The organism is Brevibacterium yomogidense, from assembly GCF_900163715.1.
Taxonomy (GTDB): Bacteria; Actinomycetota; Actinomycetes; order Actinomycetales; family Brevibacteriaceae; genus Brevibacterium; species Brevibacterium yomogidense_A.
Genome location: NZ_FWFF01000019.1, coordinates 115,343 through 162,630, shown reverse-complemented (window position 1 = coordinate 162,630; position 47,288 = coordinate 115,343). Strand labels below are relative to the sequence as shown.

The 47,288-nt window shown below is 68.3% G+C and carries 42 protein-coding genes, 1 tRNA gene and 1 pseudogene (1 of these 44 cut by a window edge); 10 read left to right on the top strand and 34 right to left on the bottom strand.

The annotated features are described in order from the left end of the window. Positions 1 to 649: pseudogene (locus FM105_RS12435) on the bottom strand (hypothetical protein); the annotation flags it as partial. A gap of 830 nt (positions 650 to 1,479) precedes the next feature. On the opposite strand from FM105_RS12435, the gene nucS reads away from it, so the two are divergent. Beyond that, entirely contained in the window at positions 1,480 to 2,175 is a 696-nt protein-coding gene (gene nucS, locus FM105_RS12425) for an endonuclease NucS (RefSeq protein WP_087008704.1), read from the top strand. A 41-nt stretch (positions 2,176 to 2,216) separates the two neighbouring features. Here the strand turns inward: nucS and murA are convergent, their stop codons facing one another. From murA to FM105_RS12280, 29 genes are all read right to left on the bottom strand, one after another. Continuing rightward, positions 2,217 to 3,518: a UDP-N-acetylglucosamine 1-carboxyvinyltransferase gene (gene murA, locus FM105_RS12420; protein ID WP_087008703.1), complete on the bottom strand. Its 1,302-nt coding sequence runs from the start codon at positions 3,516 to 3,518 to the stop codon at positions 2,217 to 2,219. Further along, complete coding sequence (locus tag FM105_RS12415) at positions 3,515 to 3,973, bottom strand: DUF2550 domain-containing protein (RefSeq protein WP_087008701.1); 459 nt, start codon at positions 3,971 to 3,973, stop codon at positions 3,515 to 3,517. Before FM105_RS12415 ends, murA begins: the two co-directional genes overlap by 4 nt. A 22-nt stretch (positions 3,974 to 3,995) precedes the next feature. Continuing rightward, positions 3,996 to 4,259: a F0F1 ATP synthase subunit epsilon gene (locus tag FM105_RS12410; RefSeq protein WP_087008699.1), complete on the bottom strand. Its 264-nt coding sequence runs from the start codon at positions 4,257 to 4,259 to the stop codon at positions 3,996 to 3,998. 3 nt (positions 4,260 to 4,262) lie between these two features. Then, positions 4,263 to 5,717, bottom strand: a complete 1,455-nt coding sequence (atpD, locus tag FM105_RS12405; RefSeq protein ID WP_087008696.1) for a F0F1 ATP synthase subunit beta — start codon at positions 5,715 to 5,717, stop codon at positions 4,263 to 4,265. Between the two features lie 37 nt (positions 5,718 to 5,754). Continuing rightward, entirely contained in the window at positions 5,755 to 6,684 is a 930-nt protein-coding gene (locus FM105_RS12400) for a F0F1 ATP synthase subunit gamma (RefSeq protein WP_087008694.1), read from the bottom strand. Positions 6,685 to 6,724: 40 nt separating this feature from the next. Beyond that, positions 6,725 to 8,359, bottom strand: coding sequence for a F0F1 ATP synthase subunit alpha (gene atpA, locus FM105_RS12395; protein ID WP_087008693.1), 1,635 nt, complete (start codon positions 8,357 to 8,359; stop codon positions 6,725 to 6,727). Positions 8,360 to 8,440: 81 nt separating this feature from the next. Next, on the bottom strand, positions 8,441 to 9,250 hold the full coding sequence (locus FM105_RS12390) for a F0F1 ATP synthase subunit delta (RefSeq protein WP_087008691.1): 810 nt from the start codon (positions 9,248 to 9,250) through the stop codon (positions 8,441 to 8,443). Next, positions 9,250 to 9,813: a F0F1 ATP synthase subunit B gene (locus tag FM105_RS12385; protein ID WP_087008690.1), complete on the bottom strand. Its 564-nt coding sequence runs from the start codon at positions 9,811 to 9,813 to the stop codon at positions 9,250 to 9,252. The genes FM105_RS12390 and FM105_RS12385 overlap by 1 nt, the downstream gene beginning before the upstream one ends. 18 nt (positions 9,814 to 9,831) lie before the next feature. Further along, on the bottom strand, positions 9,832 to 10,068 hold the full coding sequence (gene atpE, locus FM105_RS12380) for an ATP synthase F0 subunit C (RefSeq protein ID WP_087008688.1): 237 nt from the start codon (positions 10,066 to 10,068) through the stop codon (positions 9,832 to 9,834). Between the two features lie 78 nt (positions 10,069 to 10,146). Further along, positions 10,147 to 10,941 carry a F0F1 ATP synthase subunit A gene (atpB, locus tag FM105_RS12375; protein ID WP_087008686.1) on the bottom strand — a complete coding sequence of 265 codons (795 nt, stop codon included), beginning with the start codon at positions 10,939 to 10,941 and terminating at the stop codon, positions 10,147 to 10,149. 292 nt (positions 10,942 to 11,233) lie between these two features. Then, positions 11,234 to 11,698, bottom strand: coding sequence for a hypothetical protein (locus FM105_RS12370; protein ID WP_087008684.1), 465 nt, complete (start codon positions 11,696 to 11,698; stop codon positions 11,234 to 11,236). Next, on the bottom strand, positions 11,695 to 12,801 hold the full coding sequence (locus FM105_RS12365) for an MraY family glycosyltransferase (protein WP_087008682.1): 1,107 nt from the start codon (positions 12,799 to 12,801) through the stop codon (positions 11,695 to 11,697). Before FM105_RS12365 ends, FM105_RS12370 begins: the two co-directional genes overlap by 4 nt. Next, on the bottom strand, positions 12,802 to 13,479 hold the full coding sequence (locus FM105_RS12360) for an L-threonylcarbamoyladenylate synthase (RefSeq protein ID WP_087008681.1): 678 nt from the start codon (positions 13,477 to 13,479) through the stop codon (positions 12,802 to 12,804). Between the two features lie 11 nt (positions 13,480 to 13,490). Continuing rightward, positions 13,491 to 14,411, bottom strand: coding sequence for a peptide chain release factor N(5)-glutamine methyltransferase (gene prmC, locus FM105_RS12355; protein ID WP_218777956.1), 921 nt, complete (start codon positions 14,409 to 14,411; stop codon positions 13,491 to 13,493). Continuing rightward, positions 14,408 to 15,523, bottom strand: coding sequence for a peptide chain release factor 1 (gene prfA, locus FM105_RS12350; RefSeq protein ID WP_087008679.1), 1,116 nt, complete (start codon positions 15,521 to 15,523; stop codon positions 14,408 to 14,410). Before prfA ends, prmC begins: the two co-directional genes overlap by 4 nt. Positions 15,524 to 15,727: 204 nt before the next feature. Next, positions 15,728 to 18,019 (bottom strand): transcription termination factor Rho, encoded by a 2,292-nt coding sequence (rho, locus tag FM105_RS12345; protein ID WP_087008677.1) that lies wholly within the window; start codon positions 18,017 to 18,019, stop codon positions 15,728 to 15,730. Positions 18,020 to 18,347: 328 nt separating this feature from the next. Next, entirely contained in the window at positions 18,348 to 19,304 is a 957-nt protein-coding gene (thrB, locus tag FM105_RS12340; protein WP_256970385.1) for a homoserine kinase, read from the bottom strand. Beyond that, positions 19,301 to 20,389 (bottom strand): threonine synthase, encoded by a 1,089-nt coding sequence (thrC, locus tag FM105_RS12335; protein ID WP_087008724.1) that lies wholly within the window; start codon positions 20,387 to 20,389, stop codon positions 19,301 to 19,303. Before thrC ends, thrB begins: the two co-directional genes overlap by 4 nt. Positions 20,390 to 20,434: 45 nt before the next feature. Then, a complete protein-coding gene (locus FM105_RS12330; protein ID WP_087008675.1) occupies positions 20,435 to 21,745 on the bottom strand; it encodes a homoserine dehydrogenase in 1,311 nt (436 codons plus the stop codon). A 10-nt stretch (positions 21,746 to 21,755) separates the two neighbouring features. After that, on the bottom strand, positions 21,756 to 23,180 hold the full coding sequence (lysA, locus tag FM105_RS12325; RefSeq protein WP_087008673.1) for a diaminopimelate decarboxylase: 1,425 nt from the start codon (positions 23,178 to 23,180) through the stop codon (positions 21,756 to 21,758). 11 nt (positions 23,181 to 23,191) lie between these two features. After that, positions 23,192 to 24,832 carry an arginine--tRNA ligase gene (argS, locus tag FM105_RS12320; protein WP_087008671.1) on the bottom strand — a complete coding sequence of 547 codons (1,641 nt, stop codon included), beginning with the start codon at positions 24,830 to 24,832 and terminating at the stop codon, positions 23,192 to 23,194. A 152-nt stretch (positions 24,833 to 24,984) separates the two neighbouring features. Next, the gene (locus tag FM105_RS12315) at positions 24,985 to 26,148 is read right to left on the bottom strand and encodes an acyl-CoA dehydrogenase family protein (protein ID WP_087008669.1); all 1,164 of its coding nucleotides are present in this window, start codon (positions 26,146 to 26,148) and stop codon (positions 24,985 to 24,987) included. Positions 26,149 to 26,160: 12 nt separating this feature from the next. Continuing rightward, a complete protein-coding gene (locus FM105_RS12310) occupies positions 26,161 to 27,363 on the bottom strand; it encodes an acyl-CoA dehydrogenase family protein (protein WP_087008667.1) in 1,203 nt (400 codons plus the stop codon). 3 nt (positions 27,364 to 27,366) lie between these two features. Continuing rightward, on the bottom strand, positions 27,367 to 28,110 hold the full coding sequence (locus tag FM105_RS12305; RefSeq protein WP_087008665.1) for an enoyl-CoA hydratase/isomerase family protein: 744 nt from the start codon (positions 28,108 to 28,110) through the stop codon (positions 27,367 to 27,369). 304 nt (positions 28,111 to 28,414) lie between these two features. Further along, positions 28,415 to 28,487, bottom strand: a tRNA-Arg gene (locus FM105_RS12300). A 79-nt stretch (positions 28,488 to 28,566) separates the two neighbouring features. Then, positions 28,567 to 29,490, bottom strand: a complete 924-nt coding sequence (locus FM105_RS12295) for a M15 family metallopeptidase (RefSeq protein ID WP_256970384.1) — start codon at positions 29,488 to 29,490, stop codon at positions 28,567 to 28,569. A 249-nt stretch (positions 29,491 to 29,739) separates the two neighbouring features. After that, positions 29,740 to 30,798, bottom strand: coding sequence for a hemolysin family protein (locus FM105_RS12290; RefSeq protein WP_087008663.1), 1,059 nt, complete (start codon positions 30,796 to 30,798; stop codon positions 29,740 to 29,742). Next, on the bottom strand, positions 30,795 to 32,162 hold the full coding sequence (locus FM105_RS12285) for a hemolysin family protein (protein WP_087008661.1): 1,368 nt from the start codon (positions 32,160 to 32,162) through the stop codon (positions 30,795 to 30,797). The genes FM105_RS12290 and FM105_RS12285 overlap by 4 nt, the downstream gene beginning before the upstream one ends. A 202-nt stretch (positions 32,163 to 32,364) precedes the next feature. Next, a complete protein-coding gene (locus FM105_RS12280) occupies positions 32,365 to 33,888 on the bottom strand; it encodes a GuaB1 family IMP dehydrogenase-related protein (RefSeq protein ID WP_087008660.1) in 1,524 nt (507 codons plus the stop codon). A gap of 98 nt (positions 33,889 to 33,986) precedes the next feature. Between FM105_RS12280 and FM105_RS12275 the strand changes: the two genes are divergently transcribed. The 3 genes from FM105_RS12275 (at position 33,987) to FM105_RS15060 (ending at position 38,563) form a co-directional block, all read left to right on the top strand. Continuing rightward, positions 33,987 to 37,793, top strand: coding sequence for a multifunctional oxoglutarate decarboxylase/oxoglutarate dehydrogenase thiamine pyrophosphate-binding subunit/dihydrolipoyllysine-residue succinyltransferase subunit (locus FM105_RS12275; protein ID WP_444861024.1), 3,807 nt, complete (start codon positions 33,987 to 33,989; stop codon positions 37,791 to 37,793). Continuing rightward, entirely contained in the window at positions 37,793 to 38,404 is a 612-nt protein-coding gene (locus FM105_RS12270; RefSeq protein ID WP_087008656.1) for a GDSL-type esterase/lipase family protein, read from the top strand. Before FM105_RS12275 ends, FM105_RS12270 begins: the two co-directional genes overlap by 1 nt. 84 nt (positions 38,405 to 38,488) lie before the next feature. After that, positions 38,489 to 38,563: a 50S ribosomal protein bL37 gene (locus tag FM105_RS15060; protein WP_373404784.1), complete on the top strand. Its 75-nt coding sequence runs from the start codon at positions 38,489 to 38,491 to the stop codon at positions 38,561 to 38,563. Positions 38,564 to 38,719: 156 nt separating this feature from the next. On the opposite strand, the gene rsrA is transcribed toward FM105_RS15060, so the two are convergent. Next, positions 38,720 to 39,016 carry a mycothiol system anti-sigma-R factor gene (gene rsrA, locus FM105_RS12265; protein WP_087008654.1) on the bottom strand — a complete coding sequence of 99 codons (297 nt, stop codon included), beginning with the start codon at positions 39,014 to 39,016 and terminating at the stop codon, positions 38,720 to 38,722. After that, a complete protein-coding gene (locus FM105_RS12260; RefSeq protein WP_087008721.1) occupies positions 39,013 to 39,621 on the bottom strand; it encodes a sigma-70 family RNA polymerase sigma factor in 609 nt (202 codons plus the stop codon). The genes rsrA and FM105_RS12260 overlap by 4 nt, the downstream gene beginning before the upstream one ends. Before the next feature lie 175 nt (positions 39,622 to 39,796). On the opposite strand from FM105_RS12260, the gene FM105_RS12255 reads away from it, so the two are divergent. Genes FM105_RS12255 through FM105_RS12235 form a run of 5 tightly spaced genes read left to right on the top strand, consistent with a single transcriptional unit; the run spans position 39,797 to position 44,795 of the window. Further along, positions 39,797 to 40,294: a DoxX family protein gene (locus FM105_RS12255; protein WP_087008652.1), complete on the top strand. Its 498-nt coding sequence runs from the start codon at positions 39,797 to 39,799 to the stop codon at positions 40,292 to 40,294. Beyond that, positions 40,294 to 41,595 (top strand): 3-phosphoshikimate 1-carboxyvinyltransferase, encoded by a 1,302-nt coding sequence (gene aroA / locus FM105_RS12250; RefSeq protein WP_087008650.1) that lies wholly within the window; start codon positions 40,294 to 40,296, stop codon positions 41,593 to 41,595. Before FM105_RS12255 ends, aroA begins: the two co-directional genes overlap by 1 nt. A gap of 15 nt (positions 41,596 to 41,610) precedes the next feature. After that, the gene (rsgA, locus tag FM105_RS12245) at positions 41,611 to 42,633 is read left to right on the top strand and encodes a ribosome small subunit-dependent GTPase A (RefSeq protein WP_087008648.1); all 1,023 of its coding nucleotides are present in this window, start codon (positions 41,611 to 41,613) and stop codon (positions 42,631 to 42,633) included. A 60-nt stretch (positions 42,634 to 42,693) separates the two neighbouring features. Next, a complete protein-coding gene (gene hisN, locus FM105_RS12240; protein WP_087008646.1) occupies positions 42,694 to 43,482 on the top strand; it encodes a histidinol-phosphatase in 789 nt (262 codons plus the stop codon). A 56-nt stretch (positions 43,483 to 43,538) separates the two neighbouring features. Continuing rightward, positions 43,539 to 44,795: an aminotransferase class I/II-fold pyridoxal phosphate-dependent enzyme gene (locus FM105_RS12235; protein WP_087008719.1), complete on the top strand. Its 1,257-nt coding sequence runs from the start codon at positions 43,539 to 43,541 to the stop codon at positions 44,793 to 44,795. 161 nt (positions 44,796 to 44,956) lie between these two features. Here FM105_RS12235 and FM105_RS12230 read toward each other — a convergent pair whose 3' ends face one another. Beyond that, entirely contained in the window at positions 44,957 to 45,505 is a 549-nt protein-coding gene (locus tag FM105_RS12230; protein WP_087008644.1) for a YceI family protein, read from the bottom strand. 205 nt (positions 45,506 to 45,710) lie between these two features. On the opposite strand from FM105_RS12230, the gene FM105_RS12225 reads away from it, so the two are divergent. Then, the gene (locus tag FM105_RS12225) at positions 45,711 to 46,739 is read left to right on the top strand and encodes an Rv2578c family radical SAM protein (RefSeq protein ID WP_087008642.1); all 1,029 of its coding nucleotides are present in this window, start codon (positions 45,711 to 45,713) and stop codon (positions 46,737 to 46,739) included. Positions 46,740 to 46,747: 8 nt separating this feature from the next. Here FM105_RS12225 and ku read toward each other — a convergent pair whose 3' ends face one another. Continuing rightward, a protein-coding gene (gene ku / locus FM105_RS12220) for a non-homologous end joining protein Ku (protein WP_256970383.1) crosses the window boundary here: on the bottom strand, positions 46,748 to 47,288 show its 3' portion. Its footprint extends 515 nt past the window's final position; 541 of the gene's 1,056 nt are visible here — the last part of the coding sequence; its start codon lies beyond the right edge, outside the window; it ends in the stop codon at positions 46,748 to 46,750.

The following is a 47,288-nucleotide window of genomic DNA, read 5'->3' as shown; positions in this document are numbered from 1 at the left end:
CGATCATGTCCTCACTGGCCAGCAGCTCACGGGCACGCGTCGAGATCCGCGGATCCTGAAAGGAACCAGCCGCAAAAGCAGAACCCGGACTACCCACCGCGGTCGTCTTCTCATCCGTGGGCTCGGGCACCGCACCGGTGGGGTCCCTGGGGTCTTTGGAAGAGCTTTGCGGAGGCTGTGACTGAGCGGGTGAGGTCTCCGCGGGCCCTGGTTCCGGGGCGGTGAGGAACCTCTCCAGCTCCCCCTCCCCACCCTTCCGATTCAGCACACGATTCAGCAGGAACGCCGCGAGCTGGGCGGTCTCCACCGCGCGTAGACGTCCGACGACCTCGGCTGTGTGCGACCACTCACCCAGCAGACCAACAGACGAGACCGCGGCCTCGGGGCCCTCTGACGCCTCGGCACGGCCCGAGTCCTCTGTGCCCTCGGATCCTCCATCAGGCTGTGGGTGACGTGCAGACTCCTGCGCACCGGCCGTAGCCTCCGCCACCGGGTGAGAACCGAACGACCATGACAACGGGCCCGCGACGCCGAACTCACCCGAGGCCACCCGCCCGATCGCGGCGCGCACATCAGCCACTGTCAGCAGCCGGGCGGGACCACCCTCGGGCTCGTCACGGAGCCGACCACGAGCAAGATCCTCCGTCATCGCCCCTCGCCTCCCCCTCGAAGCCTCAACCACCCTGCAGAACACACCCAGCAGAACAACCCGCCCAGAACACACGCGGCAGACACAGCCACCGTGCGCTCCTTCATCCCACCGTTCGCGGTGAGTGACAGACCATCTTCATTGATGTTCTACACACTATTCGAAGGCACGGACATAACTCTGCAGTCCGACGATCCGGCTGCATTACCGAAGGTGGTTCGGCGGACAACCACAGTAGTAACACCGCGACTGAACCAATGACTCATCGGCCAGTGGCACTCACGCCCTCTGAATCAATGTCTGATCATCGGCGCCGACGGGTGCGGATGAGAGGGAATCGAGGACGGCTCACCGTTCACAGCCGGTGGAAGCAACCGCTGGACGCGGTCAGTGTCGGACGCGGTCGGCGTCGGACGCAGTCGGCGTCGGACGCAGTCGGCGTCGGACGCAGTCAGTGTCGGACTCAGTCCGAGCCGAGCGCCATCAGAGCCGAGGGCAGTCAGCGGCGGCGACCCCGGAAGCAGTGGGTGTGCCAATGGCGCCGCGCCTCGGGCCCTGTGCCGAGCCCATACGCCGCAGTCTCGCGCCACGCGATGGTGTGCGGAGTCGATGCCGCGAGGTCCTGCTGACACCCGGGGCACACATAGACCTTGCCCGAAGGAGCACCGGTGGTCTCCTGCACCACCCACTGACCATCACGCGCATCGTCGATGCGACGGCGGGTCGCGAATCCGGCCGACAACTCGCGTGCCGGACGCTGCCATTTGTTGGCGCGGCGCGAAGAGGACGAACGTGGCATGACGCCAGTGTCTCACGTAGTGTTGACGCCTGTGCGAGTCGTGATTGCGAAGTGCCAGGTCGACTATGCGGGACGTCTGTCCGCGCATCTGCCCCTGGCCATGAGAGTCCTCATGATCAAAGCCGACGGCAGTGTGCTGGTCCATTCCGACGGCGGCTCCTACAAGCCGCTCAACTGGATGTCACCGCCCTGCTCGATGCGCGTCGAAGACCCCACGGCAGACCAGGTCGAAGCCGGCTTCTCAGAGATCTGGACCGTGCGCCAGAAGAAGACCGACGACACGCTCGTCATCTCCATCGCAGAGATCGTGACGGAGGTGGAGCAGGAACTCGGCACCGACCCGGGTCTCGTCAAGGACGGCGTCGAAGCCCACCTGCAGGAGCTGCTCGCCGAACACATCGACACGCTCGGCGACGGATACACGACGGTCCGCCGTGAGTACATGACTGCGATCGGCCCCGTCGACATCCTGGCCCGTGACTCAGCAGGCTCGTCGATCGCCGTGGAGATCAAGCGGCGCGGTGGCATCGACGGCGTCGAGCAGCTCACGCGCTACCTCGAACTCATGAACCGCGACGCCACGCTCGCTCCTGTCACCGGTGTCTTCGCCGCCCAGGAGATCAAGCCGCAGGCGCGCACCCTCGCCGAGGACCGCGGCATCCGCTGCGTGGTCCTCGACTACGATGCGCTGCGCGGAATGGACGACCCGGAGACACGGCTGTTCTGAGACACGGCCGCACCTCACACCGCACCTGACGGGACCTCACCTCACGGGATGACGGTGTCCGGCTTCTCCACGCGCTCGATGGTCGCACCGAGCCGCGTCAGCTTCTCCACGAAGTGCTCGTAGCCGCGCTCGATGTGGTCGACACCGGACACCTCCGTCCTGCCGCGAGCGGTCAGGCCCGCCACGACGAGGCCCGCACCCGCACGGATGTCACTCGCCTCGACCTCGGCTCCGGACAGCGAATCGGTGCCGGTCACCAGTGCATGGTTGCCGTCGATGCTCACCGTGGCGCCCAGCCGTGACAGCTCGTTCACGAACCGCCAGCGCGCTTCGAAGAGGTTCTCCGTCAGCAGACCCACACCGTCGGCCACGGCGTTGAGCGCGATGACGAACGGCTGGAGATCCGTGGGGAATCCGGGGAACGGCAGGGTCGACACCCTCACGGGTCGCGGTCGCTCCGGACCGACGACACGGAATCCGGCGACCGACGGATCGTCATCTGCCACCGGGTCCACCTGTGCACCCGCTTCCACCAGCTTGTCCACCACGTTCGGCAGGAGCGCGAGCTCCGCACCGCGCACGGTGACGTCCCCACCCGTCGCGGCTGCGGCGAAGGCCCATGTCCCCGCGACGATGCGATCGCCCACACACCGGTGTTCGACCGGCCGCAGCTCCGGGACTCCCGTCACGACGAGGCGGGCTGTGCCGATGCCCTCGATGTCAGCACCCATCTCCACGAGCATCGTGCAGATGTCGACGATCTCCGGCTCCTTCGCCACATTCTCGATCGTCGTCACGCCGTGTGCCAGGACCGAGGCCATGACGAGGTTCTCCGTCGCACCCACCGACGGGAACGGCAGAGCGATGTCGGCACCGCGCAGCCCGTTCGGGGCGCTGGCGACGAAGTACCCGTGCTCCAGACTCACGTCTGCGCCCAGCTGCTCCAGACCGCGCTGGTGCATGTCCAGGCCGCGCGACCCGATGGCGTCGCCGCCGGGCACCGCGACCTCGGCGGCGTGCATCCTGCCCACCAGCGGGCCGAGCACCGAGATGGAGGCCCGCATGAGCCTCACGAGTTCATAGTCTGCGGTGATGCCGGGGGCCTCCGGGACATCGATCGCGACAGTGCCGGCGTCCGCGTCGTAGTCGATGCCGCACCCGAGGCGGTGGAGCAGTTCGCACATGATCCGGACATCCGCGATGGCCGGGACGTTCGAGATGACGGAGCGGCCGGGGGCCAGCAGCGTCGCCGCCATGAGCTTGAGGACGGAGTTCTTCGCGCCCCTCACCGTCACATCGCCGGACAGGACCGTGGGGCCCTCGATGACGAAGACGTGCCTCATGTGAACCGTCCCATCGTGTAGTTGGCGCCCGGGGGCGCGGACTCGAGCCAGGAGGAGAAGCCGGAGAGGGCCTCCGCGTCCAGGGCCAGGCGGATCGTCTTGGGCGACCCGCGATGGACATCGTAGCGGCAGACGATGACCTGCGCGTCCGGCAGCAGGGAGTACTCCTCGCCGTCACTGGGACGGCCGCGCTCGACGATCTCCAGATCGGAGCGCGGGAGGATGAAGCTGGGGTGCGGTCGCAGGCTGAAGACCGGGTACCAGTCGAGGGCGGAGACGCCGAAAACGGCGACGCCGAGCCGCCAGACCCCGGGCTTCTGCGGAGGCTCGAGAGAGCAGTCGAAGGCGCCGGCCGCTCGAGTGAGCGACCGGCGCCTGACGGTGAAGAGCACGACGATGACCACAGCCGCTCCGACCGACGAGAGCAGAATGATCAGCAGAACGGATGCAAGCACGTCGCTTCTTCCCGGGGACTTGTCAGTCCACGATCTCGGCCGCGTCGGCGACCACGGAGACCCTGTCGTTCGCCACCGACAGGAATCCTCCGTCCGCCTGCGCGCGGACGGTGGCACCGGCCGTCGTGAGGATGCGGACCTCTCCCCCGGCCACAAGCCCCATCAGGGGCTCGTGGCCGGCGAGGATGCCGATCTCGCCTTCGGTGGTGCGGGCCACGACGCGCGTGGCCTCCCCCGTCCAGACCTCGCGGTCAGCGGAGACGACGACGACTGTCAGCGCGGCCATCGGTCAGTTCTCCTTCTGGAGCTGCTCGTAGTTGCGCAGCACATCCTCGATCGGGCCGACGTTGAAGAACGCCTGCTCCGGGATGTGGTCGTAGTCGCCGTTGCAGATGCCCTTGAAGCCCTCGATCGTGTCCTGGATCGAGACCGTCGAGCCCTCGACACCGGTGAACTGCACCGCGGTGTAGGTGTTCTGCGACAGGAACTGCTCGAGGCGACGCGCGCGGTGCACGACGACCTTGTCCTCTTCGGACAGCTCGTCGACGCCCAGGATCGCGATGATGTCCTGCAGCTCCTTGTTCTTCTGGAGGATCTGCTTGACGCGCACTGCCGTGTCGTAGTGATCCTGGCCCACGTACAGCGGGTCGAGGATGCGCGACGAGGACGACAGCGGATCGACGGCCGGGTAGAGACCGCGCGACGCGATGTCACGCGAGAGCTCGGTGGTCGCGTCGAGGTGCGCGAACGTCGTCGCCGGAGCCGGGTCCGTGTAGTCGTCCGCGGGGACGTAGATCGCCTGCATCGAGGTGATCGAGTTGCCGCGGGTCGACGTGATCCGCTCCTGCAGCACACCCATCTCATCCGCGAGCGTGGGCTGGTAGCCCACAGCGGACGGCATGCGGCCGAGCAGCGTCGAGACCTCGGAGCCCGCCTGCGTGAAGCGGAAGATGTTGTCGATGAACAGGAGCACGTCCTGGTTCTGGACATCGCGGAAGTACTCCGCCATCGTCAGGCCCGTCAGTGCGACGCGCAGACGCGTGCCCGGCGGCTCATCCATCTGACCGAACACCAGTGCGGTGTTCTTGAGGACTCCGGACTCCTCCATCTCGAAGATGAGGTCGTTGCCCTCACGCGTGCGCTCACCGACGCCGGCGAACACGGAGACACCGCCGTGGTCCTGCGCGACACGGGTGATCATCTCCTGGATGAGGACCGTCTTGCCGACACCGGCACCGCCGAACAGGCCGATCTTGCCGCCCTGCACGTACGGGGTGAGCAGGTCGATGACCTTGATGCCCGTCTCGAACATCTCCGTCTTCGACTCGAGCTGGTCGAAGTTCGGCGCCTCGCGGTGGATGGGCCACCGGTCGGTGATCTCGTAGGGCTCGGTCAGCATCGACGTGTTGAGGACATCGCCCGTCACGTTGAAGACCTTGCCCTTGGTGACGTCACCGACGGGAACGCTGATGGGCGAACCGGAGTCGACGACCTCCTGACCGCGGACGAGGCCGTCGGTGGGCTGGAGGGAGACGGCGCGGACGATCCCGTTGCCGAGGTGGAGCTCCACCTCGAACGTGATCTTCCGGATGCCATCGGACAGGGCGACCTCGGTCGTCAGCGCGTTGTAGACCGTCGGGACCGCATCGAGCGGGAACTCGATGTCGACCACGGGGCCGATGACGCGCGAGATCCGGCCTGTGGTCCCCTGGACCTGGGGGGTTTCGGAAACTGTGGCAGTCATGTTCTCTTTCTCTTCTGCTCTCTTCACCTGGCGAGGCTCAGTCGCTGGGGCCGGAGGCTGCAAGAGCGTCGACGCCGCCGACGATCTCGGAGATCTCCTGGGTGATTTCTGCCTGTCGGGCCGTGTTGGCCAGGCGGGTGTACGTCTTGATGAGGTCGTCCGCATTGTCGGTCGCAGTCTTCATCGCCTGCTGGCGTGCCGCCTGCTCCGCCGCAGCGGCACTCAGCAGCGCAGACTGGATCCGCGCATCGATGTACCGCGGGAGCAGCGCATCGAGCACCTTCTCCGCACTCGGCTCGAACTCGTAGAGCGGGAAGACCTCATCCTGCGATGCCGTGGATCGCGCACCGGGTGCCGCCACGTCCTCCTCGACGACTTCGAGGGGGATCAGACGGCGGTACTCCGGCTGACGATCCACAGCTGACCGGTACACGGTCGACACGAGGTAGATCTCATCGACGCCGCCGGCGGAGAAGTCCTTCTCGAACGATGCGAGGAGCTCCTCCCCGATCTCACGTGCGTCGGCACCCGTGGGTGCCTCCGAGAAGCCGGTCCACGACCGCACGATCTCGCGATCGCGGAACGTGTAGTACGTCTCCGGCTTGCGGCCCACGGTGTAGAGGGCGACATCCTTGCCCTCGTCCCTGAGCAGGGTGATGAGTTCTTCAGCCTCACGGATGACATTCGCGGCGTACGCGCCGGCGAAGCCGCGGTCCGGGCCCATCACGACGACCGCTGCGCGGTCGATCGTGTCGGGCTCGGTCGTCAGCGTGTGATCGACGTTCGACTGCGTCGCCACCACAGAGACGGCACGGGTGATCTCACGCGCGTACGGGCTCGCCGCCTGTGCGCGCGCGACCGCCTTCTGGATGCGGGAGGCCGCGATGAGCTCCATGGCCTTGAAGATCTTCCGCAGCGAACTGGTGGAATTGATCTTGGCCTTGTAGACCCGCTGCTGTGCTCCCATCAGCACTTCCTTTCAGTCGTGGCGTGCACGTCGGACGACCTCAGCGCTTCTGCTTGACGATCTGCTCCTGCTCGATGTCAGCAGACTCCGCGGCAGCAGAGTCTCCCGAACCGGCAGCAGCGTCATCACCGGACGGCTGGAACTCCTTCTTGAACTCCGCGACGGCGTCGGAGAGGGCATCCTTAAGGTCGCCGGAGAGCTTGTCGGTCAGCCCGGCGATCTGGTCGAAGATGTCCGTCTTGCGCTCGAGGTAGGAGTGGAACTCCGACTCGAACCGCAGCACGTCGGAGACCGGGACCTCGTCCAGGTGGCCTTCGGAACCCGCCCAGATCGAGACCGTCTGGCGCTCGGAGGGCATCGGCTCGAACTGGCCCTGCTTGAGGAGCTCCATCAGACGAGCACCGCGATCCAGCTGACGGCGCGTCGCCGGGTCGAGGTCGGACGCGAACATCGCGAACGCCTCGAGCGAGCGGTACTGCGCCAGCGAGATCTTCAGCGTGCCGGACACACCGCGCAGCGGCTTGCGCTGAGCGGAGCCGCCGACGCGGGACACGGAGACGCCGACGTCGACAGCGGGACGCTGGTTGGAGTTGAAGAGATCCGACTGCAGGAAGATCTGACCGTCGGTGATCGAGATGACGTTCGTGGGGATGAACGCACCGACGTCGTTGGCCTTCGTCTCGATGATCGGAAGACCGGTCATCGAGCCGCCGCCCAGTTCGTCCGACAGCTTCGCGCAGCGCTCGAGCAGACGCGAGTGCAGGTAGAAGACGTCGCCCGGGTAGGCCTCACGGCCCGGCGGACGGCGCAGCAGCAGCGAGATCGCACGGTAGGCCTCAGCCTGCTTGGAGAGGTCGTCGAAGACGATGAGGACGTGCTTGCCCTCGTACATCCAGTGCTGACCGATGGCAGAGCCCGCGTAGGGAGCGAGGTACTTGAAGCCGGCCGGGTCGGACGCGGGGGACGCGACGATCGTCGTGTACTCCAGTGCGCCGTTCTCCTCGAGGGAGCGACGGACCGAGGCGATGGTCGAGCCCTTCTGGCCACAGGCGACGTAGATGCAGCGGACCTGCTTCTTCGGATCGCCGGACTCCCAGTTGGCCTTCTGGTTGATGATCGTGTCGAGCGCGAGGGCGGTCTTGCCCGTCTTGCGATCGCCGATGATCAGCTGGCGCTGTCCACGGCCCACCGGGATCATCGCGTCGATGGCCTTCAGACCCGTCTCGAGCGGCTCCTTGACCTCCTTGCGGTCCATGACGCCCGGAGCCTGGAGCTCGAGCTCACGACGGCCCACGGTCTCGATGTCGCCGAGCCCGTCGATGGGCTCACCCAGCGGGTTGACGACACGGCCCATGTATCCGTCGCCCACGGGCACGGAGAGCACTTCGCCGGTGCCGTAGACCTGCTGGCCCTCCGCGATCCCGGAGAACTCGCCGAGCACGACGGCGCCGATCTCGCGCTCATCGAGGTTCTGCGCGAGTCCGAGGGTGCCGTCTTCGAAGCGCAGCAGCTCGTTGGCCATGGTGCCGGGCAGACCGGACACGGTGGCGATGCCATCGCCTGCCGTGACGACAGTGCCGACTTCGGTCTTCTCTCCCGCCTGGGGCGAGTACGATTCGACGAACTTCCCCAGAGCGGCCCGGATCTCCTCCGGGCTGATTGTCAGTTCCGCCATCTGGTTTCCCTGCTTCCTTACTTGACGTGAGGCTGCGTGCGCGTCGCAGCGGTTGTTCGTGGCGCCCCGTTCGGGGCGCGATCAGCTGGTGAGTCGACGGCGAACGTCCGAGAGGCGATCTGCGATCGTGCCGCTCATCACCTCGTCGCCGACCTGCACCCGCACACCGCCGACGACGTCGGGGTCGACGACCACATGGAGCACGAGCTCCCTGCCGTACGACCGGGACAGTGACTGGGTGAGTCGATCCTGCTGCTGCTGAGTCAGCGGCTTCGCGACGACGACTTCAGCGACTGCGCGACGCTGACGCGCGGCCAGCACCTCGCCGTAGTTGTCGAGCGTCTCAGCCACGCGGAATCCGCGGGGATGCGCCGCCGCCTGTGACGCGAGGAGGACTGTCTCCTCTGCGGCGGCGGAGCCGAGCAGGTCCTGCACCAGTGCGCGCTTGGCACTGGGCGCGCGGTCGGAACCGAACGCCCAACCGAGCTCGTGGTCGGATTCGATCGTCCGTGCGAAGCGGAAGAGCTCCTCCTCGACACGGCCCAGGCGGGTCTCCGCCTGCGCGCGGGCCGCGAGCGCAGTCACGCCCGCCACCTCGAGTGCGGTCACGAAGTCCTGGGTGTGCGCCCAGTGGAAGCCGGCGGCGCTCCGCGCAACAGCGAGTGCGCGGTCGTCGACCCTGCTTCCGAAGAGGGCGTCCAGGACTCCGGTCTTCGCCTGCGGATCGAGAGAGGCGTCCGCGAGGGACTTCCTCAGGGAGACGTCCTCCGACAGCACCGTCACGATGCTGAGGAGGTCGGCTCCGATCGCTGCGTCGACCGTGGTGCCGGACACCGCGGAATCGATCTGGGCGAGTACCTTCTGCAGGGACATCCTGCTCGACTGGAGCATCAGACCTCCTTGGAAGCGGAGGCGGGGGCCGCCGGCGTCTGGGCCTCGAGATCGGCGATGAAGCGATCGACGACGTTGGCCGAACGGCTGTCATCGGCGAGTGACTCGCCCACGATGCGCGAGGCGAGGTCGGTCGCGAGACCGCCCACCTCGGAACGCAGGGAGACCATCGCGGACTGGCGCTCCGCCTCGATCTGAGACTTGGCCTGCGTGATGATCCGCTCTGATTCGTCGGTCGCCTGCTGCTTCATCGAGGCGATGATCTGCGCGCCTTCCTCCTGGGCCTCGGCCCGGAGTCTGGCGGCTTCGGCGCGTCCGTCCGCGAGCTGCTTCTGATACTCGGCAAGGGCGGCGTCCGCCTCTGCCTGCACCTTCTCAGCCTTCTCGATGCCGCCCTGGATGGCGCTGGAGCGCTCGTCGAGGACTGCACGGAACTTCGGAAGGAAGACCTTCCAGAAGGCGAAGATGATGATCGCGAAGCAGACCGCCGACCAGACGATGTCATAGACGGCTGGGATGAGCGGGTGTCCGCCCTCCGCCGCGAGAACTGTCATCGGGGTCATGTGCGGGTTCGCTCCCTATCAGGCTGCGGGGAAGATGAAGCCGGCTGCGATGCCCAGGAAGGCGAGCAGCTCGACGAAGGCGATGCCGAGGAACATGGTGGCGCGCAGCTGGCCTGCGACCTCCGGCTGACGAGCCATGCCCTCAACGGTCTTGCCGACGAGGATGCCGATGCCGATGCCGGGGCCGATGGCCGAGAGGCCGTAGCCGACGGTCTGCAGGTTGCCGGTCACTTCGGCGAGGATGGTGGTGTCCACGTGGGTATTCCCTTTCGATTGAGGGCCGGCTCTTCAGCAGGCCCCTGTCTTGCGGATGACAGTTTGTGGGTCCGGGACTCAGTGGTCCTCGGCGACGCTCAGCTGGATGTAGGCAGCGGCCAGCAGAGCGAAGATGTAGGCCTGCAGCACCGCGACGAGGATCTCGAAGAGCGTGAAGGCGAAGCCGCCGATCAGCGTGAGCACTCCGAAGCCGGCGGAGATTCCGCCCACCTCGAAGAAGAAGAACTGGGTGGCGGCGAAGCACAGGACGAGCAGCAGGTGGCCCACGAGCATGTTGAACGTGAGACGCAGCGTGAGGCTGACCGGCCGTGCGATGAAGGTCGAGACGATCTCGATCGGCGTGACGAGGATGTACATCGGCTTCGGGACGCCGGCGGGGAACAGCTCACCCTTGAGGTACGCGAGGCCGCCCTTGGCCTTGATGCCCGCGCCGATCATCACGACGTAGACGACGAGCGCCATGACCAGCGGCATGCCGATGAGTGCGTTGGACGAGATGTTCAGGAAGGGGACGATGCCCGTGACGTTGAGGGCGAGGATCCCGAAGAAGAGCGAGGCGATGAGCGGGAAGAACCGGTCGCCGTCCTTCTTGCCGAGCATGCCGTAGGCGATGTCCTTGCGGACGAAGTCGAAGGCCATCTCCACGACGGACTGGATGCGGCCCGGGACGAGCGTCGCCTTCCGCAGCGCGAGCCACAGGAAGAGGAGCAGGACCAGCGTCGCGAGGATGCGGACCAGGATGATCCGGTTGATGTCGAAGCCTGTCCCCTCGAACAGGAACACCGCCGGGAAGAACTCTTCGAGACCGGGGGCGACGAAGCCCCCTCCCCCTTCAGCTGCGAGCAGCGACACCGTTGGCAGGGCGTTGATGAACAGGGCGGTCTCCTGACGGCTATGCGGCCGCCGCAGGTGCGGTGACCGGCGACGGCACTTCGAACGGGCGCGGTCGTCGGACTGGCGTCCGATCGGGATATCGCGATGGTCTGGCGCCGGATCCGGGTCTGACTCTGCATGCCGCACTCGAGATGTGCACAGAGACATGACCGATTATTCCCAGCGTGTCCCGGGATACTCTACCAACCGTAGAGAAGGGCACAAAACCGCTGGACCCCTGTCTTCCCGGACGACCGGTGTGTGCTTGGTCTCATCGAGCGGATTCGTCGACGAACGGGAGTCGGGCCCTCTGCACGATGACGACGTCTGCGATCAGAGAGGCGATCGCGGCGACGGCCAGTGTGAGGAAGAGCGTCCAGGGATCGTAGAAGTCCCTCCCGCGCAGTGCGATCCCCACTCCCATGAAGCCCACGATCTTCACCAGGAACCCGCCCAGGACGCCGGCCGCCATGGTCGTGGGGCTCGATTCGGCCGTGAAGTACATGACGACGGCCGTGATCGCGAAGAACGCGAAGGCGACGACGGCGCCGATGAGTGCGCCCCACACGCCCGGCAGACCGGTGAGCAGCGCCCCGACGAAGCTGGCGATAGTCCCGATGGCGACCGCGATGAGCGCGCCTGAGATGATCGTCCACTTCATGATGGAGCGGACGCTGGCGACGCCGCCCTGACGCGCGGGGCGCTCAGCGCCGGAGGATTCGGGAGAGGTGGTCATGAGGGCTCCTTACGTGCCAGGCGTCGGCCCAGCGGGTAGAACGTCAGCACGATCGTCACGAGGACGAGCACGGCGAGCACCGGGAGGACCCGGGCCACGGGGAAGCTGAGGAACGAGACCGATCCGAACGCGAAGATCACGGTCCACAGGTAGAGCAGCAGGACGGCGCGGGCGTGCGAGTGCCCGAGTCGGAGCATGCGGTGGTGCAGGTGCTTCGCATCCGCGGAGAACGGCGACTTCCCCGCCATCATCCGTCGCACCACGGCGAGTCCCAGGTCCAGCAGCGGCAGGGCCATCACCGCGATCGGCAGGATGATGGGGAGGAAGGCTGCCAGCGCGCGCTCGTCCGCGAGCATCGCGGGGTCCACCTGTCCTGTGACCCGGATCGTCGAGGCGGCCAGCAGGAGGCCGATCAGCATCGATCCGGAGTCGCCCATGAAGATCCGGGAGGGGTTGAAGTTGTGCGGCAGGAAGCCCACGCACGCTCCGACCAGCACAGCGATGATGAGCGACGCGAGGTTCGCGTAGCTGTCAGGGGTCGTGTCGACTGCCAGCGTGTAGCTGTAGACGAAGAACGCGGCGCCGCCGATCGAGACGACGCCCGCCGCCAGCCCGTCCAGACCGTCGACGAAGTTCACCGCATTGATGGACACGAGCACCACGAGCACCGTGAGGATGAGCGACATGCGGGGCGAGCCGATGATGATGCCGCCCAGCGGGATCGACAGGAGGCTCACGCCGTTGAGTGCCATGAACCCGGCGGCCAGTGTCTGTCCCGCGAGCTTCGTCGTCCAGTGCAGATCCCAGATGTCGTCGATGACGCCCAGCAGGCAGAGCAGCGTGGCGGCACCGGCGATGCCGATCACCGGACCGGGCTCGACGAAGACGCGGTTGAGGAACGGCGTCTGCGACGCGATGAGGAGACCGCCCATGATCCCGGCGAACATCGCGACGCCGCCCAGCCGGGGCGTGGGCACGGAATGGACGTCCCGATCGCGCAGCGGCGAGAAGATGAGGCCCCGCTCGGCGATCCTGCGCACCATCGGGGTGGCAAGGTACGAGATCACCGCCGACACGAGGAGGATGAAGAGGTAGGCGCGCACTCAGTCGTCCCGCACAGCGCCATCGTTCGGCCCATCCACACCGACGAGATCCGGCACGGCCTCCCGCAGACGGTCCAGCGACAGCGGCCCCTCCCTCACCACGCGCGGCGGCTCGGACGTCATGTCGACGATCGTGGAGGATCCCTGGCCGCTGCGCGGTCCGCCGTCCAGGTAGATCCCGACGGAATCGCCCAGCATCGACTCCGCTGCGGCGATGGTCTCCGCGGCCGGCTCCCCATGGGTGTTCGCACTCGACACCGCGAGTGGGCCGGTCTCCCCCAGCAGCGCCAGCGCGTCCGGATCATCCGGCATCCGCAGCGCGACGGTCCCCCAGGTATCGCCGAGGTCCCAGTCGAGCATGGGCTGCGCGTGGCAGATCACGGTGAGCGGACCGGGCCAGAACTGCGACACCAGCGCCATGATCCGTTCATCCGCGCCGCTCACCAGGGCCAGCAGCGTGTCCTGGCCCTGGACCAGGACCGGCGGGGGCATGTCACGTCCCCGCCCCTTGGCCGCGAGCAGCGCACCGACCGCGCGCGCACTGAAGGCGTCGGCCGCGATCCCGTAGACGGTGTCCGTCGGCATGACGAGCAGTCCGCCGTCGCCGATCACCCGACCGGCCTCCTTGAGTACCAGCTCGCGCACCTGCTCATTGCGGATGTCGAAGGTCCGTGCCATGCGTCGAGGGCTCACTTCCCCTGGGTGTGCGGCTGTCGGACAGCCAGCGTGAAACGATCTCGTCCAGTGTAGTCCGCGCGCGTCGTCGCCTCCGCGAAACCGGATGCGAGGAATGCCTCACGCAGCGCCGCCCCCTGGGTGTCCGCGTGCTCGAGCACGAGCAGGCCGCCGGTCGGCAGCACGGGGGCGGCCGCGGCGATCACCAGCCTTGGCACGCGGGTCCCGTCATCACCGCCACCCCAGAGTGCGCGTGCGGGATCGTGGTCGACGACCTCGGGCGCGGTGGTGGTGCCGTCGGCGACGACATAGGGCGGATTGGCGACGACCACGTCCGCACGGCCGGTGAGGTGCGCGTCCACGACCGCGCGCACTGCCTCCGGATCCGTCGCGTCCGCCTCCACGACCGCGAAGTCGGAACCGGCCCGTGCGAGGTCGCCTGCGACCGCGTCCGCACTGCGTCGGGCCCAGCCGGCCGCCGTCGGGTCGGCTTCGATCCCCACCGCCGAGGTCCCGGCCGCCTCTGCGGCCACGGCCAGTCCCAGCGCCCCCGTGCCCGTACACAGGTCCAGGACGCGGGCACCTCCGGAGGGGCGCACCGACGCGAGGTGCGCAAGCACCGGATCCACCAGCAGCTCGGTCTCCGGCCGCGGCACGAAGACTCCGGGTCCCACCGGCAGGGTGAGGGTCCGGAAGTGGGCCTCCCCCGTGATGTGCTGGACCGGGACGCGCCGCGCACGGCGCGCCAGCAGCGCGTCGAAGGAGGCTGCGGCCTCGGCGGGAACGGGGTCTCCCATGAGGCGGGCTCGGCTGAGGCTGCGGCCGTCCATGCCGCACGCGTGAGCGAGCAGCAGTGCGGCGTCCGCGGCGGGCGAATCGACCCCCGCGGCGGCGAGACGCTGCTCCCCGTGTCGCAGGAGCTCGTCGATGCTCACCCGATGTCCTCCAGTCGCGCCGCGCGCTCGGCGGCGCGCAGCGATTCGACGACCTCGTCGAGCCGGCCGTCGATCACCTGGTCGAGGTTGTACGCCTTGTACCCGGTCCGGTGATCGGTCACGCGGTTCTCCGGGAAGTTGTACGTCCGCACCCTCTCGGACCGGTCGACTGTGCGCACCTGGGACCGGCGCTGTGCGGATTCGGCCTCTGCCGCCTCCTCAGCGCGGGCCGCGAGGATCCGCGCGCGCAGCATCCGCAGCGCCGCTTCCTTGTTCTGCAGCTGGGACTTCTCGTTCTGGCAGCTCGCGGTGATCCCGGTCGGCAGGTGCGTGATGCGGACCGCGGAGTCCGTCGTGTTGACCGACTGGCCGCCGGGGCCGGACGAGCGGTACACGTCGATCCTCAGGTCGTTGTCCGGCAGCTCGACCTCATCCGGCGCGTCCGCCTCCGGGAACACGAGCACGCCGGCGGCGGAGGTGTGGATCCGTCCCTGGGACTCCGTCACCGGGACCCGCTGGACCCGATGGACCCCGCCCTCGAACTTCGTCCAGCCGAAGACGCCGTCCTGCGAGGACTTGAGCGCCATCGTGAGCTCTCGCACGCCGCCCAGCTCCGTGTGGGCCGCGTCGAGGACCTCCGTCGACCACCCCTTCGTCGCGGCCCAGCGCTCGTACATGCGAGCCAGATCCGCGGCGAAGAGTGCCGATTCGTCGCCGCCCTCCCCCGCACGGATCTCGACGATCGCGTCGCGGCCGTCATCCGGGTCGGAGGGCACGAGCAGCTCACGCAGCTCCGCGGTGAGGGATTCCCGCTCGTCGCCGAGCGCCTCCTCGAGCTCCGCAGCCTCGGCGGCGAATGACTCGTCCGCTTCGGCCATCTCGTGGGCCGCCGCCAGATCATCGGCGATGGTCTCCAGCCGCGTCCAGACGCGCACGACGCGGTCCAGCTCCGCATAGCGGCGGGTGAGTGACCGCGCACGGCCGGGACTGCTGTGGACCTCCGGATCGGCGAGCTCCTGCTCGACGCGCGCGTGCTCGTCCAGCAGGGAGCGCACGCTCGCGGCCAGGGCGTCGAGCTCCTGTTCGATCGAGCCCTGTGCCTCCGCAGTCATCTCCGCACCCCTCTCAGCACGCCGGTCTCACCACTCGAGCCTCACCACTCGGATCTCACCACATCATCCTCGTAGCCACCGACGTGCGGCATGCCACGAGGGCCGCAGGTCATCCTGCAGCCCTCGTGTGATGCGACGTATCCGTGCGCCGGCAGTGCCCGCACTCGGTGTCAGTGGTCACTCGGTGTCAGTGGTCACTCGGTGTCAGTGGTCGTCCGACGCCGACTTCGGCAGCGGGGTCGTCTTCTGCACCTGCATGAGGAACTCGGCGTTGGAGCCGGTCTCCTTGAGCTTCGACAGCAGGAGCTCGATGCCCTGCTGCTGCTCGAGGCCGGACAGCAGACGTCGCAGCTGCCACATGACCTTGCGCTCCTCCGGACGCATGAGGTTCTCCTCACGGCGCGTGCCGGACGAGTTGACGTCGACCGCCGGGAAGATCCGCTTGTCCGACAGGTGACGGGAGAGGCGCAGCTCCATGTTGCCGGTGCCCTTGAACTCCTCGAAGATCACTTCATCCATCTTCGAGCCGGTCTCCACGAGCGCGGTCGCGAGGATCGTGAGCGATCCTCCGCCCTCGATGTTGCGGGCCGCACCGAAGAACTTCTTCGGCGGGTAGAGCGCATTCGCATCGACACCGCCGGACAGGATCCGGCCGGACGCGGGCTGCGCGATGTTGTACGCACGGCCCAAACGCGTGATGTTGTCGAGCAGCACGACGACGTCCTGCCCCATCTCCACGAGGCGCTTCGCACGCTCGATCGCGAGTTCCGCGATCGTCGTGTGATCGTCCGCGGGACGGTCGAAGGTCGAGGCGATGACCTCGCCCTTCACCGCGCGCTGCATGTCCGTCACTTCCTCCGGACGCTCGTCCACGAGCACGACCATGAGGTGGACCTCAGGATTGTTCTCCGCGATCGAGTTGGCGATGTGCTGCATGATCGTCGTCTTGCCGGCCTTGGGCGGTGCGACGATGAGGCCGCGCTGGCCCTTGCCGATCGGTGACACAAGGTCGATGATCCGCGTGGTCACGTTCTTCGCCTGCGTCTCGAGCCGCAGGCGATCCTGCGGGTAGAGGGGCGTGAGCTTCGAGAACTCGACGCGGCGCTTCGCGTCTTCGACCGTGAGGCCGTTGACGGAGTCCAGACGCACCAGGGCGTCGAACTTCTCGCGACGGTTCTGGCGGTCTCCGCCCTCATGCGGCTTGCGGATGGCACCGGTGACGGCGTCGCCCTTGCGCAGGCCGTTCTTCTTCACGAGTCCGGCGGAGACGTACACGTCGTTGGGCCCGGACAGGTATCCGGATGTCCGCAGGAACGCGTAGTTGTCGTGGACGTCGAGGATGCCGCCGACGGGGATCAGGACGTCGTCCGGACGCACCTGGTCGTCATCACGGCCCCGGCGCTTGCGGTCGCGACCGCGCCCCCGGTTCGACCGGTCGTCCTGGTCGAAGCGCGAGTCATTGCGACCCCCGCGGCGATTCTGGTTGTCGCCCCGACCGCCCTGATCGTTGCGGTTCTGGTTGTCGTTGCGATCGTTGCCGCCGTTGCCGCCGTTGCCGCGATCATTGCGTCCGCGGTTGCCGCGGCCGCCCTGGTCGTTGCGACCCTGGTTGTCGTTGCGATCGTTCTGATCGCCGCCACGGTCGTTGCGACCGTGCTGATCGTTGCGACCGCCCTGGTCGCTGCGGTTCTGCTGGTCGTTGCGGCCCTGCTGGTCGTTGCGGCCCTGCTGGTCCCCGCGGTTCTGCTGGTCGTTGCCGCCGTTGCCGCGGTCGTTCCCGCTGCGGTCGCCGCCGTTGTCATCGGAGCGGTTGTCGCCGCGACGGCGACGCGTGCGGCGTCCTCCGTCATCGTGGCGCGCGTCCTGGTCCTGCGAGGAGCCGTCCTGCGAGGAGGAGTCCCGTGCCGAGGAGCCCTCAGCGCGGCTGCCCTCGTCGAAGATCAGGCTGTCGAGCGCCTGCTCCACGGAGGTCTGAGCGGCAGGGGTCTGAGCATCAGGGGTCTGAGCCGCGGGGGCCTGAGCTTCCGGAGAGGTCGATGCCGGAGCATCCGATGTCGAGGCGTCGGAGCCCTGCGACGTCGCAGAGGTGTCCGCAGCTGCGCGTCGCCCCTGGTTCCGTGTGCCCTGGTTCCGTGCGCCCCGCGCCGAACGCGCAGGAGCGGACTGTTCCGCGCTGTCGGCGGCCGACGCCGATGCGTCCGTGCTCGAGGTGGCAGCAGCGGACGAATCCGCTGCGCTCTTGTCTGTGGTGGTCTTGTCTGCAGCCGTCTTGTCTGCGGTCGTCTTGGCGGCAGTCGACTTACCGGCGCCGACCGAGCTGCCTGCATCGGACGATGAACCGCGGGCGGTCTTGATCGCGTCGATGAGGTCACTCTTCCGCAGGCGGCGATAGCCCTTGATCTCCAGGCCGGCTGCGATTTCCTGCAGCTGCGGCAGACGGAGTGCCGTGAGACTTCCCGAACGTGCTGATGTGTCGTTCGCGGTGGTTTCGGTCACGAAGGTTTCCTTCTCCGTTCGGCTGTGCGTGAGAAATGCGTAGAGAACGCCGGATGCACAGCGTTGGATGGCACCTGTGGTGCATGTGGTGAAGACGCAGGCCGAATACGACCGAGGGCGTCATGAAATGTTCCGAAGAATGGACCCGAACGGCCTCGATGCTCGAAAGCGTGAGGCGGACCGGCGACCGGAACACCTTCACTGTACATGTCACAGCGGTCGTGCGCGAATCGCGCCACCCTGTTTCCCGGAATCGGATCCAGCGGATCCCAATGACAATCCGCGGCGTATCCGCCGCAGATTCCGGGCAGTCGGACCGGTGCCGTCCTCAGGCTGACATGGGTCGCAGCGAGAGCGTCGTCGCGCCGTTCTCAGCGATCTGCGGCTGGAGGACGCGCGCGTCGTCTCCGGCCAGCACTGCGGACACGCGGTCAGCGAGATCCTCACCGGTTCCCAGCACCAGCACCGTCGGCCCGGCACCGGAGACGACCGCGGCGAGGCCGGCCGCGCGCAGCGCGTCGACCCGCTCGAGGGATGCGAGCATCGCGGGCCTGCGGAACTCCTGGTGCAGACGGTCGACTGTCCCCTCGAGCAGCAGCGACGGATCGTGGCAGATCGCATGGACGAAGAGTCCCGCGACAGCAGAGTTCGCCGCGGCGTCCGCATGGGGCACGGTCCGCGGGAGCAGCTCACGGGCGACATCCGTGCCCAGCCGCTCATCGGGCACCACGACGACCGCACGGACCTCGGGGTGCACGGGCAGCGAGATCGACGATGCGCGATCCGACTCCGGGTACCAGCTCACCGTGACTCCGCCGAAGAGCGCCGGCGCGGCGTTGTCCGGATGGCCCTCGAAGTGCGTCGCCCACGCGAGCTTCTCTGCAGCAGTGGGCTCCGGGAGTCCCGCTGCGACGCTCGCGGCGTCCGCGATGGAGAGGCCCGCGACGACCGCGGCGGCCGACGACCCCATGCCGCGCGACTGCGGGATCGCGTTCTCGCACTCGAGGACGAGGCGCTCTCCCCCGGCGACTTCCCGTGCTGCGAGGATCTGCTCGGCGACGCGGAGGATGAGGTGGTCGCCGGTGCGCGGCAGGAAGTCCGCCCCCTCCCCCGTGATGACGGCACGGGAATCGTGCGGGACCTCGGTGTCGGACAGACGGGCGCGCACGGTGTCAGCGACCCCCAGCGCCAGCCCGAACGAGTCGTAGCCGGCGCCCAGGTTCGCAGACGTCGCCGGTGCGGTGACCTCGACGGAGAACCCCGCGGGGATCCGGATTCCGCTCATGCGTCCTCGAGCCCCAGTTCGCGAGCGGCGCTCACCGCGTCGACCGGCACCCGGGTGGGGGTGACGGCTGAGCCGTCCGCCGCTTGGAGCGCCCACTGGGGATCCTTGAGTCCGTGACCCGTCACGGTCACGGAGATGACGGCGCCCGACGGGACCAGACCGGCCTCGGCGGACTTGAGCAGACCTGCGACCGACGCGGCGGAGCCGGGTTCGACGAAGATGCCCTCGGTCGACGACAGCAGTCGATGCGCGGCGAGGATCTCCTCGTCCGTCACGGATTCGATCCGACCGCCGGACTCGTCGCGCGCAGCGATCGCCTGGTCCCACGAGGCCGGGTTGCCGATGCGGATAGCGGTCGCGATCGTCTCCGGCTCATCCACGGGATGGCCGAGCACCAGCGGTGCGGCACCGGCCGCCTGGAAGCCCCACATCACGGGAGTCGACTGCGCGAGGCCCTTCCGGGCGTACTCGCTGTAGCCCTTCCAGTACGCCGTGATGTTCCCGGCGTTGCCCACCGGCAGCACGTGGATGTCGGGCGCACGCCCCAGTGCGTCGACGATCTCGAACGAGGCCGTCTTCTGCCCCTCGATGCGATCCGGGTTCACGGAGTTCACGAGGTCCACGGGATAGGCCTCGGACAGCTTGCGGCACAGGGTGAGGCAGTCATCGAAGTTGCCGTCGACCTCCAGCAGCTGTGCGCCGTGGGCGACCGCCTGGCTCATCTTCCCCATCGCGATCTTGCCCGCGGGGACGAGCACGGCGGACGTGAGTCCCGCCTTCGTCGCGTAGGCGGCAGCAGAGGCGGAGGTGTTCCCCGTCGACGCGCAGATGACGGCCTTCGCACCACGCGCCTTCGCCTTCGTGATCGCCATCGTCATGCCGCGGTCCTTGAAGGACGCGGTGGGGTTCATCCCCTCGTACTTCACGTGGACCTCGGCCCCGACGCGCTCCGACAGGCCCTCCGCATGGATGAGCGGCGTGCCGCCCTCCCCCAGCGTCACGGCGGGGACCTCTGCCCCGACGTCGAGGAGATCGCGGTACTCGTTGATGACTCCGCGCCACTGGGGACGATGTGCTGCTGTCATGACTGTGTGCTTCTCCCTGGTGTTCATGGTGCTCTTCACAGTGCCTCAGGCACCCTCGATGCGGAGTACCGACTTGACCGACTCGACGACGTCCGAGGCCGCGAGGGAATCGACCGTCGCCGCGAGTGCGGATTCGACGGCGGAATGCGTCGCGATGACCAGCTTGGCACGCGGCGATGCATCTTCGTCCTCCGACTCCAGACGGGTCTGCTGGACGAGCTCGATCGACACGCCCTCGGCGGCGACGATCTCCGCGACGCGCAGCAGCACGCCCGGACGGTCGTGGACCTCGAGCGTCATCTGATAGCGGGTCGTGATGCGTGCGACCGGGAGGATGTCTCCGCTCTCGCGCACCTGCTGCGCGATCTGCCCGCGGCCGCCCAGGACGCGGCGCCGCGCGACGGACACGAGGTCGCCCATGACGGCGGACGACGTGGGCGCGCCGCCTGCGCCCTGCCCGTAGAACATGAGCGAGCCGGCGTTCTCGGCCTCGACGAAGACCGCGTTGAAGGCGCCGGACACGGAGGCGAGCGGATGGTCGTCGCGGATCAGGGCCGGGTAGACGCGAGCCGACACGCTCTCCGTGCCGTCGGCGTTGTCGATGCGCTCGCAGATCGCGAGCAGCTTGATCGTGAAGCCCTGTGCCGCGGCGGTCTCGATCATGTCCGCGCTCACCGACGAGATGCCCTCGACGTGGACGTCGTCCATGGCCACCGGGACCTGGAATGCGAGCGAGGCGATGATCGCCGCCTTCGCTGCGGCATCGAGACCCTCGACGTCCGCCGTCGGGTCGGCCTCCGCGTACCCCAGTTCCTGCGCGGTCGCGAGCGCCGCGTCGAAGTCCCACCCCTCCTTGGACATCTGGTCGAGGATGTAGTTCGTCGTCCCGTTGACGATCCCCATGACGCGCTCGATCCGGTCGCCGGCGAGCGACACGGACAGCGGACGGACGATCGGGATCGCTCCTGCGACGGCCGCTTCGTACTCGATGCGTACGCCGGCATCCTCCGCCGCGGTGATGAGCTCCGGGAAGTGCTGTGCGAGCAGCGCCTTGTTCGCGGTAACGACGCTGGCACCCGATGCGAGCGCGTCGAGGATGTGGGTGCGGGCGGGTTCGATGCCGCCCATCAGCTCGACGACGATGTCCGCTCCGGCGACCACCGCCTCGGCGTCGGTCGTGACCAGCTCGCGCGGGATGCCGTCCCGCTCCTTCGTCGTGTCCCGGACCAGGACACCCGTCAGTTCGAGCCGCGCGCCCACGCGCGCGGCCAGCGCGTCGCTCCGCGTGAGGAGGGTCCGCGCGACCTCCGCGCCGACGACTCCTCCGCCCAGCAGGGCGACAGTGAGCTTCTCCATGGGGGTCCTCTCAGGCATCGGCGATCGGACCGCAGTCACGGCCCAGCAGATCGTCGTGGGTTTCAGGTCGGATGATCCAGTCCGCGCGACCGGCGCTGACGGCCAGCACGCCGGGTCGCGGCATGAGGTTGTAGTTCGACGACAGCGGCTGGCAGTACGCACCGGTGCCGGGGACGGCGACCAGGTCTCCTGCACGCACGTCCGCGGGCAGGTACTCGTCCCGCACCACGATGTCCCCGCTCTCGCAGTGGCTGCCCACGACCCGGACGACCGTGGGATCCCCGTCGGACGACCTCGACGCGAGTGTGCACGAGTAGTCAGCATCGTAGAGCGCGGTGCGGACATTGTCGCTCATCCCGCCATCGACGGACACATACGTGCGGAGGCCCGTCTCCGTCTCCACCCCCTTGACCGTGCCGACGGAGTAGAGCGTGAAGACCGCCGGACCGACGACGGCGCGGCCCGGTTCGAAGGAGACGACGGGGAGGTCCGTGCCCTCGTCGGCGCACGTCTTCGCGACGGCCTCGGCCAGCTGGGCGGCCATGTCGGAGATCGGCGGAGGCGTGTCCTGCGAGGTGTAGCGCATGCCGAACCCGCCGCCCAGATCGATCTCCGGCAGGATGACGTCGTGATCGCGCTGGATCTCCGCGCGCAGCGAGACGATCCGCCGCGCGGCGACCTCGAAGCCTGCGCGGTCGAAGATCTGCGATCCGATGTGGCTGTGGAGGCCGATGAGATCGAGGTGGGGCGAAGCGAGGGTCCGGTCCGCCGCTGCGCGCGCAGCACCGGACTGGAGCGACAGACCGAACTTCTGGTCCTCGTGCGCGGTCGCGATGAAGTCGTGCGTGTGCGCCTCCACGCCCACGGTGACGCGGATCATCACCGGTGCGCGGACGCCGCGTGCGGCCGCGGCGGCTTCGATGCGGTCGATCTCGTCGAGCGAGTCGACGACGATGCGGGCGATCCCCCAGTCCAGCGCGTAGGCGAGCTCCGCATCGGACTTGTTGTTGCCGTGGAGTCCGACCACGGCCGGGTCGACTCCGGCGCGGCGCGCGGTCATGAGCTCGCCGAGCGAGCAGGTATCGATCCCCATGCCCTCGGCCGCCACCCACTGGGCGATCGCGGAGGTGAGCAGCGCCTTGCCGGCGTAGTACACGCGGGCCCGGGTGCCCACCGCTTCGAACGACTGCGCGAACGCGTCGGCGAAGCCGCGCGCCCGGGACCGCAGGTCCGCGACGTCGAGGACGTAGAGCGGACTGCCGTACGTGCGGGCCAGGTCCGTCACGCGGTGACCGGCGACCGTGAGCACACCGTCCGGGTCCTTGCGCGTATTCGCGGACCACAGGCTGGGCATGAGCGCGTTGACGTCATCCGGGTGCGGCAGCCAGACCGGCGACGGGCCGGCATGGAGGACTCCGGAGATGTGTGCGGGCATTCAGGCTCCTGTCACATGCGCTCGGGGGCACTGACCCCGAGCAGCTCGAGTCCGTTCGACAGCACCTGCGCGGTGGCCCGGTCCAGCACGAGGCGGGATCCGTGCACAGCGCCGGGCTGCTCGTCCGCCAGCGGCGTGACCCGGCACGAGTCGTACCACTTGTGGAACAGGCCGGCGAGCGACTCCAGGTAGCGGGCGATGCGGTGCGGTTCGCGCAACTCGGCCGCCTGTGCGACGACCCTGGGGAAGTCCGCGAGGCCGGCCAGCAGCGCTGCTTCCGTCGCGTGCGAGAGCGTCGACGCGTCGAAGGACGCGGCGTCGATCCCCGCGGCGAGGGCGTTGCGCTCCACGCCGCACGCACGGGCATGGGCGTACTGCACGTAGAAGACCGGGTTGTCGTTGCTCGCGCTGCGCAGGACCTCGGGGTCCAGCGTGAGCGGAGAGTCCGCGGGGATGCGAGCCAGCGAGTACCGCAGGGCATCGCGGCCCAGCCAGCGGACGAGGTCGCGCAGCTCGATGATGTTGCCGGCGCGCTTCGACAGCTTCGCCCCGTTGATCTTGATGAGCTGCCCGATGAGGACCTCGATGTTCGCGTCCGGGTCGTCGCCGGCGGCGGCCGCGATGGCCTTGAGGCGACCGACGTAGCCGTGGTGGTCCGCTCCCAGGAGGTACACCTTCTCCGAGAAGCCGCGGTCCTTCTTGTCGAGGTAGTAGGCGGCGTCCGCGGCGAAGTACGTGGGCGCTCCGTCGCTGCGGATCAGCACCCGGTCCTTGTCGTCGCCGAAGTCGGTGGTCCGCAGCCACACAGCACCGTTCTCGTCGTAGACGTGGCCCTGCTCGCGCAGGCGCTCGACCGCAGAGCCGAGCGCACCCGAATCGTGCAGCGAGGTCTCGGAGAACCAGACGTCGAAGTGCACGTCGAACTCCGTCAGCGTGTCCTTGATGTCCTGCAGCTGGAGGTCGTAGGCGCGCGTGCGGATCTCTTCGCGGGTCGCGTCGTCGCAGGAATCCGCGAGGGCGGGCTGCTCGGCCGCGATCGCCTCCGCCATGTCCGCGATGTACTGGCCCGGGTAGCCGCCCTCCGGGACGTCCCGTCCCTTCATGCGGGCGATCACGGAATCGGCGAAGACGTTCATCTGCGAGCCCGCGTCATTGATGTAGTACTCGCTCGTGACGTCGGCTCCCGCCGCGGACAGGACACGGGCGATGGCGTCGCCCAGAGCCGCCCAGCGCGTGTGGCCCAGGTGCAGCGGACCCGTGGGGTTCGCGGAGACGAACTCCATGTTCACGACGTGGCCCGCCATGGCGGAGCCGCGACCGTAGTCGCGTCCTGCGGCGACGATGTCCTTCGCGAGAGCGCCCGCCGCAGCGGCGGAGAGCGTGATGTTCAGGAAGCCCGGTCCCGCGACGTCGACGGCGTCGATCCCGTCGTGGTCCCGCAGAACGGCCGCGACGCCCTCTGCCAGCTCGCGCGGCGGCATTCCGGCGGTCTTCGCGGTCTGCAGGGCCACGTTGGAGGCCCAGTCGCCGTGGTCGCGATTCTTCGGTCGTTCGACGACGAGGACCGCAGGAGGGACGATGTCCCGTCCGGAGGAAGAGCTGTACGCGTCGAGTGCCGCGGCGATGGCCGTCTTGAGTTCTTCGGGAGTCACCCGCTCAGGATAGTGGGTGCCGCGTGCTCGCGGGCAACCGGAGGTCCTGCGAGCGGATATGTGTGACGTCGTCCACACCGCATCGGGAGACGAGACGTGCACCCGGTGACGATCCTGCACCAGGAGACGATCCGTGAACCGGGTCGACGGACTCACCCCACCGCGGCGGCTCCGAGGACCCTGAGATGGTGATCGGCCTGACCGAACAGGGCGTCGACGGCGAGGATCCGCTTGTGCAGGTGCCCCACGGGCAGCTCGTCCGTCATCCCGACCCCGCCGTGGATCTGGATCGCGGATTCCCCCACCTCCCGTCCGAGTCGGCCGACCTGAGCCTTGAGGACGGCGACATCGCCGGCCGACAGACGGTGCGCCTCAGCCAGCGCTGTGGTGTGCAGGAGGGTGGCCCGGGCCTTCAGATAGGCGATCTTCATGTCCGCGAGGCGGTGGCCCAGAGCCTGCTGGGTGCCGATCGGAACCCCGAACTGCTCCCGGGTGAAGGCGTACTCGGACGTGCGCCGCAGCAGTTCTCCCATGGCACCGACGGCCTCGGCCGACAGGACGACGATCGCCCGATCGAGCGCCTCGCGCACCAGCGGCTCAGCTTCCGCTGCCAGGAGCGTCGCAGGCGCCTCGTCGAAGCGCAGGTGGGCGGCGCTGCGGCCATCGATGGTCGTGAACGGCGTGGCGGTCGCGGCGACGGGGTCCACGAGGAAGAGAGCGAGCTCCCCGTCGAGTCGGGCGGTCACTACAAGTACATCGGCACCGGCTCCGTGGAGCACCATCCGCTTGTCACCGGTCAGCGCATGGCCGCCGTCGGTCCTCTCTGCCCTGGTCGCGATGAGGGACGGGTCAGGAGTGCCGCGGCCCTCTTCGTGCGCGAGTGCGCCGATCGACTCGCCCGCAGCGATCCGCTCGAGGCACGCGCGGGCAGCCGCGGTGGCGGAGGTGCCGGTGCCGGAGGTGGCCGTGCCGATGGTGTCGCCGGAGCCGGCGGTGGCCGCGGTGGTGTCCGCTGCACCAGCGAGGAGTCCGCCTGCCAGGACCACCGAGGCGGTCCACGGCTCTGCGAGCAGGTGGGAACCGAAGATCTCTGCCACGGCGACGAGGTCGACGATGGATCCCCCGAGGCCGCCGGCGTCCTCGGCGAAGGGGATGGCCGTGAGCCCGAGCTCGACGAGCCGCTGCCAGATATCAGGAGACCAGCCGGCGGCCGACGCGACGATGGCCTGGCGCTTCTCGAAGGGATACTCGCGCTTCAGTGCGCGGGTGACGGTGCTGCGGAGCTCGTTCTGCTCCGCGGTGAAGGTGAAGTCCACGATGACCTCCGGTCAGGCTCGCAGGGAGCGAGCGATCAGATCGCGCTGCACCTCGTTGGTGCCGGCGTAAATGGTGGTGGCACGGCTGTTGAGATAGAACGGCATCGCGATCAGCGCGAGGTCGTCGCCGAGTGCCTCTCGGTGAGAGCCGACGCGCAGCGCCTCGCGCTGGTCCGGCATCCCGTCGAGCCCGACGACGCGGGTCATGAGTGCCGAGATGCGCTGGATGAGCTCCGAGCTCATGACCTTGTTCAACGAGGGGTACGCAGGGTCCTCGGCGATCGGGTGTCCGCTGATCGCGAGCTTCTCGAAGTGCTCGCAGGAGGCGACGTCCGCCTCCAGCTCTCCGAGGTCGCGCTGGAAGACCGCATCGTCGGCGAGGGATCCGCCGAAAGGAGACGACGTCGCCGCAGCTGCCACGCGGAGCACGTCGAGCCTGCGACGCATCGAGGGGCTCTGCGCGCTGCCGCCCCGCTCGTGCGTGAGCAGCTGCTTGGCCACGGTCCAGCCGTCGTTCTCTGCACCCACGCGACCGGACTGGGGCACGCGGGCGTCGGTGAAGAAGACCTCGCACTGCTCGGGTGCACCGTCGAGCCCGACGATCGGGCGCACCTCGATGCCCGGGTAGTCCATGCGGTCGAGCAGCAGGAAGGTGATGCCTGCCTGCTTGCGGCCCTCACGGCTCGTCCGCACCAGCATGAACATCCGGTTCGCGTGGTGGGCGTACGTGGTCCAGATCTTGCTGCCTTTGAGGATGTAGTCGTCGCCGTCGGCCACGGCGGAGCAGCTCAGCGAGGCGAGGTCGGATCCGGCTCCGGGTTCGGAGTATCCCTGGGTCCAGTAGTCCTCGCCGGACAGGATCCCCGGCAGGTGCTTCGCCTGCTGCTCGGGGGTGCCGATCTCCATGAGCAGCGGGCCGACCATCTTCAGACCATTCGGCAGCAGCGGCGGAAGCCCCCGCTTCTGGTACTCGTCCGCGAAGACGTACCGCTGCTCGACCGACCAGCCGGGCCCGCCGTGCTCCACCGGCCAGTCGGGTGCCGACCAGCCGCGGGAGTGCAGGATGCGATGCCAGGCCATGACCTGCTCGAACGGGGCGAAGACGCTGGTGGTCTTGCGGCCGGCCTCCAGGATCTCCGGCGTGGGCGCGGTGTCGAGGAATTCAGCGACCTCAGCGCGGAACTCCGCGAGGTCGACCTGCGGCTCGATGTCCATGTCTCAGCCCTTCTTCCGGGTGAAGGCGGCGATCCGGTCCTGCGCGTCCGGGCCGCGCCCTGCGCTCTTCCAGACCTCGTGCTGCAGTCCGGCGTCGAGCGGCATTCCGTCGGTGACGTCGAGCAGCTGCTTGTTCGCGGCATGGCTGAAGGGAGACTGGTCGGCGATCCGGCCGGCCAGCGACTCGATCTCCCGCTCGAAGGCGTCCGAGGCGACGGAGTACTCCGCGAGCCCGATCCGCACGGCCTCCTCCGCATCGATCATGTCCGCTGTGAACATCATCCGCTTCGCGGTGGCGGTGCCGACGCGTCGCGGGAGGCGCTGCGACATGCCCCAGACCGGGGTCAGCGCCCACCTGGCGTGGGTGTCCCCGAATCTGGCGTCCTCTGCCGCGATGATGAAGTCCGCCGCGAGCGCGACTTCGAGGGCTCCGGTGTAGCAGTGGCCGTGCACGGCAGCGATGACCGGCTGGGGCAGGCTCTCGAGCATGCGCAGGGTCTCACTGTGCCACCCCCGGGACGGCACTGCCTCCCCCGCACCGATGTCCTCGAGGTCGTGGCCCGCTGAGAAGCAGCGCCCCGCACCCCGGACGACGACGCAGCGGATCGCCTCGTCCTCCCGCAGCGCCTCGATGTGCTCGCGCAGCCGTGCGAACAGCGTCACCGTGAGTGCGTTGAGCTTCTCGGGACGGTTCAGAGTCAGCATCGCCCACCCGTCGTGGTCGGTGCGGATCACCAGGTCGCCCATGGGCGCCTCCTAGGATGTGGTGCCGGCACGGGTGCGGGCGATGCGAAGCAGCTCTGCTCAGCAGTCCCGGTCGACGACGTGCGGCTTACGGTTCGATGACGATCGAAGAGGTTGACGATCGAAGAAGTTCCGGCGGCGGTTCTGCGGCCGCCGATTGCGAGCCTATCAAACGACCGTTCAATGTCCGGCGATGTCGGAACGCCCCGGGTGACGTGAGCCTGCGACCCACCCCGGCCATGCGGTTCTGACGTGAAGAAGACCCCGGTCAGGAGCTGTGATGGCTGCTGACCGGGGTCTTGATCCGTGCCCGCGACAGGATTCGAACCTACGACCTTCTGCTCCGGAGGCAGACGCTCTATCCACTGAGCTACGCGGGCGGGCGACACCCCACACTAACACCGGTGGGGCGTCGAATCACAACTGGTGAGGCGCGTCGGGACCCGAGGCCCCGAACGCTCAGGCGCCCTTGATGTCCTTGCGCGCCGGCACGTACTCCCAGTGCCAGGGCTCGTACTTGCTGGCCTTGGCCCAGTCCGGGTTCTCCCAGCCGAACTCCGCACCGTGCTCCACGAGCCAGTCGTACTGCTGACCGGATGCGGTGGCGGCACCGCCGCCGAAGTCGATCGCGATGCCCCAGCCGTGCAGCGACGTCCCGGGACGCGCGGCCAGACCGGGCTTGCGGCCCGCCACGGAGATCTGCGAGTCGAGGGACCGGTAGGTATCGGTGAGCTCCATCTCCTCACCCGTCTCCTCCTTGTACGCCGCATTCATCTTCGCGAACGAGATCGCCGCGTCAGCGCGCAGCTTGTGGTCGCCGATGCCCAGGTCGCACAACCAGGATTCCGGCAGCTCTCCGTTGCCCGCGTCCCCGAAGTCCGCGTCCTCGGAGCAGCCGGGGAGGACGGTCTTCGTGATGGAGCGGCCGGCGGCCTGAGCCTTGCCGCCCTCTGCGCTGGGAGCCGCTCCGGAGGTGGTGCGGCCCGTGGCCGCGTCCGCGTCATCGCCGACATCGGCGGAGACGGCCTCCGACCCGAGTGCGCTGAGGACCGGAGCATCGTCGTTCGGCTCCGCCGCCTGCGCCTGACCGGCACCGTTGCCGGAGATGAGGACGACGGCCGCCGCGGCACCCGCGACCGACACGCCCGTGAGAGCAGTCGTCGCCACAGCACGGCGGCGGCGCATGCCGCGGACGATCGAACCGTCGGACCCGCGGAACGCGACTGCACTGGCGCCCACCTGCGTGCGCACGGGCGCGGGCTGCGGAGCGGGAGTCGGTTCGCTGCGACGCGTCATCCGGCGCGACGAGCGTCGATCGTTCTCTTCAGCCATGCGACGTTCGCGGCGGCTGGTGAAGACCCGCTCGGCAGACTGCTCGGACATTCATCACTCCAGAAAGATTCGGAACTGAACCCGGGTCTCACGCACCGGGCCCCTTCAACGTGTCACAACACTATAACGACAACGTTACAAAGGAGTCCAATCGATATATATGACCTGGTCAGAAGCGTGTCGCGGTGATCACGACTCTGGCAGGACAACCGCGCCGCTGACCGCTCGGATGCCTGCCCGACCAGCGTCGAAGCGCGTCACGACGCGGAACCCACCGCTCACAGACCGCGCTGGACATCATCACGAACCGGACTGCCGCGCGTTCCTCTGCATGGCGTCGTCGACCTCGCCCACAAGCTCCTCGAGGACGTCCTCGAGGAAGATCACTCCGACGGTCTCGCCCGCGCGATCGAGCACGCGTGCGACGTGGCTGCCGGCGTCCTGCATCTCCTGCAGCGCGTCCTCGATCTCCGCATCCGCGGTCACCGAAGTCATCGACCGGAACCTCCGGTCCTGGACGGGCGCGCGATAGTCCTGCTCATTGTCCGCGTAGAGCAGATCCTTGATGTGGAGGTAGGAGTCCGGTCTGCCGCTGTCGTCGGTGACGATGAAGCGGGAGAAGCCGGTCCTCCCGATGAGGCTCTCGATCTGCTCCGGGGTCGCGGTCGGCTCGATCGTCACGAGGTCATCGCGCGAGACCATGACCTCGTCGACCGTCTTGTCCGAGAATTCGAGTGCGCCCTTCAGCAGGCCGGACTCGTCCTCCAGCAGCCCCTCGCGGTGCGATTCCGCCACGATCGACTGGACCTCCTCCACGGTGTAGGACGCATTCACCTCATCGCGGGGTTCGACCCCCAGACGGTGGAGCACCCAGTTCGCGAACGAGTTCATGGGATGGATGACGAACCTCAGCATGCGTCCCAGGAACACGAGCGGCGGAGCGAGGAGCATCGCCGCCTGCTGCGACGTCGCGATCGCGATGTTCTTCGGGATCATCTCCCCCACGACGACGTGCAGGTACGTGACGATGGACAGGGCCAGGACGAAGGAGATGACGCCGGACAGCGACGCCGGGACGCCCAGCGCGCTGAGCGGCCCCACCAGGAGGTGATGGATCGCGGGTTCGGCGATGTTGCCGATGAGCAGCGAGCACACCGTGATGCCCAGCTGGCACACGGCCAGCATGAGCGACACGTGCTCCATCGCGTAGAGCGTCGTCTTGGCGGCCTTGCGCCCCTCGTCCGCGTACGGTTCGATCTGGGAGCGCTTCGCCGCCATGACGGCGAACTCCGCGGCGACGAAGAACGCGTTCGCCAGCAGCAGGAGGACCAGCCAGACGAGTCCCATCCAGTCGCTCATCGCTCCTCACCCCTCTCTGCATCCGGGGACCCGGAGCCGACGGCGGCACGCCCTCGGACGCGGTCGTGGACGAGGTAGTCGGGGATGAGGCGCAGGCGCTCGACGCGCCTGCCGTGCATGCGCTCGACGACGATGCGCGCACCGTCGATCCGCACCTCGTCACCGTCTTCGGGAATCCGCCCCAGCTCGAGCATCATGAAGCCCGCCACCGTTTCGTAGTCGGGGTCCTCGGGGACCTCGAGGCCCACGACGGACGTGACCTCGTCCGGGCGGAGGCGCCCGGGCACGATCCAGGTGCCGTCACGGGCGGGGCGCACCGTCACGCGCAGGCGGTCATGCTCGTCGGCGACCTCGCCGACCAATTCTTCGACGGCGTCCTCGAGCGTGGCGACGCCGGCGGTGCCGCCGTACTCGTCCACCACCACGACCATCTGGGTCGACCGCGAGCGCAGTCGCAGGAGCAGACGATCGAGCGGCAGCGTCTCGGGAACCTGCGCCACCTCGGTCATGAGGCCTCCGGCGTAGGCGTCCTGCCGGTTGTCCAGGGGGACTGACAGTGCGGACTTGATGTGGACGACTCCCACGATGTCATCGAGCGACTCCCCCACCACCGGGAAGCGCGAGTAGCCGGTGCGGCGTGCGACATCGACGATGTCTGCGGCGGTCGAGTCCTTCGTGACGCTGACCATGCGGGTCCGCGGTGTCATGACGTCCTCGGCGGTGCGCTGGGAGAAGCTCAGGGTCCGCTCGAGCAGATCAGCGGTCTGCTCGGCCATCTTCCCCTCGTCCGCGGAATGGCGGACCAGCGCAGTCAGCTCTTCCGGCGAGCGACCGGCGGCTCCCTCCTCCTGCGGCTCGATCCCCATGGAGATGAGGGCCCTGTTCGCCGTCCCGTTGAGGACGGCGATGATCGGCTTGAACACGATCGAGAAGACGTACTGGAAGGGCACCGCGATCCGGGCGGCGTGCATCGGCGCCGCGATCGCGAGGTTCTTGGGCACGAGCTCGCCGATCACCATCGACAGGATCGTCGACAGCACGAGTGCGAAGCCCAGCGCGATGCCGGCGGCGAGCGACTGCGGCAGTCCGAGAGTCTCCAGGAGCGGAGCGACCAGTGCGCCGACGGACGGCTCCATGAGGTAACCGGTCATGAGCGCGGTGATCGTGATGCCCACCTGCGCCGCTGACAGCTGCGTCGAGAGCTGCTTCGTCGCCTTCTGGATCGTGCCGGAGAAGCGGGCCCCCTTCGCCACGGCGTCATCGACGGTGTGCTTGTCGAGCGTGAGGAGGGAGAATTCGGCGGCGACGAAGAATCCGTTGCCGACGATCATGAGGAGGGCGAGCAGGAGGAGTAACCACTCCATGTCAGACGATCACTCCCCGGAAGGATGCACGGCGACCGACGGTCGGCGGGGAGGTCAGGACGGGGATGCCGGCTTCACGCCGGCACGGACTGTCACTCGTCATGGAGAAGATCCTATACCGGGAACCGGCCCGGCACCGACGCAGGAGCCCCGCCTGCTCAAGTTCACAGGCGGGGCTGAGGCTACGACCATCAGCGGGAGGTCACCAACCGCCCGCCACGGGGCGGCCCTCCTCATAGCCCGCCGCGGACTGCACTCCCACGACCGCCTTCTCAGAGAACTCCTCGAGCGTGCGCGCGCCCGCGTACGTGCACGATGAACGGACACCGGAGGTGATCTCGTCCAGCAGGTCCTCGATGCCGGGCCGCTGCGGGTCGACCGGCATCCGTCCGGAGGAGATCCCCTCCTCGAAGAGACCCTTCCTAGCACGGTCGAACGCCGATTCCGTCCGCGTCCGCGCCGCCACCGCACGGGCGCTGGCCATGCCGAAGCTCTCCTTGTACGCCTTCCCATCGGAGTCGACGAGCAGGTCGCCGGGGCTCTCGTAGGTGCCGGCGAACCACGAGCCCACCATCACCTGGGACGCACCGGCCGCCAGCGCCAGGGCGACGTCGCGGGGGTAGCGCACGCCGCCGTCGGCCCACACATGGGCGCCCAGCTCGCGCGCCTTCTGAGCGGTGTCGAGGACTGCGGAGAACTGCGGACGCCCCACCGCCGTCATCATCCGCGTCGTGCACATCGCTCCGGGGCCCACGCCCACCTTGACGATCGAGGCGCCCGCCTCGACCAGGTCCTCGACGCCCTCCGCCGTGACGACGTTCCCCGCGACGATCGGGACGTCGAGTCCCGCAGAGGACACGGACTCGAGGACGTCGATCATCTTCTCCTGGTGACCGTGGGCGGTGTCGAGGACGAGCACGTCCGCACCGGCCTCCACGAGCGCCTCAGCACGACCGCGGGCGTCTCCGTTCACACCCACGGCCGCGGCGATCCGCAGGCGGCCGTCAGCATCGAGCGCCGGCGAGTAGATGGAGGTCCGCAGGAGCGACTGCGGGGTGAGCGCTCCGATCAGGCGGCCGTCGTCCAGAACCGGGACGAACGTCGACCGCTGCCGCGCGAACTCCTCGTACAGATCGGCCAGCAGAGCGCGGGAGGGCAGCGCGACCCGATCCGTGCCAGCGGGGCCGGCCGGGGCCTCGGCGGCGGAAGCCACTGTGTCGGCCCGCGAGGCGAGGTCAGCGACATCGACGGTGTGGACGTCCTCATCCAGAAGCTCCGACATGCGGGTGAACCGATCCACGGCGTCGAGCTGGTCCGCGGTCACGACCCCGAGCAGGCGCCGGTCGTCAGCGACGACGGCGACGGCGCCGTGGGCGCGTCGGTGCACCAGGTGGAGCGCCTCGAGGACCGTGTCATCCGGTCCCATCCTGATGGGGGTCTCCAGCAGCGGATGCCGGTCCTTCACCCAGCCGATCGTCTCCGAGGCCGCATCGAGCGGGATGTCCTGCGGCAGCACGGCGAGACCGCCGCGGCGCGCCATCGTCTCCGCCATGCGGCGGCCCGACACCGCCGTCATGTTGGCAGCGACGACGGGGATCGTCGTGCCGGTGCCGTCGGCGGATCCGAGCGACACGTCGAAGCGGCTGGCAGCGGCGGACCGCGACGGAACCAGGAAGACGTCGGAGTAGGTGAGGTCATGACGGGGAGATTCGGTGATGAATCGCATAGATGCATTGTCCCCCATCACCCGCGTTCCGGCGGCACTGCCTATAGACTGCTGGGCACAGTCTTATCTCCCTAGCGTGGAAGAGGGCGAAACACGCCGTGCCAATGAACACCCCCGCGACCGCAGGCTCCGACTTCGGGTCGAACCAGTGGCTGGTCGAGGAAATGTACGAGCAGTACAAGTCCGACAAGAACGCCGTTGACAAGTCCTGGTGGCCGGTGTTCGAGAAGTTCGAGGCGGAGGGCGGTGCGTCGGCCAACGGTGCCCGCACGGCCACGTCCCCGGACAAGGGATCGTCCGGCTCGAACGCGAAGGCGGCGCCTGCGAAGACAGCGACTCCCGCCAAGGCAACCCCTGCCAAGTCCACCCCCGCCAAGGCGACGCCCGCGCAGAAGCCGTCGGAGCCCGCACCGGCCGCAGACCAGGACACCACCACGGACCGCGGCGTCAACCCGTCGACGTCCGATGAGGAGACGGTGAAGGCCGAATCGAAGTCCGCCGGTGCAGAGAACCTGCCGGAGCGCCGGAGCGCCGTCGCGGAGGACATCGAGGACGTCGTCACGAAGCTGCGCGGCCCCGCGAAGCTGATCGCGACCAACATGGACCAGTCGCTCACCGTCCCGACCGCCACGTCGGTGAGGGCGCTGCCGGCCAAGGCGCTGATCGACAACCGCATCGTCATCAACTCGCACCTGAAGCGCACCCGCGGCGGGAAGGTCTCCTACACCCACATCATCGCGTACGCGATGGTGCGCGCCCTGCGGGAGTTCCCCAGCCAGAACGTCTACTACGACGTCCAGGACGGCAAGCCCGTCATGGTGCAGCCGGGGCATGTGAACCTGGGCATCGCGATCGACGTCCCGAAGAAGGACGGCACGCGCACCCTGCTCGTCCCGAACATCAAGAAGGCCGAGACGCTCACCTTCAAGGCGTTCGTCGACGCCTACGACGACCTGATCGTGCGTGCGCGCGACGGCAAGCTGACCGCCGACGACTTCGCCGGCACGACCGCGTCGCTCACGAATCCCGGCGGGATCGGCACGGTGCACTCCATGCCCCGCCTCACGGTCGGCCAGGGGTCGATCATCGGCGTGGGCGCACTCGACTACCCCGCAGAGTTCCAGGGGTCCAGCCAGGAGACGATCAACCGCCTGGCGATCTCGAAGGTGCTGACGCTCACCTCGACGTATGACCACCGTGTCATCCAGGGCGCGGGCTCCGGCGAGTTCCTCAAGCTCATCCACGGATTCCTCCTGGGCGATGACGGCTTCTACGACGACATCTTCGCCTCGCTGCGCCTGCCGTACGAGCCGGTCCGCTGGGTCCCCGACGTCTCCGCGGACGACTACGACGACATCAACAAGACGGCGCGCGTCATCGAGCTCATCGACGCCTACCGCGCCCGCGGTCACCTCATGGCGAACATCGACCCGCTCGTCTACCGCCAGCGCACCCACCCCGATCTGGACATCAACAGCCACGGTCTGACCCTGTGGGACCTCGAGCGCGAGTTCCCCACCGGCGGCCTGGGCGGCAAGCGACTGCTGCCGCTGCGCAGCATCCTCGGAATCCTCCGCGACTCCTACTGCCGCACGACCGGCATCGAGTACATGCACATCGCGGACCCGGAGCAGCGCCGCTGGTTCCAGTCCAAGCTCGAGAACCCGCTCCAGGAGCTCACGCGCGAGGAGCACGGTCACATCCTGGGCCGCCTCAATGCGGCCGAGGCCTTCGAGACCTTCCTGCAGACGAAGTACATCGGCCAGAAGCGGTTCTCGCTGGAGGGCGGCGAGTCGACGATCGTCCTGCTGGACGAGATCCTCAACCAGGCCGCTGACTCCGGGATGGACGAGGTCACCGTCGGCATGGCCCACCGCGGCCGCCTGAACGTGCTCACGAACATCGCCGGAAAGTCCTACGCGCAGGTCTTCAGCGAGTTCGAGGGCATCCCGGACCCGGGCGCCGTCCAGGGCTCCGGCGACGTGAAGTACCACCTGGGCACCAACGGCTCGTTCACATCGCCCGACGGCAACTCCACGAAGGTGTACGTCGCCGCGAACCCCAGCCACCTCGAGACGGTCAACCCCGTCCTCGAGGGCGTGGCCCGCGCCAAGCAGGACATCCTCGATCCGAACCAGACCGGCTTCCCCGTCCTCCCCGTGCTCGTGCACGGAGACGCGGCGTTCGCCGGCCAGGGCGTGGTGGCGGAGACGCTGCACCTCTCCGAGCTGCGCGGCTACCGCACCGGCGGCACGATCCACGTGGTCATCAACAACCAGGTGGGCTTCACGACTCCCCCGGCATCGGCACGCTCGTCCTTCTACTCGACCGACGTCGCGAAGATCATCAGCGCACCGGTCATCCACGTGAACGGCGACGACCCGGAAGCCGTCTACCGCGCAGCGCAGCTGGCCTTCGAGTACCGCCAGGCGTTCAACCGGGACATCGTCATCGACCTCGTGTGCTACCGCCGTCGCGGCCACAACGAGGGCGACGACCCGTCGATGACGCAGCCGGTCATGTACTCGCTGATCGACCGGAAGTCGACGGTCCGCAAGCTCTACACCGAATCCCTCGTGGGCCGGAAGCGCATCACGGAGGAAGAGGCGAAGGACGCGCTGGCGGACTTCCAGTCGAAGCTCGAATCCGCGTTCGCGGAGACGAAGGAGGCGGAGAACCAGGAGCAGCAGACCGACTCCGCGTTCGGGATCCGCCAGTCCACCCGCGCGATCGAGGGCCGCACGACGCCGGAGACGGCCGTGTCGCAGGAGCTCATCGAGCGGATCGGCGATGCCTTCATGGACATCCCGGAGGGCTTCACCATCCACAAGAAGCTCCGCAGCCTGCTGGAGAAGCGCAAGGAGATGACCCGCTCCGGCGGCATCGACTGGGGCTTCGCGGAGCTGCTGGCGTTCGGCTCGCTGCTGTACGAGGGCGTCCCGGTCCGCGTGTCCGGCCAGGACACGCGCCGCGGCACCTTCACGCAGCGCCACGCCGTGCTCGTCGACAACACCAACGGGAACGAATGGACCCCGCTCGCCAACCTCTCCGACGAGCAGGCGCGCTTCTGGATCTACAACTCCCTGCTGAGCGAGTACGCCGCGATGGGCTTCGAGTACGGCTACGCCGTCGAACGGCCCGAGGCGATGGTCCTGTGGGAGGCGCAGTTCGGCGACTTCATGCAGGGCGCCCAGTCGATCATCGATGAGTTCATCTCGTCGTCCGAGCAGAAGTGGACGCAGACGTCCGGCATCGTGCTCCTCCTGCCGCACGGCTACGAGGGACAGGGACCAGACCACTCGTCCGCACGCATCGAGCGCTTCCTGCAGCTCGCCGCACAGGACAACATGACCATCGCGAACCCAGCGGACGGAGCGTCGTACTTCCACCTGCTGCGTCGCCACGCGTACGCGGACGTGAAGCGCCCGCTCATCGTCTTCACACCGAAGTCGATGCTGCGCCTCAAGGCGGCCGCCACGTCCGTCGACCAGTTCACCTCCGGCACGTTCCAGCCCGTCATCGCGGACGCGAACGTGGACGCGAGCAAGGTCGACCGTGTGGTCCTGGTGTCCGGCAAGCTCTACTGGGAGCTCGTCGCCTCGCAGAAGAAGCGCGAGGACTCCCGCACCGCGATCGTCCGGTTCGAGCAGCTGTACCCGCTCGACGACGAGTCGATCCGCGAGGTGCTCTCGCAGTACCCCGCCGATGCCGAGGTCGTCTGGGCACAGGAGGAGCCGGAGAACCAGGGCGGGTGGCCGTTCATGCACTCGAACCTGCCGGAGCACCTGGACGGCCGTGCGCTGCGCGTCGTCGCACGGGCTGCATCCGCAGCGACCGCGACGGGCCTCAAGAGCATCCACGACAAGGAGCAGGCAGAGCTCCTCGACCGGGTCTTCGACCGCTGATGTCGCGCCGTCGTCATACCGTCGTCGTGGTCGGCGACCAGCTGGTCGCCGGACACGGCGACGGCCGCGGGCTGGGCTGGGTGGGGCGCGTCGCCGCCCGCACGTACCCGTCTGTCCCGGACAGCGACTTCTATGCGCTCGCGTCCGCAGACGAGGACTCATCCGGCCTCGCCGCCCGGTGCATGGAGGAGGCCTCCCGCAGGTTCTCCGAGCAGACGGAGAACCGTCTGGTGCTCGGGTTGGGATCGGCGGACACGGAATCCGGCATCTCCGTCGCCCGGGCCCGCCTCAACGTCGCGAACATCCTCGACTCAGCGCTGACGGCGGAGGTGCAGACGTTCGTCGTCGGTCCCGCTCCGGTGCACGACGGCGACCGGAACAGGCGCCTCGCGGAGTTCAACACGGGATTCGCGGACGTCGCCCACCGGCGCGGCATCGCCTACGTGGACACCTTCACGCCGCTGCGCTCGCATCCCGTCTGGCAGCGCGAGCTCGCGTCCACCCGGTCCGGGACGCCTGCGCAGGAGGGCTACGGGCTCATGGCCTGGCTGGTGCTCCATCGCGGATGGTTCGACTGGTTCGGCGTGGCCGACGCGCTGGCGGAGGACTGAGAGGACCCGGTGACTCCGGGACGCCGGTTGGCGCCCCGGCCGTCGCTGTGCAAGGATCGTATCCACCCGAAGAAGGAGTGAACCATGAGCAAGCGTGCACGCAAGCGCCGCGACCGCAAGAAGCGCGGTCCCAACCACGGCAAGCGTCCCAACGCATGATCGCCCGCCGCGTCCGGTGATCCACCGCGCGGCGCAGATCTGACGAAGGCCGGGAGACCCTGAGGGTCTCCCGGCCTTCGTCGCGTTCCGGTGGTGCTGGTGGTCGCCCAGCGGTACTGGTTCGAGCAGTACTGGTCCGCCCAGCCAGCGCAGCAGTCAGCCGATGCGGCGGATCACTGTGGTGCGCCGTTCGACGACGATCCGCTGCTGGATCCTCTCCCGCAGACCTTCCGGCGCCTGACCGGCCGTGCACGAGCGCCGGACCAGCTCCTTGAGGAGTGCTTCGATCTCGAACTCGCTGCTGCAGTCGGTGCAGTCGTCGAGGTGCGCCTGGATCTTCGTGATCTCGTGCGACTCGAGCTCACCGTCGAGGTAGTGGTAGATCCGCTCCAGGCTGCGCGCTCGTGCGCCGTCGGGGCAGGGACCGTCGTACGCTTCATCGCTCGCGCTCATGATTCCTCCTTCGACACTCCGAAGCCGCGTTCGCGTGCATAGTCGGCCAGCATCTCCCGCAGTTGACGCCGACCGCGGTGCAGGCGGGACATCACCGTGCCGATCGGGGTGCCCATGATCTCTGCGATCTCCTTGTAGGGCAGCCCTTCGACGTCCGCGTAGTAGACGACCATCCGGCGGTCCTCCTGCAGCGCGGACAGTGCGTCCGTCACGTCGGAGTCCGGCAGGTAGTCGAGGGCGACCAGCTCAGCGGAGCGGCCTTCGGAGGACGTGTGCCCGGCAGCCCGGTGGATCTGCCAGTCCTCGACGCCCTCGCCGCTCGACTCCTGCGGACGACGCTGCTTCTTGCGGTAGTTGTTGATGAAGGTGTTCGTCAGGATCCGATACAGCCACGCCTTCAGGTTGGTCCCCGGCGTGTACTGGTGGAAGGCCGCGTACGCCTTCGCGTAGGCCTCCTGCACCAGGTCTTCGGCATCTGCCGGGTTGCGCGTCATGCGCAGCGCAGCACCGTAGAGCTGGTTCACATATTCCAGCGCATCGCGCTCGAATCGCTCGTGGCGCTCGTCGTCAGTCTCCGCCGAAGGCGTCTGGGCAGTCTCAGTCATCAGATCCCATCGTACGGGGTCCGCGACCCGTTCACACGTGTCAGTCGGCACGGCCACCTCCTTATGCACGGGAAACGCCGCGCCCTGAGAGAGTATTCCGGTCGCCGGGCCCACAGGGCCGTCGGAACGATATGCTGAGCCGCAGACCGCAATTCCCTGCACGGAAGGATCCACCGTGAACCCTGTCCGACTCCTCGCCCGTCCCATGCTCGCCAGCGCGTACATCGCGAACGGCATCGCCCGCGTCCGCGATCCGCACGCATCCGTGGATTCGACGGAGGCCGTGCTCGCAGTCGCCCGCCGGGTCGTCGACGTGCCGGTCGGCGCGGACACGATCGCCCGCGCAACCGGTGCCGCCCAGGTGGCCGCAGGCGCGCTGCTGGCGATCGGGCGCTTCCCCCGCGCCGCCTCCACCGTGCTCGTGAGCACCTACGTGCTCGACCTCGCCGGAGAGGTCCTGAACAAGGACCGCGCCGCGACGAAGGAGGAGAAGAACGAGCGCCGCGCGAACCTGCTCATGCGCACGTCGATGCTGGGCGGTGCCCTGCTCGCGAGCGTCGACACCGCCGGTCGTCCCGGCCTCGTATGGCGCGCGCAGCACGCTGCAGAGGACCTCCGCAAGAACATCGAGAAGACGTCTGCGAAGGCCGTCGACGCCGTCTCCCAGCGTTGATGGCGGGTCCTGAGGCGTCACGCTGGGCGGCACCTGCCGCGCACGGACCGGTCCGGGCGACCGTCACGGTCCCCGGTTCCAAGTCCCTCACGAATCGCTATCTCGTCACGGCTGCGGCGGCGGACTCCCCGTCCGTCATCCGCAATCCGCTGGTCAGCCGCGACTCGACCCTCATGATCGAGGCCGTCCGCAGCCTGGGCGCCGGCGTCGAGGAGGATGAGGGCGGCGCTCTTCGGATCTCCCCCATCCCCTTCGGATCCCCGGCCGGCGGCGATCGTTCGCCGCTCGCCGTCGACTGCGGACTCGCCGGCACGGTCATGCGCTTCGTCCCGGCCCTGGCCGCGGCGACGGGTCGGCCCGTGCACTTCGATGGCGATGAGACGGCGTACACACGGCCGATGTCGACCATCCTCGACTCGCTCGAATCGCTGGGTGCCACCATCGATTCGTCGGACGGTCGGCTGCCGTTTCGCATCGACGCCCCGCAGGGCATGCGCGGCGGGCACGTGAGCATCGATGCCTCGGCCTCGAGCCAGTTCGTCTCCGGACTGCTGCTCTCCGGGAGCCTCTTCGACCTCGGCGTCGAGGTGACGCATACGGGACAGACGCTGCCGTCCCGGCCCCACATCGACATGACCGTCGAGGTGCTGTCCGATGCGGGGGTCCTCGTCGAGGAGCCGGAGCCGGGGCACTGGGTCGTCCAGCCGGGCAGGCCGCGCGGACTCGACGTCATCGTCGAACCGGACCTGTCGAACGCCGCCCCGTTCCTCGCCGCGGCACTCGTGACGGGCGGGAGCGTGACGATCCCCCACTGGCCCGTCCACACCACGCAGGCGGGCAACGAGTTCCGGCGCGTCGCAGAGGCCTTCGGCGGTCAGGTGGAGCAGGACCGGAACGGGCTCACGGTGACCGGACCCGCAGAGCTGCCGGCGGTCGACCTCGATCTGTCCGACGTCGGCGAGCTCACCCCCGTGACCGCGGCGGTCGCCGCCTTCGCCACGGGCACCAGCACGCTGCGCGGGATCGGCCATCTGCGCGGTCATGAGACGGACAGGCTGGCCGCCCTCACGACGGAGCTCACGAAGGCCGGTGCCGTCGTGGACGAGGGTGCCGACACCCTCACGTTCCGCTCGCCCCCGCACACCCCGTCGGTCTGGAGCACCTACCACGATCACCGCATGGTGATGGCCGGTGCGATCGTCGCCCTCCGCGTACCCGGTCTGGTGCTCGACGACCCGGACACGGTGTCGAAGACCATGCCGTCGTTCGTCGACCTGTGGACGGAGGCCGTGGGCGCCTGAGCGCTCACACCGGATATGGGTCGCGTCATCACGAGCGACGAGGAGTACCGTCCGCGCCCCAGCCGGCGCGGCAGCCGTCCGCGCACCAAGCAGCGTCCGGACTATGCGGATGCGGTGCGCGGGGTCATCGTGTCGGTCGACAGGGGCCGCTACCGCGTCATCGCCGGCACTGACCTGGCGTCCGCCTCCGCCGAGGCCCCGGTCGTCACCTGCGTCCGGGCCGCCCACCTGCGCCGCCGTGCCATCGTCCCGGGCGACCGCATCAGCATGGTCGGCGACACGAGCGGCGACGACGGATCCCTGGCCCGGATCGTCGCCGTGGAGGAGCGCACGACGGTCCTGCGCCGGTCATCCGACGACACGGATCCCACAGAGCGCGTCGTCGTCGCGAACGCGGACACGCTCGTGGCCGTCACGGCGACCGCGGATCCGGAGCCGTCGTGGGGCTTCCTCGATCGGACCATCGTCGCAGCGTTCGACGCCGGGATCCGGCCGCTGCTGGCCGTGACCAAGACGGACCTGGCGCCGGCCGATCAGATCCGTGAGCGCTTCGCGGATGTCGATGTGGAGATCGTCGAGTGCGGGTTCGATGAGGCCGGCCTGCCGCGCACGGACGCTCTCCTCCCCCACCTCGCAGATCGGCAGAGCGTGCTGCTCGGCCATTCCGGCGTGGGCAAGTCCACCCTCATCAACCGCCTGGTGCCCGGTGCGGACCGTGCGACCGGCTCCGTGAATGAGAACACCGGTTCGGGCCGTCACACGTCGTCGTCGACGTGGGCGCTGCCGCTGCCGCAGGGCGGCTGGGTGGTCGACACTCCGGGGGTCCGCAGCTTCGGCCTCGCCCACATCGACCCCGATGCCGTCGTCTCCGCGTACGAGGAGCTGACCCCGGCCACCGCAGACTGCCCGCGCGGCTGCACGCACGCCGAGGGCGCGGCGGGTTGCGCACTCGACGCCTGGGTCGCCTCCGGCGCGGCCGGTCCCGCGGGCACGCGCCGCCTCAGGTCCCTGCGGAGACTGCTGGGCAACCTCACGTGACCGCGTGCACACCACGCGGACACGAGCGCGAGGAGCCGTCCGGCTCCCTAGACTTGACCCATGACCACCGCAGACGATCTCACGCTCGCGCTCGAACTGGCCGATGCCGCCGACGCGATCTCGCTCCCGCGCTTCACCGCCCATGACTTCACGGTCGAGTCGAAGCCCGACCTCTCCCCCGTCACAGAGGTCGACCGCGCCGTCGAGCAGCACATGTCGGACGTCCTGGCCACCCGGCGCCCGGACGACGCGCTGCTGGGCGAGGAGTACGGGTCCCGTGGGGACGACACCGGCCGCCGCTGGATCATCGACCCCATCGACGGGACGAAGAACTTCGTCCGCGGAGTCCCCGTATGGGCGACGCTCATCGGCCTCTACGACGGGACCGAACCGATCCTGGGCGTGGTGAGCGCGCCGGCCCTCGGCCTGCGCTGGTGGGCCCGGATCGGCGGTGGAGCGCACCGCACGACGGCGGGCGGCCCGCCGCAGCCGATCGAGGTCTCGCAGGTCGGAGACCTGGCCGACGCCTCGGTGTCGTACTCCTCCCTGAGCGGATGGAAGGAGCGCGGGCTGCGCGACGGGTTCCTGGACTTCCTCGACGACGTCTGGCGCACGCGCGCCTACGGTGACTTCTGGTCCTACATGATGGTGGCCGAGGGCGTCGTGGACATCGCCGCGGAGCCGGAGTTGGAGCTCTACGACATGGCCGCGCTCGTCCCGATCGTCCTGGAGGCCGGAGGACGGTTCACCGGCCTCGACGGGGTCCCTGGTCCGTTCGGTGCGGACGCGGTCGCGAGCAACGGAGCCCTCCACGACTCAGCGATCGACCGGATCGGGGTGCGCTCATGACGGAACGCAGCACGGAGAAACACAGCATGGCGGATCACAGCACGGCGGACCGCAGCATGACCGATCACACGGGAGCGCCCGGCAGTCTGGAGGGCGAGCAGCCGGTCTGGCATCGGATGTCCGAGGCGGCCGGCCTCGTGAGCGCCGCCGGCGAGGTCCAGGAGACGGTGTTCGGACGCATGACGCAGCTGGCCGCGTCGCACGATGCGGTGAACCTGGGTCAGGGCGCACCGGGTGATCCGGCACCCGCGTTCCTGTTGGACGCCGCATACGAGGCGATGCGCGCGGGTGCGAATCAGTACGCCCCGCCCTCAGGGGTACCCGCACTCCGCGAAGCGATCGCGATGCACCGTCGGCGCGACTGGGGCCACGACGTCGCAGCCGCCGACGTCCTCGTGACGGCGGGGGCGACGGAGGCGCTGACGGCCACGATCGTCGCGCTCGCGCCGCGGGGCACGGACATCGTCGTGCTCGAGCCCTACTACGATTCGTACGCGGCCGCGGCCGCGCTCGCAGGTGCACGGCTGCGTCCCGTGGGACTGACGATCGACGACGGGTCGGTGCAGGTCGACTTCGAGGCGCTGGCGGACGCGCTCTCCGAGAACACCTCGATCGTGCTGCTGAACACCCCGCACAACCCCACGGGCCTCGTGCTCGATGCCGCGCAGATCCGCCGGGTGGGGGCATTGGCCGAATCGGTCGATGCGTGGCTGCTCACGGACGAGGTCTACGAGCATCTGGTCTTCGACGGGACCCACACGGCACCTGCGGCGGTGCTGGACAGCTCCCGGGTCGTCACCGTGTCATCGGCGGGCAAGGCCTTCAACGCGACGGGGTGGAAGATCGGGTGGCTGATCGGCTCCCCCGCCGTGCTCGAGGCCGTGCGCGCGGTGAAGCAGTACCTCACTTTCACGAGCGGAGCGCCGCTCCAGCCCGCGATCGCCGACGCGCTGATCGAGCATCCGGAGTTCCTCGCGGAGAACAGGCGGACGCTCGCGGCACGGCGCGACGACCTGGTCGCGGCGCTGCGAGAGGTCCCGGGGGCGGAGGTCGTGGTCCCCGCATCGGGGTACTTCGTGCTGGTGGACTTCAAGGGGTTCACGGATGCGGCCGTGGACGCATTCGCACTGAACGAGCGCCTGACCCGCGAGGTCGGCGTCACCGGCGTTCCGGTGCCCGCCCTGTGCCAGTCCGGGTCCGCGACCGCCGACGCGATGGCCGCGGTCGTCCGCTACTCGTTCTGCAAGGCCGCCGACGACGTCGCCGAGGCCGCGGCCCGGTTCCGCGCCTACGCGCAGACGCTCGCCGGCTGACTGGAGCCGGCTTGCAGAGGCCGGCTTGCCGAGGCTGAGTGAGGCCGGCTGTGCCGGCGCGCCACGCAATGACGAAGCCCGAGATGCTTAGCACCTCGGGCTTCGTCATTGCGTGGTTCAGGCGGAAGCGTCCGCCGCTCCAATCGCTGGTTGCAGCTGTGTCAGGCCTTGACCGCTTCGATGTCGATCTCGATGGTGACCTTGTCGGACACGAGCAGCTCGCCGCCCTTGAGCACGGCCTCGAAGTTCATGTCCCAGTCCTTGCGGTTGATGCGGCCGGTGGCGGAGAAGCCCGAGACGATGTTTCCGTTCGGGTCTTCAGCCGCACCGCCGAACTCCGCCTTGAGAGTGATGTCCTTGGTGATGCCGCGCATCGTGAGCTTGCCCGTCAGGTCGAACTCCTCGCCATCGAAGTTCGAGATGCCGGTGGATTCGAAGACGACCTTCGGGTTCTCCTCGGCCAGGAGGAAGTCACCCGACTGCAGGTGTCCGTCACGGTGCTCGTTGCCGGTGGTGATGGAGGAGGCGTCGGCCTCTGCACTGACCGTGCTGCTCTCGAAGTCCTCTCCGACGACGACCTCGCCGCCGATCACGTCGAACTGGCCGCGGACCTTCGAGACGCCAGCGTGGCGAGCGATGAAGGCGAACTTCGAGTGGACGGCGTCGATGTTCCAGGTTCCGGCTGTCAGGTTGTTCGGCAGAGCAGTCATTGTTTCTCCTCAAGTCGTTGTGTGTGTGACTACATTTAAGACATTAGTTGAAAGTTTAACCATGCGCAAGGGGCTTCATGGTTTCACTGCAGAGATTCAGGTCACACCCTGCGGCCGGCGGGTGCGCCCGCTCACGGAGGGCCGCGCATCCGCGGAGGGCCGCGCGCCCTTGCGCAATATTCGTTCACCTGTTCTAATTCCTGTTATGAGGTGGAACGCACAGAGCACAACAGATGACTCCGGTATCGCCGGTGCGACGGGAACACTCGAGCTGCCCGGGCTCCTACGGACGACGACCGTCCCGGAGTTCGCGGGGATGCGGTTCCACGAGGTGCGCGCGAAGTCCGCCCTGAACCGCGTCCCCGCCCGCAGCTCAATGCCGTTCGAATGGACGGTCAACCCCTACCGCGGGTGCTCTCATGCCTGCGTCTACTGCTTCGCGCGGAACACCCACACCTACTTGGATCTGGATTCCGGAAGCGACTTCGACCAGCAGGTCGTCGTGAAGGTCAACGTGGCCGACGTCCTCTCCGCAGAGGTGAACCGGCCGCGGTGGGGACGCGAGCACGTGGCTCTGGGTACCAACACAGACCCCTACCAGCGTGCCGAAGGACGATACCGGCTGATGCCCGGGATCATCGAGGCACTGGCCGGCAGCGACACCCCCTTCTCCCTTCTCACGAAGGGCACACTCCTGCGCCGCGACCTGCCGCTGCTGGCACGGGCCGCCGAGGAGGTCCCAGTGGACCTCGCGATGTCCATCGCCGTGTTCGATGACGAGCTGCAGCAGTCGATCGAACCGGGCACGCCCTCGACCAGAGCGCGGCTCGCAACGGTCCGGGCGGCGGCAGATCTTGGGTTCAGGGTCAGCGTGTTCCTCATGCCGGTCCTCCCCTACCTCACCGACTCCACGCAGCAGCTCGATGACGCACTGTCCGCCATCGCAGAGGCTGGCGCCCATCGCGTTGTCTACGGTGCACTGCATCTGCGCCCCGGCGCCCGCGAGTGGTACTTCGGATGGTTGAGGAAACAGCGTCCGGAGGTGATGGACGCCTATGCCGGGATGTACGCACATTCCGCGTACGCACCTCAGGCCTACCGACGAATGCTCGCGCGGCGCATCAGCCCACTCATAGCACGCCACGGCCTGACGGGTCAGAACGATGAAGAGACTCCGGAGCCAGCGCCCGCAGCCCCGACCGCTCCGCGCACAGCGCAGCCCGCGCTCTTCTGACCGAGAACTCAGGCGCTCTTCTTGGACTTCGCGGGACTCTTCTTCGTCGAGGAGCCCTCCGCCTCCGATGAACCCTTCCTCGCGAAGGCTTTCGTCGCGGAGCCCTTCTTCGCGGAGGCTTTCTTCTCAGCGCCCGTCTTCGAGGAGCCCTTCTTGGCGGACCCCTTCTTCGCAGAGGGCTTCGCTGAGGACTCTGCCTTCGACGTCGCGCCAGCCCGCTTCTTCCCTGCGGATCGTCCGCCCGAAGCCTTCTTCGAGGAGGAGCTCTTCGATGAACTACCGCTCTTCTTCGGAGCGCTCTTCCGCCTCTCGTCGACGCTGCGCTTGAGTGCCTCCATGAGGTCGATGACGTCGCCGCCCTCTGCTTCGCCCTCGTCGACGTCACCGAACGTGGCGTCCGTGTCGATCGCGTCGCCGTGCTCGAGCTTCTCCTCGATGAGTGTTCGCAGCTGCTCCTGGTATTCGTCGACGAACTGCTCCGGCTCGAAGTCCTCGGAGAACTGGTCGACGAGTGACCGGGCCATCTTCCGCTCCCGAGCGCTGATCTTC

What these genes read in the sequence shown, in the direction of transcription:
- atpA (WP_087008693.1), bottom strand. Translation starts at nt 8,359, where the DNA reads ATGGCGGAACTGACAATCAGCCCGGAGGAGATCCGGGCCGCTCTGGGG.
- rsrA (WP_087008654.1), bottom strand. Translation starts at nt 39,016, where the DNA reads ATGAGCGCGAGCGATGAAGCGTACGACGGTCCCTGCCCCGACGGCGCA.
- FM105_RS12295 (WP_256970384.1), bottom strand. Translation starts at nt 29,490, where the DNA reads ATGTCCGAGCAGTCTGCCGAGCGGGTCTTCACCAGCCGCCGCGAACGT.
- aroA (WP_087008650.1), top strand. Translation starts at nt 40,294, where the DNA reads ATGGCGGGTCCTGAGGCGTCACGCTGGGCGGCACCTGCCGCGCACGGA.
- rsgA (WP_087008648.1), top strand. Translation starts at nt 41,611, where the DNA reads ATGGGTCGCGTCATCACGAGCGACGAGGAGTACCGTCCGCGCCCCAGC.
- prfA (WP_087008679.1), bottom strand. Translation starts at nt 15,523, where the DNA reads ATGACTGCGGAGGCACAGGGCTCGATCGAACAGGAGCTCGACGCCCTG.
- thrB (WP_256970385.1), bottom strand. Translation starts at nt 19,304, where the DNA reads ATGAGCGGAATCCGGATCCCCGCGGGGTTCTCCGTCGAGGTCACCGCA.
- FM105_RS12230 (WP_087008644.1), bottom strand. Translation starts at nt 45,505, where the DNA reads ATGACTGCTCTGCCGAACAACCTGACAGCCGGAACCTGGAACATCGAC.
- FM105_RS12360 (WP_087008681.1), bottom strand. Translation starts at nt 13,479, where the DNA reads ATGGCACGGACCTTCGACATCCGCAATGAGCAGGTGCGCGAGCTGGTA.
- FM105_RS12225 (WP_087008642.1), top strand. Translation starts at nt 45,711, where the DNA reads ATGAGGTGGAACGCACAGAGCACAACAGATGACTCCGGTATCGCCGGT.
- FM105_RS12290 (WP_087008663.1), bottom strand. Translation starts at nt 30,798, where the DNA reads ATGAGCGACTGGATGGGACTCGTCTGGCTGGTCCTCCTGCTGCTGGCG.
- FM105_RS12400 (WP_087008694.1), bottom strand. Translation starts at nt 6,684, where the DNA reads ATGGGAGCACAGCAGCGGGTCTACAAGGCCAAGATCAATTCCACCAGT.
- FM105_RS12270 (WP_087008656.1), top strand. Translation starts at nt 37,793, where the DNA reads ATGTCGCGCCGTCGTCATACCGTCGTCGTGGTCGGCGACCAGCTGGTC.
- murA (WP_087008703.1), bottom strand. Translation starts at nt 3,518, where the DNA reads ATGAGGCACGTCTTCGTCATCGAGGGCCCCACGGTCCTGTCCGGCGAT.
- FM105_RS12305 (WP_087008665.1), bottom strand. Translation starts at nt 28,110, where the DNA reads ATGGGCGACCTGGTGATCCGCACCGACCACGACGGGTGGGCGATGCTG.
- thrC (WP_087008724.1), bottom strand. Translation starts at nt 20,389, where the DNA reads ATGACAGCAGCACATCGTCCCCAGTGGCGCGGAGTCATCAACGAGTAC.
- FM105_RS12285 (WP_087008661.1), bottom strand. Translation starts at nt 32,162, where the DNA reads ATGGAGTGGTTACTCCTCCTGCTCGCCCTCCTCATGATCGTCGGCAAC.
- lysA (WP_087008673.1), bottom strand. Translation starts at nt 23,180, where the DNA reads ATGCCCGCACACATCTCCGGAGTCCTCCATGCCGGCCCGTCGCCGGTC.
- FM105_RS12280 (WP_087008660.1), bottom strand. Translation starts at nt 33,888, where the DNA reads ATGCGATTCATCACCGAATCTCCCCGTCATGACCTCACCTACTCCGAC.
- FM105_RS12385 (WP_087008690.1), bottom strand. Translation starts at nt 9,813, where the DNA reads ATGACCCCGATGACAGTTCTCGCGGCGGAGGGCGGACACCCGCTCATC.
- hisN (WP_087008646.1), top strand. Translation starts at nt 42,694, where the DNA reads ATGACCACCGCAGACGATCTCACGCTCGCGCTCGAACTGGCCGATGCC.
- FM105_RS12235 (WP_087008719.1), top strand. Translation starts at nt 43,539, where the DNA reads ATGACCGATCACACGGGAGCGCCCGGCAGTCTGGAGGGCGAGCAGCCG.
- FM105_RS12330 (WP_087008675.1), bottom strand. Translation starts at nt 21,745, where the DNA reads ATGGAGAAGCTCACTGTCGCCCTGCTGGGCGGAGGAGTCGTCGGCGCG.
- FM105_RS12260 (WP_087008721.1), bottom strand. Translation starts at nt 39,621, where the DNA reads ATGACTGAGACTGCCCAGACGCCTTCGGCGGAGACTGACGACGAGCGC.
- FM105_RS12370 (WP_087008684.1), bottom strand. Translation starts at nt 11,698, where the DNA reads ATGACCACCTCTCCCGAATCCTCCGGCGCTGAGCGCCCCGCGCGTCAG.
- atpD (WP_087008696.1), bottom strand. Translation starts at nt 5,717, where the DNA reads ATGACTGCCACAGTTTCCGAAACCCCCCAGGTCCAGGGGACCACAGGC.
- FM105_RS12410 (WP_087008699.1), bottom strand. Translation starts at nt 4,259, where the DNA reads ATGGCCGCGCTGACAGTCGTCGTCGTCTCCGCTGACCGCGAGGTCTGG.
- FM105_RS12310 (WP_087008667.1), bottom strand. Translation starts at nt 27,363, where the DNA reads ATGGACATCGAGCCGCAGGTCGACCTCGCGGAGTTCCGCGCTGAGGTC.
- FM105_RS12390 (WP_087008691.1), bottom strand. Translation starts at nt 9,250, where the DNA reads ATGCTCCAGTCGAGCAGGATGTCCCTGCAGAAGGTACTCGCCCAGATC.